The sequence below is a fragment of the Mucilaginibacter pallidiroseus genome (genome assembly GCF_007846085.1).
Classification (GTDB): domain Bacteria; phylum Bacteroidota; class Bacteroidia; order Sphingobacteriales; family Sphingobacteriaceae; genus Mucilaginibacter; species Mucilaginibacter pallidiroseus.
This window is the reverse complement of the sequence record NZ_VOEJ01000001.1, coordinates 865,073-920,062: the sequence shown is the minus strand read 5'-3', so window position 1 is coordinate 920,062 and position 54,990 is coordinate 865,073. Positions and strand designations below refer to the sequence as shown.

Genomic DNA, 54,990 nt, shown 5'->3' with positions numbered 1-54,990 from the left:
TTGAGATTGATAACGGCGTAACCAGTATCGAGGCTGATGGCAATACGTATGCGTTACAGGTTTTTGGTTCGCATAACTTGCTCAATATTGAAGCGGCACGCCTGGTATGTGAGCAGTTAGGTATCAACAAGCACGACTTTTATACTTACATCAGCAGCTTTAAAGGTGCGGCCCGCAGACTGGAATTAGTTGGTAAAAATGAACAATCTACAATCTTTAAAGATTTTGCCCATTCACCGTCAAAACTCACGGCTACTATTGATGCTGTAAAAAAACAGTTTCCACAGCGCAAACTAATTGCATGTATCGAGCTGCATACTTTCAGTAGCTTAAATAAGGATTTTTTGAACGAATATGCAGGTACAATGGATGAAGCTGATGAAGCCATTGTGTTTATCGACAAAAAAACTTTCGAGCAGAAGAAGATAACGCCTTACGCTGCAGATGCAGTAAAAGAGGCTTTTGCAAATGGCAATCTTCAGTTTTTTGATAATCCGGGCGCATTACGCAATTATCTCGAAAGCCTTGATATCAGCAATTCCAATTTACTGATGATGAGTTCGGGTAATTTTGGGGGTATCAACCTTATTGACTTAAAAAATATTTTGTTAAATTATACTGAATATTAGTTTATTATTCAGAAATGTTGTAACTTTATTAACTATTGAGAAACCTATCCTAATTAAGATAAAAAATGAAGACACTTGGAAAAAAGATCCGGTTATTACGCCACCAAAAAGGTTGGAGCCAGGAAGAAGTAGCAAAAAGATTAGATATTTCTATCCCTGCATTTTCAAAAATTGAAACCGGTATCACTGATATCAATCTTTCACGCTTAGAGCAGATCTCAGCTCTTTTCGAGATGTCTGTTGTACAATTGCTTACCTACAACGAAGTTGCGCAGGATCAAAAAATAGCCAGTGAACTTGAAAGTGTTAACAAAAAGCTGATGGACCGCGAAACTGAAGTAATTGATCTTCAGAAAAAAGTTATCGAGCTTTTTGAAGAATTAAGACACAAAAAAGTAACAGCATAATTTAAAGCCCGGCCATTGTGCCGGGCTTTAAAATTTATAACGCATGGTAAGGTGCCGTTTACCAAATGTAGCACCAACTGCGCTGTGCAGGGCCAACATTTTATCGTTAAAGTCGCCCACCCATGATAGTTCAAGCTCGTTGTACTGTTTAAGGGGCAGCACATATTCCTTGAGTTTTATAAATAGTGCCGACTCCAGCCCGTGGTTTTGATACTTTTGTTTGGTGCCCATCACAATGGCTCGCATACGGCTCGCACCCCGCCAACGGCGATATACAAAAATTAGTTTGCCCCAAATATTAAGCTTACCGTTAAGCGGTTTTATAAACTGATTTGCATCTGGCATTATCACAATAAATGATGCCGGCTCATTATTTATATAAGCAAACCATATCAGCTTGGGGTCCATAATGGCCTTCATCTGCTCGAAGCTCTCCAAAATGGTTGCATAGTTTATGGGAACAAAGTTTTCAAAATTCTGCCAACCGTCGTTATAGATTTCCATAAAATCCCGCGCAAACTTATCTATCTGTTTAGGATTAAGATGGGCAAAACTATAGCCTGGCTTTTTGATTACCCAGTTGGCTATTTTGGTAAATCTTTCTGAAAATGGCTTGTGTACATCAAGGTAATTGGTGATTTGTTCATATAATTTTGCAAATCCATAATTGTCGAACAGCGCCTTATAATACGGCAGGTGATAATTCATTCCGTAAGATGGGGGAGTAAAACCTTCCGTAAGTAATCCCCAAAAATTATCGTTTTCGCCAAAGTTTATTGGTCCATCCATAGCCTCCATGCCACGTTCTTGTAACCAGTTTTTTGCGGTATCAAATAGTAGGGTTGAGGCATTGATATCATCAATGCATTCAAAAAAGCCACAACCACCAGTAGGCTGCTCATATTTGTGCGCTTTTTTGTCATTGATGAATGCCGCTATCCTGCCAATAGGATTTCCGCTTTCATCTTTAACTACCCACCTTGTGGCGGCCCCGCGGTTATGGAAGTTATTTTTTGAAGGATCAAATACAGCCTCTATATCATTATCCAGCGGGCATACCCAATTTGGGTCGTTTGCATAGATAGTGCGCGCTACATCTAAAAAGACTTTCTTATCGGTTTGTGTTTTTACTTCGGTTACCTGCATTTGTACAAATAAAAAAGCATCCAGTGGTTACCGGATGCTTTATGAAAATATCTTATATGATCTTACAAATCGTCGTCATCATCGTCATAAGGATCGTATGAATCGAAGCCGCCGCCCAAATCGTCATCCAATGGGGTCTCATCATCAAAATCGTCATCTTCGTCTGCTACTTTTTTACCTGGTTGCGGATCATCCAAATCCTCATCCTCGTCTTCGTATTTCTTACTTACAGGTTTTTTGGGAGTTGCCATTTCAATAAATTTTTGTTAGTTAAAACTTATATCTGTTAACCTAATTTTTTTAATGTACTTGTTAGTGTTGATTTCTACAGCGCTATTATCGCCATTATTTATGAGTAAAAATAGCGCAAAAACATCTTTTTTTAAAACCGAATTTAATTTTATTCCTGCGGTTGGCCTATGGCGCTGCTATTGTCTGTAACGTCCTTAAGTTGTGGCAGTTCGGCAATATCATTGATGCCGAAATAGTCCATGAACAAATTACTTGTGCCGTATAAAATAGGCTTGCCAACGGTTTCGGACTTGCCCGTTATGGCTATTAACTCCTTCTCAAGCAGCTTTTGTATAGAGTAATCGCAGTTTACCCCGCGTATTTGTTCAACATCGGTTTTAGTAACGGGTTGCTTGTAGGCAATGATAGCCAAAGTTTCCAACGCAGCCTGGCTTAACTTCTTTTTTGACCGCTGTAGTTGCAGCAAACTTATTACTGCATGGTAACGTTTTTTTGTGAGGAACTGATAACCGTTATTAATCTTAACCACTTCTATAGCAAAGGCATGGTCCAGGTATTTAGCCCTTATACATGCAATATGCTGCTCAGCTTCTTGCACGGTAAACTCATGGTCAAAGGCAGCCTGCAGGCAGTATAAAATTTCTTCGGTACGTATGCCTTGCTCCGACGCGAAGATCAATGCCTCGATGTACTGCTCAACGTTTTCCATTTACTTTATTGACTGGTAGAATCTATCCACCTCAGCTTCAACTTTCGACTTTATTCTTTTAACTTTCTACTTAGTAATCGATAACCTGCTCTTCAATTTCAGCAGGCATATCTCGCCAATCGTATTTTTGAGTACGTAGTTGCGGTTCAAAGCCAGCTTCGCGTATAGAGTCCTGGATACCTTTTGCCGTGAAACGATGTGGTGCGCCCGCAGCCGAAACCACATTTTCTTCAATCATGATAGATCCGAAATCATTGGCCCCCGCATGTAAACAAAGTTGAGCAACCTGCTTACCAACGGTTAGCCATGATGCCTGGATGTTCTTAATATTTGGCAACATAATACGGCTAAGCGCTATCATACGCAGGTATTCATCACCCGTAACGTTGTTGGTTATGCCGCGCACTTTACGCAATAGGGTACCATCGTCCTGGAACGGCCAGGGGATAAATGCTATAAAACCATGGTTGCCTTCCGGTTTTTCAGATTGTACCTGGCGTATCCAAACCAAATGTTCAAAGCGCTCTTCAATAGTTTCGATATGGCCAAACATCATAGTTGCAGATGTTGGCAAATTTAATTGGTGGGCGGCGCGCATAACATCGAGCCATTCCTGCCCGCCACATTTTCCTTTTGATATCAGGCGGCGTACACGATCGTTCAGTATTTCGGCACCTGCACCCGGTAACGAGTCAAGCCCCGATTTCTTCATCGCTTTAAGTACGTCGTAGTGGCTCATGCTTTCCAACTTGGCAACGTGAGCTATTTCTGGCGGGCCAAGTGAGTGTAGCTTTAGCTTTGGATAAAGCTGTTTTAGTTCGCTAAATAGGTCTGTATAAAATTTTAGTCCCAAATCGGGGTGATGACCGCCTTGTAATAATAGCTGGTCGCCGCCAAAACGAAACGTTTCTTCAATTTTGCGTTTGTAGGTTTCAATGTCTGTTATATAGGCATCTTCGTGACCGGGGCGACGGAAAAAGTTACAAAACTTACAGTTGGCAATGCAAACGTTGGTGGTGTTTACATTTCTATCTATTTGCCAGGTAACCTTTCCATGCGGCACCTGTATTTTACGCAGCTCATTAGCCACATAAATCAAGTCGGCGGTAGGGGCGTTATTATAAAGGTATACTCCTTCTTCGATACTTAAAAAATCGAAGGCTAAACCGCGCTGTAACAAATCCGCTGTATTCATGCACAAATATACGCAGTGCGTGCCTAAAGCTGAAAGGCAAAAGGACAAAGGTGTTACTTGGTTGACATTACCTTTTTAAAGTGTAGATACTAAACGAATATCTTATGGCAGCAATGAGCTACGAAACAACTTTACCACCATCCAAACGCAACGTTTGCGTAACGCTGGTCGGTATTTCATGCTGGTAATGGGTTACATATATCAAGGTTACATCACTTATGCTGCAAATGGCGTCAACTATATTTTTAAAGTTTTGCTGCTGATGATCATCAAGCCCCTGGCAGGGTTCGTCGAAGATTAACAGGGCCGGGTTTTTAATCAACGCGCGCGCAAGCAGGCACAGCCGTTGCGCACTTGCCGGAATATTCTTTAGCAATACGCGTGCATATTTGTCAATTTCCAAGGCCTGCATCCACATTAATGCCAAGTCAGCTTTTGGTTTGCTGCTCGGCCTGAAAAGCCCCAATGTATCATAAAAACCAGACTCTATTACCTGCAGGCACGATGTATCGGCCGGGAAGTATTGGTACAACTCTGGCGATACGAAGCCTATTTTACTTTTGATATCCCAAATGCTTTCGCCGCTACCTCGTTTTCTATCAAAAAGTACAATATTATTAGCGTAAGCTTGCGGGTTGTCGCCATTAATTAAACTTAGCAGGGTTGATTTACCTGCCCCATTCGGCCCAAGCAAAGCCCAACGCTCCCCCGGCCCGATATGCCAGTTTACGTTATCGAGAACAGTTTTTGCGCCGTACTTAATCACCACATTTTCCATCCTTACAACATCATGATAAGGAGCAACTATATGATTGGACATTAAATTAGCCACTAGGTTGGTGTTCGTTAAATTATATAAATCTTCGTCACGCTGTATTTTAACAAAATCCTGACGTGATATGCTGTCTTTAATGCTGCCGGTATCCAGGATAGCCACATTAGTTATCACTTCCGGGATTTCGCCAGCAGATGTAACCATTACAAGGCTAACGCCTGACTGCGCTATTTCTTTAAAGAGTTGATTAAACCTTTCCCGCATTTGCACATCAAGGCCTGTAAGCGGGTTATCGAGCAATAGCAACAAGGGATTTTTTATCAGCGCTGCAGCTATCATCAATCGTTTTGTTTCACCGTTTGACAGCTTGATAATTTGCTTGTCTCGTAGTTCAGTCAAATTAAGCGCAGCAATAGTTTTATCAATGGTCCAGTAAGGGGTGGAGTGATGATTTATCGTCACAGCACTTAAGTAGTCGGTAACGGTAAGGGCATCCTCCGAGTCTGAAGAATTATAACGCTGCTGATAATAAAGATTAGCTGTATTGGATAGATTTTTAAAATGATGTTTAGGACCAACTAAAGCCACAAACTGGTGGTGCGTTAAGGGAATATCCGTCACATTCGGCATGCTGGTTATTTGCTGCATAAACCCGTAACTGATATTGCCCGCACTTAGGGCCAAATTACCTGCTGTAACCTGAAGCAATACACTCTTTCCGGATCCGCTTTTTCCTGTTATTGCCCAATGCTGGCCCTTATTTATTGTAAAGTTGACATCGTTTAATAAAATTTGCTGCCCGGATTTTACCGTTGCATTTGAAATATTAAGTACCGACGAAGTCTTAAGTTGATTCATAATCCAAAATTGGTTCTAATTTTTATAGTATGTAGCCCTGTAAAAGTAGGTAGATTTAAAAGCAAGGTGCCGAAATTTGTAAATATTGCAAAACATTAAAATTTTCAAATATTTTATCAAAAGCCTTGTTATTATAACTTTAACGCACTATTTTAGTGATCTACATCTGCCACAAACACTTTTTGAAGGGCCAGTAAACCTAATTATTTAAGTGCATAGCACAAATTAAACTATTGAATTATGAGTATCTTATTCATCGCCCAAACTGTATTGCCTTTATTGTTTGCCAGTTTTGCAGTAGCATTATTAGCAGTGAGATTTTTACCTAAACAACAGGCGTAAATCAACTATTTATTTCAGCAGCTTAAGTTTTTAAAACAGACTGATTTTTGTGGTGTTAAATATTACATCTATAAATCAAAGTCTATGAAAAAAATTAACTTGATGGCTGCCGCTTTTTTGGTAGCGCTTTTGAACGGCTGCTCGGTTGTTTCCGGCATTTTTAAGGCTGGTGCCGCAGTTGGTATTATTGCCGTAATCGTCGTATTGCTTTTAATTATTTGGCTGATTTCTGCTTTTAGAGGCAGATCTTAATTAAATTATTTGCTTTTTTAATTGAAACAATAGTTTTTTTACGATGTTGAAATGGTAAAATTAAAATCATTTACCATGGGAAACACTGAAGCTGCCGTTGAGGCATTAAATGACCTTGTTTTAATTAACAATGATAGAATAAACGGATACGAACGTGCCAAGAAAGACTTAAAAGATAGCGATATGGAATTGCACCGCGTGTTTTTAAGCCTGATTGCACAGAGCCAGCAATTTAAACTTGAATTGGCTACCGAAGTTGCTGCACTTGGTCATGATATTGAAACCGGTACATCAACCAGCGGAAAGCTGCACCGTACCTGGATTGACGTTAAAACAGCTTTTACCGGCCATAGCGAAAGGAGCGTACTTGAAGAGTGTGAATTTGGCGAAGATGCAATTTTGAAAGCGTATAAATCTGCTTTAGAAGAGGAGCATGTGCCTGCTTACGTTAAAGACATTTTATATAAGCAAGAGGCTGGTTTACAAACCGCTCACGATCAAATTAAAGCGCTACGCGATTCTGTGCTAGACAACTAAGCGTTTTAAATCGCACAAACAGGAAGAGCGCCTAAATGGCGCTCTTCCTGTATTATCCCTGTTTAGTCCAGGTCAATATCCAAAAGTTTCCAGCTGTTTTTGTCGGCCCAGTCACCACCTTTGTAAGATAGGTTAACGCGCCAGTTATGTGTACGTATGTTACCGCCAATATCTTGTGCATTAACAGATGAGCTTACAGTATACCTATTAGCCGCAGTATCTATTTGCGCCTCAAACTTACTTTTACTGAAATTAGCTGTAGCAGGCTGCGCAAGCCGTTCCTTCACAAAAACTTTTGCAATTGCAAAAGCCTCTTTATCTATCGGCTTGCGGTTTACGTGCACACGTTTGTTTTGAAAAACGCTAAGCAGAACACCCGCCAATACCACTGCAAATAAAATAGAGAATATGGTAGCTATGCGTACCCTTGGATGGTGGCGCCAGTGTTTTTGTTTCTGTTCTTCGTTACTAAGTTTGTTCCAGTCTGCGTACTTCATGTATTAGGTTTAGTTCAATAACAAACAGCTTTTGAAAAGTTTTCGGCTAAAATTATTACGGCATAAAAAAAGCCCCTGGTAAAACCGGGGGCTTTTTTTATCTGAAAATGGATAATTACATTTTAGCAGCTGAGTCAGTTTTAGCAGCTGAGTCAGTTTTAGCTGAATCAGTAGTAGCAGCTGAATCAGTTTTAGCTGAATCGATAGTAGCAGCAGAATCAGTTTTAGCTGAATCAGCAGCTGAAGATGAACCAGAACCTTTGCAAGCAGCAGCAGAAACAGCGATAGCTAAAGCTAAGAAAGCGATTTTGAATGAATTTTTCATTTTGTGTTTTTTTTAAGTGATTTAATAGTTTTCATAGCTTAATACCCAGTTCTTAAAAAGGTAACCCGCCTTTTTCTAAAAAAAATCAGATTATTTTTAAATAAACTACAATTGGTTATCAATCAGTAGATTAAGAATCTTTTTTAACTATGGTTTTTTTAGTTTGTACCTTAACGGTAGTATCAGTTGATACTGAATCTGACTTAATTGTTGTGTCGCGGGTGGTTACCGAATCAACAACGCCAGAATCTGCCTTAGTTGAATCACCTTCAGATTTTGAACCTGATCCGCTGCATGCAGATGCTGATATAGCTATAGCCAAAGCCAATAAGCCGGTTTTGAATGTATTTTTCATTTGTGTGGTTCTTGTTGGGTTAATTATTTTAAACGAGAAGTATCTTGTTTAGTTGAATCAAGCAATAGGGTATCTGTTTTAGTTTTGGTAGAATCAACAGTTTTTACAGTAGTCACTGAGTCTGAAATCACTGTAGTAGTATCGCCACCATTATCTTTTTTTGAGTCGCCGCCGCAAGCTGCTGCAGATACCGCAATTACTAAGGACAGAGCGGCTAATTTAAATGCGTTTTTCATTGTTCTTGTAAATTTAATTTGGTGTTTGTTTTTGTATTAATACAGCTATATGAAAAAGGTAACCCTTTATCTATAAATAAGATCGAAACATGGTACCTGTTTATACATTCAATAATTCAGTGTTAACAAAAAAGCGGATACCAGTTCGGTATCCGCTTTTTTTACATTTTTTTGGCGGTATCTGTGCCACCAGAGCCGGAATGATCAATACCGGTATCAATAGGAGCAGTTGACCCGTTTTTACCAGACATTGTACCGGCCGAATCTGCCACGGAAGCGTTGTCGGTTTTCGTAGTATCTGGTGGGCGGCTGGAGTTTCCTCCGGAGCATGATGCCAAGCCTATGGCAATAGCTAATGCTAGTAGTGACGTTTTGATTGTAGTTTTCATAGTATTTGCGTTTTAATTACAACAGCTTAGCGCGGTGTATGTTGGCTTAAAAATTTCAATTTTGGTGCCAGGTATATATTTTACTGCCAATTAATAACCGATATTGCGGGTTGGTAAAGCATTGTGGCTTTAAAAACAAAAAATAATTAATTGTATTGGGTTACAATTTGATATAAAAAGTATTAAGTAGTGAATAATCAGTTTAATGTGGAAATACCTGCAGATAGTGAAGTAATCATAGGGATACTTAATAATTCTGATAGTGTATTAAAAAAATTATACCTGGCTTATTTTCCGATGATTTTGCAGTTGGTATTAAACAACAACGGCAACGAGGATGATGCTAAGGATATTTACCAGGAGGCTATTATTGTTCTTTATAATAAGGTTAAGCGTGGCGATTTTGAATTGAGCAGTAAGCTTAAAACTTTTTTATACTCGGTTTGCCGCAGGCTTTGGTTAAAACGCCTTAAGCAACTTAACCGTTATGGCGGCGATATAAAAGATTTTGAAGAATACCTGCCGGTTGAAGATGATGTTGAAAAACACCACGAAAGGGATATGCAGCTTAATAAAATGGCGGATGCCTTAAAATTGTTAGGTGAACCCTGCAAAACCATTATGGAGGATTTTTATTTGAACAACAGATCGATGCAGGAGATTTGTGAGCGTTTTGGTTATACAAATGCCGATAACGCAAAAACACAGAAGTATAAATGCCTGCAAAGGTTGAAAAAGCTGTTTTTCCAGCAATAAAAAGTTTTAGGTTATGAGAGATGAACAACTTTTAGAAATGATAGAGCGCTACATCAACGGAGAGATGACGGCAGATGAGCGCGCTAAATTTGATGCCATGCGCGCCAAAGATGCTTCTATCAATACTAAAATAAGCGAGCATAAGCAGTTTGTCGAAATGCTCAGGCATTACAGTGAGCGTCTGGAACTTGAAAATAGGCTTAACGCTATTCACGAAGAAATTGATGTACATACGCTGAAGGAAGATTTGATGGAGCATCCGTCATGGATTGTGCAGTTATGGCGTCATCATCACTCAAAAATATCGGTTGCAGCGTCAATTGCCATTTTTGCCATGCTGGTGACATTATTTTTTACTGGCAACCTTACAAATCAGGATCCGCGCTTTGTGCAGTTAAAGCAGGAAGTTGACCGTGTAAAAGTTCAGCAGAAGCGCCTTGGCGACAAAACTGACAGAATTATAAGCGACGGTACAAGCAAAGGGCCGGCTATTTCTGCCAAATTCAGAGGAACAGGGTTTGCGCTTAGCGGTAACGGTTACATCATTACAAATTTCCACGTTATCAGTGGCGGCGATTCGGTTTATGTGCAAAATGCAGAGGGCGAATCATTCCATACCAAAGTAGTTTATACCGAACCGCAGTACGATGTTGCTATTTTGCAAATCACCGATACTTCATTTAAAAATATTGGTACCGTACCTTACAGCTTCAAAAAATCTAAGAGCGACCTGGGCGAAGATGTTTATACGCTGGGTTACCCGTCTGACGATATTTCAATGGGCCCTGGTGCGTTAACTGCTTTAACAGGTTTCCGTGGCGATACTACCGAATACCAGGTTTCTATTCCGCTTAACCCGGGTAATAGCGGTGGTCCGTTAGTTGATGCCAACGGTAACATCATAGGGGTGGTAAATGGCAAGCAAACACAGGCATCGGGTGCGGCATTCGCTGTAAAATCAAATTATCTGCTAAAAGCTATCCAGAACATTCCGGCCGATTCGCTTACCAAATCACTTAATCTTAATACCAAAAATACATTGGCAGGCCTAAGCCGCCCGCAGCAAATAAAAAAGATGCGCAACTATGTGTTTATGGTAAAGGTTTATAACCAATAAAAAATCAACAATCCCAATAATGAAAAAGGAGATACAAGTAATTGTGTCTCCTTTTCTGTTTATATCAAAATCGTAATTAATTACCTGTCAACCTCGCCTAATACGATATCAATTGAACCTAAAACGGCCACCACATCGGCTATCATAGAGCCCTTGGTAATTTCGGGCACTACAGACAGGTTGTTGAAGCTTGGCCCGCGTGCTTTTGCGCGAAAAGGTATCTCTGAGCGCTCGTTATCGTGTATGAAATAAAAGCCGAGTTCGCCTTTAGCGCCTTCGCAGCGCGTGTAATAATCCTGCACTTTGGGACTAAGCTTACGGGGCAGCTTGGCGCGAGGGTCGAAATCTGGCGTGCGTTTAAGTTCCTTCTGTAACCTATCAAGGCACTGTTCAATAATGCGTAACGATTGTTCAACTTCTTCGACGCGTACTTTGTAACGGTCCCAGCAATCGCCAATAGTGCCCATTTGGCCTTTGCCAATCGGAATGTCGAAATCAAGCTCGGGGTACACCGAGTAGCCATCAATCCGTCGTAGATCATATTTTAAGCCCGAGCCACGCAGCACCGGGCCGGAGCAGCCGAAGTTAATGGCAACATCAAGCGGTAATATGCCAACATTGGCTGTGCGGCTTATAAATATTTGGTTATCGGTGAGCAACTCGTTTAGCTCTACCATCTTTGGTTTAAAGTAGTCAACAAACTCGCGGCAGCGCTCCTCAAAACCAACAGGTAAATCGTAAAACAAGCCACCAACCCATATGTAATTATACAACATGCGCGATCCCGAGGCCCACTCCAGCATCCCCATAATGTGCTCCCTGTCGCGGAAGCACCATAAAAAAGGGGTAAAGGCACCAATGTCAATACCATAAGTGCCGATGGCAATTAGGTGCGATGCTATACGGTTAAGTTCGCAAACCAGTACACGAATATATTCGATGCGCTTAGGGATTTCTTTGTCAATGCCCAGCATGCGCTCGACACCCATAACCCAGGCATGGCTATTATTCATAGATGCCAGGTAATCCATCCTATCGGTAAATGGAATAGTTTGCTGGTAGGTTAACGATTCGGCATGTTTTTCAAAACAGCGGTGCAGGTATCCAAGGTGCGGTATAACGTCCTTAACTATCTCGCCATCAGTAATCAACTCCAGGCGCAATACACCGTGAGTGGACGGATGCTGCGGTCCCATGTTCAGTATCATGTCTTCTACCGCCGCATCAGCAATCTTTTTATTGTAGCGCTCAACAGCTTCCTTATAAAGCGGGTTTGTGGCAATATCGTCCCTGTAAACAGGATTATTGTTCTCGGCTGTTTTTGGCGGATACTCTATCGGGATATTTTTATAATATTCGGCAGCTACATAGTCCTTACGCAGCGGGTAGCCAACCCAATCATCAGGAAGTAAAATCCTGCGTAAATCCGGGTGACCCTCAAAATATATCCCTACAAGGTCATATGCTTCGCGTTCATGCCAATCGGCTGTGCGGTAAACGTTTGTAAGCGTAGGGAAGGATGGCAGCTCATTTTCGTCGCGATTATTTGGGCGGCTTACTTTTAGTGTTAGCTGCAGCCCGTACGGTATTGACGATAGTTGGTAAACTACACCAAATTTATCTGCCTCCACGCCATAATCCACTCCTGTTAAGCACGACAGGAAATCAAAGTAAGTTTGCGGATTATCGCGCAGCTCCAGGCAAACATCAGCTATACTACCGGGCGTTATAAGCAACGCCGGTTGTATGCCCGTACGTTCGTCGTCCAAAATGATATCCTCGCCAAACTTTTGGGTAAGTAATAACTTAATATCGTCAAAACTCATGGCGCCAAACGTACAATCTTCCAGTTTTTATTATCAACTTTTTTATAAACTATCCTGTCATGCAGGCGGCTCCGTCGGCCTTGCCAAAATTCAATAAGTCGAGGCTTTAAAACATAACCGCCCCAGTGCGATGGTTTTGGCACCTCCTTGTCTGCATATTCCTGTTCAAGTTCGGCCATGTACTTTTCAAGCTCGTCGCGGCCTTCAATTTCACGGCTCTGCGGCGACGCTACTGCACCTATCTGGCTTTTCTTTGGCCTTGAATGGAAATATTTTTCGGAGTAAGCACGGTCGAGCTTTTCAATGGTGCCTTCAATACGAATCTGGCGTTCCATGTCGCCCCACAAAAACACAAGCGCACCAAGCGGATTTTTAGCAATTTCCTTACCCTTTCGGCTCAGGTAGTTGGTATAAAATTTAAATCCATCGTCACTAAAGCCCTTAAGCAGCACTATGCGTGCAGATGGTCGTCCATCTGTAGTAGCCGTGGCAAGTGTCATGGCATTGGGTTCATATACCTTGGCGTTTATAGCCTCATTAAACCACTTGTCGAACTGTTTTATAGGGTTGGCGGCAACGTCGCTTTTACTTAATGATGCGGCGCTGTATTCCTGCCTTAAATTTTCAATATCTTGTTGCTCCATCATCGCAAACTTACAAATTAATTAAACCGTAAATAAGCGAGCGGTTCATTTTAGAAATGATAATGAACATATTTTTACAATCTATGTTAATTAATTAAAATCAAACCCTATGCTAAGTCCAATTTCGCCGGCCGCGGGGCGGTTACTTATATCAGAGCCTTTTATGCACGACCCCAATTTTAAGCGGTCGGTGATACTGCTTACGGAGTATGCGGATACCGGTGCAATGGGCTTTATACTTAACCACCAAAGCGACTATTTGCTGGGAGATATATTGCCAGACTTATCATACTCTGAGCTGCCCGTTTACACCGGCGGCCCGGTGGCCGAAAATACACTGCATTATATACACCGCTGCCCCGATAAAATTGATGGAGGGATTGAAATTTGGGACGGCATTTACTGGGGTGGAAATTTCGAAACCATCAAAGAACTGATAAATAGCTACCAACTTAAAGAGGACGAGATACGCTTTTTTGCAGGTTATTCGGGTTGGTCACAAACGCAGCTCGATGATGAGTTGCGTGAAGACTCGTGGATAGTGGCGAACAAGTTTGAAGCTGATATCATCTTCACCGCTAACGAGCAAAACCTATGGCGCGAAGTTGTAATAAGCCTTGGACAGCGCTACGCCCACATAGCCAACTTTCCCGAAAACCCAATGCTGAATTGATTGTGATTAGTTACTTCATTAGTTAGTAGTTATCACTTAGCAGTTATTAAGGAGGGTTTGCTGTAAATAAAGCTTATAATCAGATACTCCTTTAACTTTGGCATATAGCTTAATAATTTACCAACAACGACACAATACCTATAAACAAGTCTCTTACCGACACATTTCTCCCGTTAGTCGACACATATAAGCCTGCTTTTCCGTCTAACCATACCTTTATATCATTAACCTGATTAAAGGAGAAGATTATATGGAACGAAAGAGCTTTTTAAAGAGTTTAATGATCGGCGCAGTAACGTCGTCAATTGTGGCAGAGGCTTGCCAGAAAGATTCTATCGCAACTTCTACAAGCTCATCGGGCAGTACCACAACAGGTGGCACTTCTGTTATTAATGGCTCATGTAGTGTGGCACCGACAGAAACTGAAGGGCCGTTCCCTACAAAGTCGCCTGCATCTTACGTACGCAGCGATATCACCGATGGACGTACCGGATATAAATTAGCTGTAAATATATTTCTGGTAAATAGTAATAACAGTTGTAATGCTCTGCCTGGTGCGTTGGTTGATATATGGCATTGTGATGCGCAGGGTAACTACTCCGAATATGGCGGCAGTGGTTTGCAATCTACCAACTACACTAGCGTGCATTTTTTGCGTGGAAGGCAAACAACTGATAGTAATGGCGCTGTGGCATTTACATCTATCTTCCCAGGGTGGTACAGCGGCAGGGCTACGCATATACACGTGCATGTTTATAATTCATCAGGAACTTCACTGAAAGTTACGCAAATAGCATTTCCGGAGGGTAGCGGCACCGCTGTTGCGGCAGTTAATGGTTACAGTAAGGGTTTAAGTGGTTACACATACAACGCCAGCGATAACGTTTTTGGGGACGGTTACGCACTTGAGCTGGCAACAGTTACCGGCAACACTACCGACGGATTTGTATTAAATATAACATTTGCCGTACCGGCATAAAGATTTTTCATTTAGGGTGTTTAGTTAGAAGACGTTAGGAGTTCGCTTTTAGCGTCTTCGTTTTTAAAAACTTTTATGCGCATCATAACCTTAAGCTACCGTAAAATTATTGATATCACAGCTCAAAAACCCTGGGAAAAGCTTGTGTATGACGACTCCTATTTAGAGTTTAAGATACAAGCGCAAAACTTTACAATCGGCACCGACCACACTACATACGCCCAACTTATACAGAATATACCTGCCGCAAAAAAATTAGGTGGGATGGTTTCTGCATCGGTATCAGGGTACATTCAACAGCTTAACAACATTGTACCGGATATTCTAAATAATTTGGGCCGTAGATTTATAAAGTTTGATAAGTATCAATTTGAGATAATCAATTCGGATATATTAGATATAGGTAAACACCAGGTGGCCATTAACTTCTTTTCGGGACCGATGATATGGCATGATACGGTTGATAATATGTTACTGGTGTCGGAGTATAGGGCAGCTCATGCGGGCAATGAAACGTTAACATATCTGTTTACAATACAACCCTACGTCAATATTCATTCATTGAAAAACACTTACTGAAATGCATCAACTAACCCCCGGACAGATCTACCTGGCAGACAGGCGTGGCTTTTATGAGGATGCCAGCGTGCAAAGTAATTATATGTTTAATTACAACGGTTATTTTGCTGATAACCGCGAGCCATTTGGCCCGCTAACGGTTTTTAACGACGAGGTACTGGCCGCTAAAAAAAGCATCGTTATTACTGTTGGCTGTAACGGCTATGCTTTGCTTATACCTGTAACAGGAGCGGTTGATGCTGATGTAGCCGGCGAATGTTTTACTCTAGATGTTGGGCAAATGCACGTTTTACAGCTAAATGAAGGCGACGTAATTAGTTTGACTAATCCGTATGATGATTATCAGATAAATTATCTATTCCTACAGTTCAAATGCGAGCCTACTCAGGCCTACAAAAGGCAATTTAATTTTGATTTTGCCGGTAAGCCTAACCAGTTGTTGCCGGTAATAAAGCGCTCAGAGTTACCTTTTAGCGTACAAATTGGACACTTTGAAGGCCGTAAAGAATCACTTTATGAAAAAACAGGAAATGAATCCATGCTTTATTGTTTTTTAATAGCAGGTGCGTTTGAAGTTCAGGGCCGGTTGCTACATGAGCGTGACGGGCTTGCGCTTTGGAATACCAATGACGCCGATATGGAAGCGCTAAGTAACGGGGCTGTAATCCTGGTAATTGAAATGCCGGACGCTAATTAATGTTAAGACACTTAAAATACAAAAGGTCTGTTGTAAGCAGACCTTTTGTATTTATAACAACGTAGTAGTAAAAATTATTCGGCTATATTCCAACTAATAATATAAAAGGTTAATGGAACTTTAGCTCTCCATTTCCTTGGCAGACGCCTCTACTTTGTTTTTCAAATCTTCTTTAAACGCAATAAGGTTTGATACTATGGTTTCATCTGCGATTGAAATCATTTGAGCTGCCAATATACCCGCATTTTTAGCGGCGTTAAGCGCAACCGTGGCAACCGGGATTCCATTAGGCATTTGCAGGATAGACAGTATAGAATCCCAGCCATCGATAGAATTACTTGATTTTACGGGGACGCCAATAACGGGCAAATGCGTTAATGAAGCTACCATGCCGGGTAAGTGCGCAGCACCACCGGCACCTGCAATAACCACCTTGATGCCTCGGCCTGCCGCAGCTCGCGCATAATCAAACATCCTGTCGGGTGTGCGGTGTGCCGAAACGACGGTTATTTCATAATCTACGCCCAGTTCTTTTAAAACATCCGCTGCATCCTGCATAACATTCAGGTCGGATTTGCTGCCCATGATAATGGCGACTTTTGGTTGGCTCATTTGTATTTTTATTTCAAGCGTCATTGCGAGGAACGAAGCAATCTCCCGAATATGCTAAGTGTGATGCACAGGTTTGAGATTGCTTCGTACCTAGCAATGACGCGTTTTATTATTCTAACTTACTACTTTCAGTGTCTGCTGAACATACCTTGCTTTTTCAATCGCTTTTTCGCGATCATTGTCTACAATGGTAACATGGCCCATTTTGCGGAATGGCTTGGTTAATGCTTTGCCGTAAAGATGTACATAAACACCTGCACATTTCAACACCTTTTCAATACCCTGATAAACTGCGGGGCCTTCATGGTTGGCTTCTCCCAAGATATTTATCATGATGGCGTTGCTTAATGATGAAGTATCGCCAAGCGGCTGGTTGAAAATTGCACGCAGATGCTGCTCAAATTGCGATACCACATTACCTTCAATAGTTTGGTGGCCGCTGTTGTGTGGGCGGGGGGCAAGTTCATTTACCAATATTTTACCGCTTTTATCTAAAAACATCTCTACAGCAAGCAGGCCCACAATGTTTAGTGTTTCGGCAATGCGTTTGGCAATGTTTTCGGCTTCCATTTGCACCTCAAACGGTAGGGTAGATGGCGATATTAAAAATTCAACGAGATTGGCTTCGGGATTAAATTCCATTTCCACCATCGGAAAAGTTTTAACCTCGCCGTTCTCATTTCGTGCTACAATTACAGCAATCTCTTTCTCGAAATCAATTAAACGTTCTACAATGCTTGGTTCTGTAAAAGCGTTGGGCAAGTAAGTTTCATCAACTACTTTGTAAACGCCTTTGCCATCATAACCATCCCTGCGTAATTTTTGAATGTAAGGGAACGGGAATATATTTTCCTTTAATTGCTGTGTTGAAGAGATGATCTGAAAATCGGCTGTAGGAATATCGTTTTCTTTAAAGAATTGCTTTTGCAGGCCTTTATCCTGTATTAAACGTATAATGCGCGACTGGGGGTATACCACAACGCCTTCTTTTTCAAGTTGCTCCAAGGCATCTACGTTAACCTTTTCAATCTCGATGGTAAGCAGATCGACCTTTTTACCAAAATTGTAAACCGTTTCATAGTCGCTTAATGACCCTACAACAAACTCATTGCATAGCTTGCGACAGGGTGCTTCGCGGTCGGGGTCTAAAATTTTAACCGTTACGTTGTAATTTATAGCTTGCTGTATCAGCATACGGCCCAACTGGCCGCCGCCTAATATTCCTAATCTGAGGTCGCCGTAAAATGCTTTCATGTAGAGGGCAAATTTACCTAAATCTTTTAAATAGCGGTAAACGTAATTTACTTAGGGCATTTCAGGCAAAATAACGTGCCTAATAGTGTGAAAAAGCGCATAAATAATGCTATGCTAACATAGGAAAAACCGGCCGAAAAACCTACCTTTGCGCTGTTTTTCACACCATACTATCATCTAATGAAAACCACAATAGCAGTAGCAAAAGGCGACGGTATAGGCCCGGAAATTATGGCCTCCGTTCTCCGTATTTTCGAAGCAGCCAACGTACAACTCGGTTATGAGTATGTAGAGATGGGCAAGTCTTATTTTGATGCAGGCCACTCAACCGGTATGACTGCGGCAGCAAAAGAAACCATTGAGCGTTTGGGATTGTTGTTTAAAGGACCTATGGAAACCCCAAAAGGCAAGGGCGTAAAAAGTATAAATGTTACGGCGCGTAAAGTTTGGAACACCTACGCTAATCAGCGGGACTTTAGGTCGTTGAATGGTGTTGATACTGTTTTTTCAAAAGCAGGCATCCCAATTAACCTGACCATTATTCGCGAAAATATAGAGGATACTTACGGAGGCATCGAACACTTGCTTACCAATGACGTAGCCGTTGGCCGTCGTATTATAACCCGTGCCGGATCTGCACAAGTTATTCGTTACGCGTTTGAAATGGCCAAGCGTAAAGGCTATACTAAATTGGCTTGCGGGCACAAGGCTAATATCATGAAACTTACCGATGGTTTGTTCCTGGAAACTTTTTACGAGATAGCAAAAGACTACCCTGAGATAGAATCGAGCGACATTATTGTTGACGACCTGTGTATGAAGCTGGTATCGCGCCCGGAAACCTTCCAGGCAATTGTACTTACCAACCTACAGGGCGATATCGTGTCTGACCTTTGTGCCGGTCTTGTAGGCGGTCTTGGTTTTGCACCGTCGGCAAATATTGGCGATAATATTTCAATTTTTGAAGCCGTACACGGTACCGCACCGGATATAGCTGGCCGTGGTATTGCCAACCCTACCGCTTTGTTACTATCAGGTATTTTGATGTTGCGTTATTTAGGTTTAACTACCGCTGCCGCTAACATTGAAAACGCGTTGCTTTATACATTAGAGCAAGGTATCCATACAGGAGATTTTGGCGATAAAGCTACAGCATCTGTAAATACCGAAGCCTTTGCTGACACTATAATTAGTAACCTTGGCCAGGTGCCTGCCCAGGGCGCTGTTGTAGCACAGCCTGATGTTGCAGTTGAGATTAAGCACGACCGCCCCGCTGTAAATAAAATCACGGCAACCAACACTGCAGTTGTTGAAGAGCTTGTTGGTGCTGATATCTTTGTAGAATCGGACCTGCAACCTACTGAGATTGCTGAAATTGCGCAAAAGAAACTTAATGATAAAGTTAAGCTGGTAATGATATCAAACCGTGGCACGCAAGTTTGGCCAACAGGTTCCATATTTACCGAGCTTGTGAATGAATACCGTATTCGTGTTGAAAAAACTGATGGCGGAGAGATAAGCCAGAAAGAAGCCTTTCAGATAGCAGCCGACATTTCTGACGATATAAAAGTATGCTCTGTTGAATTCCTGATGAAATTCGACGGCAAAATTGGCTATACGCTTGCTCAAGGACAATAAGCAAAAGTTTAAAGTCGAAAGTATAAAGTTAAAAGTAAAAAGGCTTGTCGGTTGACAGGCCTTTTGCTTTATTAATAAGTTTGTAAATTCTTACTACTTTGTTAGGTCTTAGACATGCCCAGACTGACTCGATAAAAGTGTCATGCTGAACCCGTCGAAATACTCGCCGCTACAGATGTCTTCAACAGGATCAACTTAGGTCACGTTTCTGTTCATGCTTAACCTGTTTCAGCATCCCTTTAGTTCAATTTATGCCCTAATTACAAATCTTTAGAAATAATTTCCTGTTTGTTTGCAATTGGTTTAATATAAAGCTCATCAACCAGTATTATAATTATAGCCAGCAAGGGCACCGCAAGTATGACCCCTAATGCGCCGCACAAACCACCCATTATTACCTGCGCAATTATGGTAAGGGCAGGGGGCGTATTTATCATCTTTTTTTGAATTAACGGCGTTACTATGTTACTCACAATAGTCTGAGAAATTACGTATAACAAGGTGGCGGCGATGGCTTTATTTACACTCATAGTAAGCGCAAGCAAAACACCGGGAATCATTGCCGCCAGTGAACCGAAGTTAGGGATAAGCTTTAATATTCCTGTAATGAGCGCAAGCACCAAAGCTACCGGTATGCCCATTATAGTAAGCCCGGTGCCAACTATAATAAATATTAGCACCATTGATAGCATCATGCCCTTGAGCCAGCCTTTAAGGGCGAGGCTAACACGGTCGACCACGCAACTTGCTAATTCGCGTTTGCTTCGAGGCATTAATTTGATGATGCCATCTTTGTATAGGCTTGGCTGAACTGTAAAGAATATAGCCAGGAACATGATTATATATAAGTTACCCAACACGCCAAAGCTGGTGCTAAAAAACTTCCTGGCGGTGTCAAACAGTGTGCTTGAGTTCTTCTCATTGTAATATTCCAGAATTTTTCGGCCCAGCGATGTTTCGCCCAGCTTAGCTTTGGCGTTATTGACCGTTTGGGGTAAAGTATCACTCAGGGTTTCTATCTGGCCTTGTATTTTGGTACCCATGAACCAAAAAAGTACCGCAATAATCAGGAATGAGCCAGCTACTGATAGAAACATGCTAACCTTGCGGCTCCATTTGGTGCGGCGCTGTATCATATCACCCAAACCGTGAAAATAAACGGATATCAAAGTACCAGCCAGCACCATCAGTAACACATTAAATGCTACACGGATGATCAGGATAGCTACAACTAATAAAGCTACGATAGCTACCGTTTGCCATACCTTTTCGGTATAAGTTAAATGTTTTTCTTCGGGCGGGTGAGGTTTTAAGGCCATTAGTATCAGGTATTACCTAATGACATTGTTCAGCGCTAAAAGTTTTAAAACCTTCTCGTAAAATTAGCTCCGATATAATTCAAGTTTAATTTGCGAGCAGCTTTGCAATCAGATCGAAATTTAATAAACTAAAAAAGGTCAGCATGCTTACCATGCTGACCTTTTCATATCTACATATATTTTGTCTCGGCTTACACGATAGCATCGCCTATGCAAGCGAAAATGTTATCGGCCGACGCTTGTGTTGTTGGCAGCAGAAGCTGAGCCATTCAACAGATCAATAATTTGGGCGTTATTGGTCTTCTTAGCGTAGTCCATTGCTGTAAGCTTTTGTTTGTCCTTAGCAGATGCATTCGCGTTATGTGCCATAAGGTACTTAACCGCTTCAATATTGTTGGCTTCTGTAGCAATCATCAAAGCAGTACGGCCATTTTTGTTACGGAGGTTCACATCCGGGAAATGCGTAGCCACCAGATACATTTCGTTTACACGATTATTTTGGCAGGCAAGCATCAACGCAGTATTGCCATTGTTATCTTTAACATCAACATCAGGGTTGCTGCAGCAAAGCAACAGGCGCGCAATTCTTTCTTGTCCGTTGCTTGCAGCAATTATAAGTGGTGTGCGACCGTCAGCATCCTGAGCGTTAATGTTTGCACCTTTATTTAGTAGGTACTTTACAGCCAGGGCATCATTTTCCTGTATTGCTGTAAACAAATTTTGAGCGCCTGCAGCCAGGCACATAAAAAACATAGCACTTAGCAAAATTACTTTTTTCATTGAGTTTTTATTGAGGCATACGCCTGTTTGAAGATATTTAGCGTAGTTACGTAAATGATTTAACTGTAGACTTCGCTAGTTTTTTGTTCAAATCTTGCTATTAAAATAAAACGAAATATCTTATTTATTAAAACGAAATAGGTTGGTTGTGCCGATCGGCGTTTGGGGAACGCAAACAAGGATATCAGTGTGTACTTTATACACATTTAAATAATAGTTTATAAAAGTGTGCCGACGTAAGAAATTTCTTATACCTAACGTCTTGACAATCCTATGACATTGCTAAGGCGCTTGCGAAATTAAGTGGTGGCTGAGGAAATTAATTCATAAATTTTACGTTATTAAATGGTTAATTAGATGTATATTTAATATTAACAATTGTAAGCGTATGAGAAGGCTTCCCGGCCTTATTTTTCTTTTTATGTTACTCGCCCAACTTACATGTTTTGGGCAGGGTAAAACTATACGTGTTGATTTTTACAAGACGCCTTTTACTGTGAGTGTTGACCAAAGTGTCTTGACTGATTTAGTACAACAACCCAAAAGCAGCGAGTTAGCATCTGCATTGCATGTAGTAAGTAAGAGCAATTTCCGTCCATTGATTGATTCGCTATCAGCTTACCGGGAAAGACTCAATTTGAACGATTGGCTTTATTACCAGTTGGTAAGGCGCGTGGCCGAGCAAATTGCACCCAAAGACGACAACTACGCACGTTACACTTTTTATAAGTGGTTTATTATGGCGCAATCCGGCTTTGATGTAAGGCTGGCACTGGCCAATATTAAGATAATCCTTTACATTTATAACGACGAGGAAATTAATGACATCCCATATTTTATGGTCGATGATAAAAAATTCACTTGCTTAAACTACCATGATTATGCTAAAGCTGATTTAAACAGCAACCCACCAAAACCGGTATTGCTAAAAATTGCAGGCGCTGTTAAACCATTCTCATACCGGGTTACCATGATGCCTGACTTTAAACCTGAAGATGATTTTGAAAAAACGCTAAGTTTTATGTATGGTCATAAGAAGTACCATTTCAGTATAAAACTTAACAGCCAAAGGCAGGCAGCATTTGCCAATTACCCGGGTGTAAGCTTTGATAGTTATTTTAACATCCCCATGAGCAACGAGGCATATGCTTCATTGATACCGCTGCTTAAAAAGAACGTTGCGGGAATGAATGAGCAAAAAGGAGTAGACTATTTGATGCGCTTTACCCGCTACGCTTTCCTTTACGAAAATGATGAGGAAAATTTTGGCCGTGAAAAACGCCTGTCGCCAGAGGAGACGCTATTGTCGAACTACAGCGACTGTGATGACAGGGCCGCATTGTTTTACTACCTGGTAAAGGAAATTTACAACCTGCCTATGATAGCCTTGCTATACCCAACGCACATTACAATGGCGGTAAGCTTTGACAAACCTGTTGGACAGCCTATTTTATACAAGGGCAAATACTACTCCTTGTGTGAACCTACGCCACAAAATGAAGATTTAAAGATTGGGCAGCTATCCAGCAGGTTAAAAAACAAACCTTTTGATATTGTTTATCATTATGAACCGTCTGCCAGGCACTAGTTACGGTAGTTTTTAAATTGTACTTTTTTAAAGTATTCAATCAGTTTTTCCATACTATCCAGGTGGTATTTACCTGCGCGTATCTGATCAACCACTTCGGGCTCATCGCCCATAACATCACTCATCACATCAATGAAGTTTTTATCGGTTACGTGCTGCATGGTCGCCGTATTGGCACCATAGTAATAACTCATTTTTTTACTGCCACCGCCGCCAAATCCGCCACCGCCTATAGCTATACCTACACCACCGCCTACGCCGCTGCCGTAGCCGCCACTGCCCAAACCTACGCCAACAGCCGGCGACACGCTCACACCCCGCCTGCGACCCGAGCTGCCACGGCCATCGGCACCGCGGGTTGCGTAAATATTTGTTTCGCCGCTAACAGCCACTCGTACAAAATCAAATTCTTTTTTTGACCACGTTTCGTTACCCGGTGCATGTGCCACAACAAAGCTATCCTGCCCGGCAACAAAGCATTGCAGGTCGCTGGTGCTAAGTACCGTAGGGTCGGCCTTTTCAAATTCTTTAAACTCAATATAACCTTCATTAGGAATCGGTCCGTTGCCGCCAGGGCCGGGCCTTATAAAACCGGTTTCTTTAGCACCTCGCTTGTCAATAAAAAAACCCGGTAGCCACTTTTGTGCAAAAAGATTATGTACGCTAAACAATAGCAGTGCGGTTATAATAAAAACCGTTTTTTTAAATATCATATCAATAGTAATTAATAACCGACCTGTTTAGGCTGTTGTCCGGTGCGGTAAAACTCTAACAACTCCTTCATGTCGCCATACTTATAGGTTTTGTCTTTTATTTTGTCTACAACCTTAGGTTTGTCGGCCATGGCGTTACTCATTACCTCAATAAATTGCTTTTTGCTGAGTTTGGTTATGTTATTTGCGTCGTTACCATAGTAGTAAACACGCTTTGTGCCACCGCCTACTAGGCCGCCAAGGCCAATGCCAACGCCCACTGCACCGGCCATGCCGCCGGTATTTACCATCATGGGTAAGCCTTTTCGTTTGGTTTGCCTGGTATATACTTTAACCGGCCCGTTAACATCTACTAATAGTATAGCGTTTTGCAAATCCTGATTGCGGGAAACCACAAAGCTATCGGCATCCATCGTAAAAGATAATAACCGATCAGCCGCTACAGGAATTGGTTCGAGATCGTTAGAGCGGCGAAAGTAAACGCCATCTTGCTCGGCAGACGTAGTTGGCGACCATGCAACCTCCCCTGTAAACACCTCGCCGCTTGTATGATAGAGTTTGCCCGGAGCCCACTTATAACCAGACGGTTGCGCATAGAGAGCAGTCCCGGAAAGTAAAATAAATAATACGAACAAAAATAAACGCATAAGAATGTGATATTTGAATGCTAATATAACTCATTTTAAAAAGTTTTATGATAACCGTTGATTTGCGTAGCGATACTGTGACAAAGCCTACACCAGGCATGCTTGAGGCCATGTGGAGTGCTAAAGTAGGGGACGATGTGTTTGGTGAGGATGAAACCGTTAACGCGCTCGAGGAAAAGGCCGCTGCCATGTTTGGCATGGAAGCAGGCATCTATTGCCCTTCGGGAACCATGACTAACCAAATAGCTATAAAATGTTTTACACAACCGCTTGATGAGCTGATTGCCGACCAAACCGCGCATGTTTACCGTTACGAGGGTGGTGGGATTGCTTTTAACTCGGGTGTGTCTACACGTTTGCTCAACGGTTACCGCGGGATATTAACGGCTGAAATGATTGAACCGGAGATTAATGCCGAAAACATACATTATCCACATACCAGCCTGGTGGTGCTTGAGAATACCGTAAATAAAGGCGGCGGCAGTTGCTATACCCTTAATCAAATAGCACCCATAGCGCAGCTTTGCCTTGATAGGGGTTTGAAATTACACTTGGACGGTGCCCGTGTATTTAACGCTCTGGCGCATACCGGCGATAGCGCCGTAGATTACGGTAAGTATTTTAATGGTGTTTCTGTTTGCTTATCCAAAGGTTTAGGCGCGCCCGTAGGCTCGGTTTTATTGGCCGATAAGGAAACTATAAAATACGCCCGCCGCATTCGTAAAGTGTTGGGCGGTGGCATGAGGCAGGCAGGGTTTTTAGCCGCAGCCGGAATTTATGCCTTAGACCATCATGTGGAGCGATTAAAGATCGATCATTCGCACGCCGGCATCCTGGCCGATGAGTTGGGCAAGCAAAGCTGGGTAAGCGGAGTTGTCCCCGTCGAGACCAATATCGTTTTATTTGATACCATTGAACCAGCCGATGTTGTATTAGCCAAACTTGCTGATAAAGGCATTAAAGCAGGCAGTACCGATAAGCATCGCATTCGTTTTGTAACGCATTTGGATGTACATCCAGAGCAGATAGAGTATACTATTGATGTGTTGAAAGCGCTTTAAATAGCTATTAAATACGTGGCGTAAAACTTAATAAACAGGCCGTTGTTGTACTTCTCAAATGAACCGCCTGTTAAAAAAATTAGAGAAGATAGGCCGCGACCCTAAGGTTACGGCCAAAGCCGTTGGTTTGCGCTATGTATCAGACACAACGCCGGGTTATACACGTAAAAAATCTGGCAAAGGCTGGAGCTATTACGATGATGAAGGTAGGCTTGTTAAAGATAAAGAACTGGTAAACCGCTTCAACAAATTGGTGATACCACCGGCTTATACCAACGTGTGGATATCTCCTTATGATAACGGGCATTTGCAATTTACAGGGGTTGATGCAGCGGGCAGGAAACAATACCGTTACCATACGCATTGGAACCAAATTCGTAACCAGTCGAAATATCACAGGCTGCAAACATTTGCTGCGCATTTGCCAGCCATCCGTGAGCAGGTTGACAAAGACCTTGCCCGCCGTAACCTGGATTTTTTAAAGGTTGTTGCCTTGGTTGTAAGGCTGATGGAGCTAACCAGCATACGGGTAGGGAACGAGTCGTATAAAAAGCTTTACGGATCGTTCGGTTTAACTACTTTGATGGATAAGCATGTGAAAATTGACGGTTCCAAAATCAATTTTGAGTTTAAAGGTAAAAAGGGTGTAATGCATAAAATAGCTTTGCAAAGTAAAAAGCTGGCCAAACTGGTTAAGCAATGCAGGGACATACCTGGCAAAGAACTATTTCAGTTTTACAACGATGATAACGAGCGCTGCACAATAGGTTCGGGCGATATCAATAATTATTTAAAAGAGATAACAGGAGAGGATTTTACAGCCAAGGATTTTCGTACCTGGGCGGGAAGTGTAAGCGCGTTGTATGCGTTTAAAGAAGCCGGGGAGTTCGCCAACCTTACCGAGTGCCGTAAAAAAATTGTAAGCGTTTTAGATGAAGTGGCCATTAACCTTGGTAACACACGGACAGTTTGCAAAAAGTATTACGTGCACCCAACAGTAATAAAAAGTTATGAAGAGGGTACGCTATTTAAATACATTAGCCACCTGGACGATGAAAAGGATATCAAAGCGTCTGAATTAAATACTGCCGAGAAGGCATTACTGGATATCCTGGAGCACGAAAAATTGGCGGTGGCAAGCTAATAACGTTTGCCATGCTAAACGAAGAATCTATTTTGAAGGGAATTATTCAAAACAATGTATTTAACAGATTCTTCGCTGCGCTTAGTATGACAATAGAGCAAACAAAAAAGGCTGATCGGGTAACCCCAATCAACCTTTCTAACTTAGGACATTAACTGATTTACTATTGACCTTTCTTGGTGTAGATGTACACTACACCATTTTTTGCTTTATTACCATACTTTTTTAAAGTGTCTGTGCCTCCGCCCACCTTTACGCGGTCTATATCAAAAGCCGATAATTTTTTCATGTCTTTTTCAGTGGCTTCTTTGCCGTCAATCAGAATCAATTTATCAGATATTTTGTTTACATCTCCCGAGTAATTGACTGAAGTAAGAGCAATACGAACCGGCTTACCATCATATGTTGCTGTCGATTTTGGATCAGTGCCAAAGGCTATAGTGGCCGGGCTTGTAGTTTTGTAACCTTTAACTATAACATCATCGACAACTCCTGTACCTGTTGTGCGTATGTCGAGTGTTTTATTATCAATTTTAACATCGTCTGCCTTTGATTTAAAATTCGCGATGTATACGGTGTCTGCCATTTTTTTAATGCCTTTTGCACGTACTACTACGGTTTTAACGGAAGGGTCATTTTTAACAATCTGTAAATCGCTAACGGTACCGTGCACAGGAGGCAAGCTATTTAATAGCGCCGTAGTTTTTGCTTTATCAGCATCTTTATTCATGCCGCTTATTCTAAGCCTTGTAATGCCAGTCGATCCAATTCTGTCGCTTAATGCTTTGCCATCTTCTGAGTCTTTAGTAGCAATGAAAATGTAATCTTTATCATTACCGTTTTGGTAAGCTGCAGTTTCGGGGTTGGCTTTCAAACTTTCTGTTTTAACCACATTGATAGAACTTATGGTTGATGGGTCGATTTTTGAAAAGGCAGCGTTATCAATCTGTTTACCATTCAATACAATGTTCATGGAATCGATAGCATTCCGGCCATCAATCTTTAAATAAAATTTCTTCTTTTTACCTGTATCTAATTTTATCGCATCATTTGTGTTGTAGGTAAAGGAAAGGGTTTGCCTTGTAGTGATTGTGTCCTTCTTCTTTGGTACCAAAGTGATCTGCTTTTTTAGTTTAGCCGGTGCGGTATCGGTTACAAAAGCAATTGCTGTTTTCGAAGCCTCGGTAATAGCAGCGGCAACCGGTGTAATAGCTTTATTGAATTTTATGGTAAATGGTTTGGCAACCTCGGCTTTCGAGAATGTGAAAACCAATAACAACAGTACCACGGCAGGTATTACAAAAGCATAACGTGTTAAGTTAGCCCTTGAAGATCTTTTAGCATTCATCATAATTATACGTTTTTTAATGGTTGATATATTAAAGTGATTAACTATGCCCGGCGTTGCATTATTGAAACTTACGTTTACAAGGCTGTATTGGTAGGTTTTACTGTCGAAACCCTCATTCAGTATTTTACGGTCGGTAATAAATTCAATGTTCTCGCGTACTGCCTTTTTTATGAGCCAAATGCCGGGATTAAACCAGTAGAAGATGCTGCTCAACTCAGCTAGCAAAATATCAAGGGTGTGCCAGCCCTTAACGTGAATCTGCTCATGTAAAAGAATAGCCTTCAGGTCGTCGGTGGTGTAGTTTGCGGGATTTACGTAGATGCTTTGCCAAAAGGAAAACGGTGCCGCGTTACCGTCCATTAACCGCACATCGTGGTTGTGAAGCTTAGCCGGCCTGGAGTTTCGGTAAAGCATATAAAGCGAGAATAGCTGCATAATAAACCTGATAGCAAGTATGGCTGCACCCAGCCAAAATATGGCTTCGGCCCATTTCCAATAGCTGGCCTCGGTGATTAGCTTTTGTGCCGGAGTCTGCCATATCAACACTACTTCCTGTACAGGGCGGGTAAGTGTTTCGTGCCGCTGAGCAAATCCTGATAGATCTATCTCCGGGTAGATGCTGGCAAATAAAATAGCCGTGATGAGGTAAACGCGGTTAAGCGAATAAAAAGTTAGTTGCCTTAACACCAGGTAGTAGCCGGCGCAAAAAAGCAGCAGAGCCACATTTATTTTGAGTAAAAAAACAAATAAGGTTGGCATGATAGGTTATTGTTATTTTTTTTCAATCAGGTTGATGATCTCCTTAAGCTCTGATGCACTTATCTTTTTGTCTTTCGCAAAAAAAGTGACCAGGTCTTTGTAAGAATTTTTAAAGTAGTCGCTTACAAAGCCGCTCATAAAGCGCTTTTTATACTCCTGTTCATCAATGGCCGGCGAATACCTGTAAGAGTTTCCCATTTTTTCGGCAGTTACAAATCCCTTGCGTTCCAGGTTTTTTACTGTTGATGCCAGGGTGGTGTAGGGCGGCTTGGGCTCGGCTATCTGATCCAGAAAATCTTTTATAAAACCTGTTCCGGCCTGCCAAACGGCCTGCATTGCTTCTTCTTCTTGCTGTGACAATTTTTCCATCTTTCTACGATTATTTCGTAAATTTACGACACTCTCGTAATTATGCAAATTATTTAACACTTTTTTACAATTATCTTTTCTGTACCTTTTTTAAAGGTTGTAATGAACAGCGCTTAACTGTTAAATGGTTTTACTTATACATGGTTGTGTGTATTAGCTTTGAAAATAATCTATTAAACGTTAGTTTTGGATATAACTATTGCACGCTTCAACTGATTGATTTATGCCTTTCACTACTACTGTAATAACCGGAGCAACATCTGATATCGGCAGATATGCCACGATTGAACTGGCAAAGAAAGACCACGCTATTTATTTATTGACACGTAATAAAGGGCAAGGTGAGGACTTGGCGCGTGAGATAGAAGCCGCTACAAAAAACAAAAACATTCATGTTGTGCCCTGCGATCTGGCCAATTTGCAGAGCGTACGTGATGCTGCCGATATATTACGGAGCAGCCTACTGGGTATAAACGTGCTTATCAATGGCGCTACTGAGACGTTTGCTGATTACCAGGAAAGTATTGATGGGCACGAAATGACTTTTGCCGTAAATAACCTCGGTCATTTTTATCTTGTACAGTGCCTTATGCCAATGCTTGAGCGAGGGCAGGCGCGTATCATAAACGTCAGCTCGGAGGCGCACCGCGATGCTGCACCGCGCTTGCATGATATTAACTGGCGCAAAAAGCCTTATTCGGCTTACAAGGCATTTGCTAATAGTAAACTGTATAACATCTTATTTACACGTTCATTAGCGGTTAAGTACGGCTCCAAAGGCATATCGTCATTTGCGTTGAGCCCTGGGATGGTAAATACGGCGGGTGGGGAATATCTCACCAAGCTTGCCCGCACATTTACTTGGTTGCTTAAACCGTTTATGACAACCGCCGAAGACGGCGCCAAAACCATTACCCACTTGGCTACGGCCCCAAGGATTGATGCAAAAAGTGGCAAATACTTTAAAGGTAAGGAAACCTATTCGCCCTCCTCAAACGCTATTGACGAGCCGCTGCGCAAAAAGTTTTGGGAAGTGTGCGAGGAAATGACCTCCGGCATTGATGATAACATTTAATATTTTGTAACTTTTTTAATGCTTATTGTGCACGTTAATGCATTAAGCTAACTTAACTGCATAAACTAATAACAACATGAAAATAAGCAGACATGCACTGGTAACAGCGGGTTTACTTAGTGCCGTATGTTTTATGGCGATGGCCACCGCAGCCAAACAAGATGACCCCGCATTTACTAACCTAAAAGTGCTACCTAAAAACATTACCAAAGAGCAATTACATTCGGTAATGGACAACTGGTCGCACTCATTGAAAGTTAGATGCAGCTTTTGCCATCAATTTAACGCGGAGACAAAAAAAATGGACTGGGCAAGCGATGCTAAATCCGAAAAGCAAATAGCGCGCAGCATGTTTAAGATGACGGACGATATTAACAAAAAATATTTTGGAGCAGCTAAGGATAGTACCGGCATGGTTGTAGCCACCGCTGTGAACTGTTACACATGCCATAAGGGCAATCCTCATCCCGAAGTTGTAGATGCTGCAGCAGCAAAACCCGACAGACCAAACTGGGCACCACCAGCGCCGGGCAGCCAACCGACCACGCCGCCTACACCACCCACGCCGCCGCCAACACCGGAGACACAAACAAAACCATGATTTAGCATTGATGGGCGCGCACAGCGCCCATTTTTATTTATATTTGATAATGATGAAACGCAGAACTTTTATAGGTGGTGCAGGCAGTTTGGCCGTATTGAGCGCCATTCCATCTTTTGCAAAGCAGGCAATACTTAATAAACAATACACTGTACAGCAGGTGATTGATTTGATTTTAGCTGAAGGTAAATTATCGCCTATACCAAACACTGTGGATACTATAAAAGCAGGTAGTGCGGGTAACACAGTTAAGGGTATTGTTACCACTATGTTTGCAACAACAGATGTAATAGAGCAAGCCAACAAGTTAAATGCTAATTTCATCATAGCGCATGAGCCCACCTTTTACAACCATGTTGATGATAAGCAACTGGTAATAAATAATCCTGTAGTGCTGCAAAAGCTAGCGCTGCTTGATAAATATGGCATTACCGTTTGGCGCTTTCACGACTATCTGCATTCCTTTAAACCTGACTTTGTAGGCTACGGCTTTTTGCAAAAAACAAATTGGCTGCAATACTATAAAGGTGGAGGATTTACATTTATCAAGCCCGCGCAAACCTTGCAGGATACTGTTACGCACCTTAAGAAGTCATTAGGAATAACGCATGTACGGGTTGTGGGTAATTTAAGCCAACCCTGCCAGCGTATCACCATAATACCGGGTGCTGCCGGTGGCAAAATGCAGATCTCGGCAGCTGTAGCCGATAAAGCGGACGTATTGATTGTAGGGGAAGTCTCTGAATGGGAAACTGCGGAATTTATGCGCGATGCCAATGCACAGGGTCGTAAAATGGCACTAATAATTTTGGGCCACTCCCTAAGCGAGGAGCCCGGGATGGAGTATTTCGCCACATGGCTTAAACCGAAACTGGAAGGCGTGCCTGTAACACACATTGCATCCGGCGAGCCTTTTAAGTGGGTATAGTTAAAGGTTTTGTGCAATAACAAACCCGCAGGCCCAGGCCCATTGGAAATTGTAGCCGCCCAGCCAGCCCGTAACATCAATACACTCGCCGCCAAAGAACATCCCGGGTACTTTCTTGGCCTCTAATGTTTTAGAGGAAAGCTCGTTGCAGTCTACGCCGCCAAGCATTACCTCAGCCTTGTCATACCCTTTTGTGCCGGCAGGTTTTACTTTAAACTCATGAATAAGCGCAGCTAAATCTTCCAATTCGGTTTTTGACAAGGATGCGAGGTTTTTATCCGCAGGGATATGGTCTGCCAATGCTTCGGCAAATTTGCGGGTAAATAAGCCAGACAGGTAAGCAAGCAACATTTTCTTGCCATTTTGCAAGCGCTCTGTAGCAATTAAGTCTACAATGTTTTTACCGGGCAACAAATCAATATAAATGTATTCGCCGGGTCTCCAGTATGATGAGATCTGCAAAATAGCTGGTCCGCTTAGGCCCCAGTGCGTAAATAAAATGTTTTCTTTAAAGCTTGCCCTGTCATTCCAAACCCTGCAAAATATACTGTTGCCGGATAGCTGCTCATACCAGGGCAGGTCTTTACCTGTTATTGTAAGCGGCACAAGGGCAGGGGCGGTATCTGTAACTTTTAAACCAAGCTTGCGTGCAGTTCTCAAACCAAAGTCTGTTGCACCAAGTTTTTGGATCGGCAAGCCACCACTGGCTATAACTACTTTCTTAGCGGTGAGAATAGTTTCATTTCCATATCGGCTGATTAAAATGTTAAACTCTTCGTTGCTTTGCTCAATACTTAACACTTCGGTATCGCACCATATTTCCTGGCCAAGATCATTGCATAGGTTGGTAAATACTGCCACAATATCTTTAGCCTTATCAGTAACCGGAAACAGCTGACCAAGCGTTTTTTCTTTTCCGGCTATGCCATAGGCTTCAAAAAAACTTATCGAATCATCCACCGTCCATTGCGCCAAAGCCGAGCGGGAAAAGTGCTCGTTTTGCGACAAGAACTGCTTGTGCGTAGTATAAAGGTTGGTATAGTTGCACCGGCCACCGCCGCTGATTAAAATCTTGGCACCAACGCGGTCGTTTTTTTCGAGTATTAAAGTTTGCTTACCTAAAAATCCGGCCTGCACTGCACACATAAGTCCGCAGGCTCCGCCGCCAATTATTATAGCATCAAAATGGGTTTGTTTTATTAAATTTGCTGTCATGGATGATGTTTCGCAAATATCAGAATTTGGAAAGATACTTATCTTTTTAATTGTAGGCGCTGTTTTAGTGAGTTCCCTTTTTGTGGTGAACCGTCTTTTAGCGCCACGCAATCCAAATGCAGAGAAGCAATCCACTTACGAGTGTGGTGAAGATACCGTTGGAACTGCCTGGTTACCATTCAATTCCCGGTTTTATGTTATTGCGCTTGTATTTTTACTGTTTGATGTAGAAATGGTGTTTGTTTTTCCCTGGGCAACGGTTTTTGGTAACCACCAACTGCTTACCGCAGATGCGCGTTGGGGTTGGGTTTCCCTTGCCGAAATGTTTATCTTTTTAGGCATACTAATTTTAGGCCTTGTTTACGTTTGGCGTAAAGGCGACCTGGAATGGATAAAACCGGGTGTAATTGTGCCCTCTGCAGGTACACGTGTGCCGCAAACATTATATGATAAACTAAACCGCGATCAAAGCGTTTTTAAAGTGAAGACTTTTGCATTTGAAACAGTCACGGAAACCGCAACTGTTGCTACGACAGAAGTAGCTGACACAGCATCCAATGCAGTAAAAAAGCCAATGTTTAAACCATCATTTAAAAAACCAGCTAATGACGCCTGATTTAACAAATGAAAGTGGTGGCGTAGTTGTCACTAAGATGAACGACCTGCTTAACTGGGCGCGTTTATCATCGCTATGGCCTTTAAGCTTTGGTATTGCCTGCTGCGCTATTGAAATGATGGGCGCAATGGCATCTACATATGATCTGGACAGGTTCGGGGTGTTCCCAAGGCCATCCGCCCGCCAGGCAGATGTTATTATCATAGCAGGTACCGTAACATTTAAAATGGCCGAGCGCATCAAGCGTTTGTACGAACAAATGCCCGATCCTAAATACGTAATTTCAATGGGGTCATGCTCAAATTGCGGCGGGCCGTACTGGCAGCATGGATACCACGTTGTAAAGGGAGTAGATAAGGTTATCCCTGTTGATGTTTACGTGCAGGGTTGCCCGCCAAGGCCCGAATCGCTTATTGGTGCTATTATGGAGCTTCAAAAAAAGATTGAAACCGAACGCCTGGTAGGTTAACTAAACAATAGTCTGCAATTCATCTAATAGGGATGATTGGCCGGGTATTATCTTAACTTTTGCGGTTTCAATATCAAACCAGCCTGCGCGGTCAATTTCGGGGAATGATTGCTTTTTGCCGGATCGAGGCGGCCATTCCATCTCAAATAAATTGCTTACTATTTGCGTATGGTCAATGTCGCCTTCAATCGCCCATGCATGCACTGTTTTACCACTTTTTTGCTTTACAGGCTGTAGCTCAGTAAAATTACCATTTACCCGCTGGCCTGTCTCTTCCTCAAATTCCCTTTTAGCAGCAGCCTCCGGATCTTCTTCGCTATCAAATTCGCCTTTGGGTATAGACCATGCGCCATTGTCTTTCTTAACAAAATAAGGCCCACCGGGATGAACTAAAAATACCTGCAATTGATCATCGTACATACGGTATAATAAAATGCCTGCGCTTTGTTTGCTCATTCTAAACCTTGAATAAGCAGATTAACCACATTCACATCAAATAGTTTAAACGAGATTGCCGTATTTAAACCAAGAAAATTTTAACTAAAATGAAAACTGGCGCTTTGTTCAGAAATTTTTAAGCTGTGTAAGCATCATAGTTTTTACCGTTAATGCCTAATAGTTAAGTGAAATATTTTTTCGTAAAGAGGTAATGATGAGGTATTTTTGGTGACAACGCTAAACATTTTTTATTACAATGACAAACAAGTTAAAGTCGATAAAAATCTTATCGGTATTGGTTTCGGCAGTAGTTTTATACTCTTCATGCTCAAAAGAAACCACATCAAAATTACCTTCAGATAATGCAGCGCTTAGTGGAAAAATCGCAGTTGGACTTTATCAATCAATGGTAGGTTCGGCAAATGGTTTTGCGAGTGCTGCAGGTAAAGCTAATGGCACATCAACAAACGGACGCCTGCAAATAAGCAGCTATACTTGCGGCCAGGTTGTTGACCGTGATGTAGAGAGCACTACCAATGAGGGTGATACAGTTAAATCAACCTTTTCTATAAAAGGTAAAATGGTTATCAATTGCACGAAAGATACCATATCGGGATACACAAGCAATACGGTAACCAAAAACTTTGGCTTCAACTCTACACAAACTTTCGACAGGACAATAAATGAAAATTACACCGTAAAGCTTTTAGCTAAGCTAAATGCAAAATTAGGTGTAGATGGCTCACAAGTTTCGGTTATTAAAAGTGCATCGAAAAAAACACCTACCGATGCTATCGACCAAACAAATACTTTTACCATAAAAGGATTTGTAATTGATACTACCGGCCCGGTAGATATCACGTCAGGTACAGCAGATTTTATTTCTGAAGGTACAAACGATGGTCGTATTTTTAGCTTTAAAGGAACAATCACATTCCTTGGCGATCGTAAAGCAGAGGTTGCTTTCGACGGTAAAGTTGTAAGCGTTGACTTGCTTACAGGCAAAACCACCGTTAAATAATATACAATACAAGAGCATACGGCTTTGCCCTACAAATTTGGGCAAAGCCATTTTTTAATATGAATAAAAATTTACGTTTAGGCACTGCACTTATTTTATTGAGTTCAATTTTTTTGTACTCGTCTTGTTCAAAAGAAACAACAGCAAAGTTAGCTACAGATAATACCACAGCGCTTGGAGCAAGCATTGCCATGAGTTTTTATAATTCTGTTAGTAACACTACCAATGCTTCTACATCTTTAAGAAGCCAAATCAATACCGCGTCGACAAGTAAGCAACGCGTTAATGATGTTAGCTGCGGATCGATATTAGATTTTCCGTTTGAAATGACCACCTCAAAAGGAGATACTGCCCAAACTACAGTAAAAGGTGCCGGTAGGATATTTATCAACTGTCAGGATAACCAGGTAAGTGGTTATGGTTTATTGTGCGCGTCAAAGTATACTGGTTTCAATACCAAAGAGACTTTTGAGATGGAGGTGCAGGAGAATTACACTGTTAAGTCATTGGCAACGGCTTTTTCTAAAATGCAGTTGGACGGCACACAGTATTCCTTAATTGTAAACAAGCCTAAAAATACCAAAGCGTTTCAGTCAAGCCAAACCAACAACTTTACCATGAAGGCTTTAGTGATTAACACTTCAACCACGCCCTTTGATATTGTCTCGGGCACTGCCGATTTCGGCGCTTCCGGTGTAAGCGATGGCCGCCCGGTTAGCTTTAAAGGTGTTATTACCTTCTTGGGCAATCATAAAGCCGATGTTGCGTTCGATGGCAAAGTTGTTAGCGTTGACTTGCTTACAGGCAAAACCAGTGTTAAATAACTTTTGCATTACTAAAAGTAATTATGTTTTTGAAAGCCTCTTATGAGGTCTTTTTTTATGATAATCCAATAACATACAGCACTCCATAAATCTGTATTTTTGCTCACTATGTTTACAGGAATTATTGAGACTTTAGGTAAGGTTACTGATTTAAAGCACGAACAGGGCAACCTGCATATAACTGTGCAATCATCGATTGTGCAGGATCTTAAGATTGATCAGTCGGTGGCGCATAACGGCGTTTGCCTTACTGTAATTGGGTTGACAGATAGCACACATACCGTTACAGCTATTGAAGAAACGCTCAATAAAACTAACATAGGGCACCTAAAAGTTGGCGAACCGGTAAATCTTGAGCGCTGTATGCAAATGAACGCCCGGTTAGACGGCCACATAGTACAGGGCCACGTAGACCAAACAGCTACCTGTACAGCTTTCAATGAACTTGACGGTAGCTGGGAATACAAATTTGAGTATGACGCATCTGTCGGTAACATAACGGTAGAAAAGGGTTCGATATGTGTTAACGGAATCAGCTTAACCGTAGTAAATTCTGGCGCTAACTATTTTTCGGTAGCCATAATCCCTTACACCTATGAGCATACCAACCTGCACAACGTCCGTGTTGGTACGACAGTAAACCTCGAATTTGATATTATTGGCAAATACGTTGCCCGCCTCATGCAACGTTAACGAGCCGCTGTTATCCTGCTTTTGGCATACTCTATATATTTCTGTTGTTTATCTAACGGTGGCTTAGCGGCTATGTATTTTTTGTAGTATTTAGCGGCGTTTACCCTATCTTTTAATTCTGATTCATAAAGACTCGCGAGCGAATAATAAAGCATAGGGTAAGCGTCGAACTGGAAAGCTTTTTGATAGCTCTCAATTGCCTTCTTAAATCGCTTCTTTTTCTCGTTACTATCAGCAATTTCGCCATAGTACGAAGCTATATTAGGCGAGATACCATCAACTATAGCTTTGTTAAGATAATATATCGCCCAATTTTGATCTTTTAATTCCTTGTAACACATTGCCGCGAAGTAAAAAATAGATTCGTTTTGCTTTTCCTTATCTATTTGAGCGAATGTTTCGGCTCCGCAACTATATTGTTTTAAATTATAGTAAGCTATACCAAGCTTGCTAAAAACCTCGGCCGATTCATTTCCTGCCTTTAATAGTTTATTACAAACTTCAACCGTTTCCGGCCATTTCTTTTGTGTAGAGATAAGCTTCATCAGGCTCTGCAGGAGTACTATATTTTCCGGATCTGCCGCAATTGCGGTGTTTAATACCCTGGCTGCTTGGTCTGTAAACTTTATCGCTACGTACAAATCACTCAGGTCAGAAGCTACTTCGGCATCGGCAGGGTTAAGCTTATTGGCCCGTTGCAGGTAAGCAATTTTTGAAGCAATATCATTTTTATCGCCGCTGATTGTTGCGAGCTGTTTATAAGCGATAAAATTGAGGCTATCACGGCTAATGATTTCCCGATAATATTTTTCGGCTTTAACATTATTGCCCCGGCGTAAATTTATGCTTCCCAGGCTGAACAACGTACCGGTGTTGGTAGAGTCGATACTATACACCTGTAAATAGTATTTTTCGGCCTCAACCAGGCGGCCGGCCATGTTTGATGTGTATGCCAATTGCGACAATGCTTTAAGATCTGTAAAAGGTTCGGCGTAAATGCCTTTAAGGTAGTCGGCCGCTTCAGCAAATTTTTGATTTTGGTAGTACTCCAATAGCCTTGCATCGTCAATTTTTTTATTGTCTTGACTCAAACAGTTGATATAAAGGATAATAAGTATTGAAAGCAGACTGAAAGTTTTCATATAACTAAATTATTAGTTATAAATCACAATAGCAAATTTTATTTTTGGCATCGTATTGGTTAGGTTAGAAGTATAAAATTAAGATACTACTATGGATAAGCTGAAGAAATATGAATTGATGGAAAAAATAGTCCATGAATTAGAAGACTTGAAAAACAGCCAACAGGCTATCATACAAAAAATCGCTAAAATTGAGGTTGACAATATCGACTTGGGCAACAAACGATTAGAGAAAGATTTGCCGGACATGCATCAGCGCGTAGCCGACAACCTTGACAATATTACAAGTATTCTTGACGATTTCGCCTCGGAAGCTGATGAGTACAGCAACAAAAATAACATTGCTGCACTGAAAGAGCAGGATGCTATAGAAAACCGTTGAGATAATGGTTTTTGATAAAACGAAAGAGCCCTCAATTTGAGGGCCTTTGTGCGTTTATAGAATGCCTTTATTATTCACCACCCTCAATGCTTTTGCCTTTCATGGCAGTGGCAATTACTACATCCATTACACGCTCTGCAAATGGGCGGGTAAGATCATTTAATGCATCTATCTTGGTATGTATCTGATCCTTGTTGCCGGTTTCAATAGCTGTTTTTAATTCATCAGCCGATTGCTTGGTATCTGCAATCTCCTGATCGGAGAGCAGCCTTCCATTTTTCTCTATAAACCTATCTACCGTGTAAAGCATTTGTTCGGCTTCAGTTTTTGCCTCGATTAGCATACGTGCATTGACATCGTCTTTAGCATTGGTAATGCTGTCCATCAGCATTTGTTCAACAAGATCGTCAGTAATGCCGTATGCCGGTTTTACTTCCACTTCCTGCTTCACGCCCGACCGTAACTCAATAGCCTGTATTTTCAATATGCCGTCAGCATTCAACAGAAAGTTGATGTCGACTTTCGGAAAGCCTGCCGGCATAGCCGGGATGCCCTTCAATTCAAATTCGGCAAGTTTACGGTTTTCGCTTATCAGGTCACGTTCACCCTGATAAACGGCAATCTTCATGTTCACCTGCCCATCTTTCGAAGTAGTGTACTGCCTGCCTGCTTTGGTAGGGATTTTCGAGTTACGCGGGATGATGGTATCCATTAAACCGCCCATGGTTTCAATACCTAACGATAGTGGGGTGACATCCAACAGCAGAATATCGCTGCGGTTACCTGCCAACACATCAGCCTGTATAGCGGCTCCAAGCGCCACAACTTCATCAGGATTGATATCGTCATGCACCGGTCGGCCAAAAAACTCGGATACCATTTTCTTCACCAAACCGGTACGGGTGCTGCCCCCAACCATTACTACCTCGTTAATATCGGTAATGGTTAAGCCTGCATCTTTCAACGCGTTTTGACAGCTGGTAATAGTTTGCTGCACTTTGGGAAGTATCAATTCTTCAAAAGTATTCCTATCTATCGTGCACCATATATCGCCAAGCTTTTCATTGAATACGCTTTGGTGGGCAAATGCCTTTTTGGCTTCTTCAGCTTTCAGGCGTAACTGCTGGGTAAGTTCACGGTTGTTGGCCAGTTCGTATTTATCAATATTGTTTTTTTCTATCCAGTAGTCGGCAATGGCACGGTCAAAATCGTCGCCACCCAAAAAGGTGTCCCCGTTGGTGGCCAATACCTCAAATATCCCGTTTTGTATTTGCAATATGGATACATCGAAAGTACCGCCACCTAAGTCATAAACTGCAATAGTCTTGGTTTCTTCGGGATCAAGACCAATGCCATAGGCAAGGCTGGCTGCCGTTGGCTCGTTTACAATGCGCAATACATCAAGCCCTGCAAGTTTACCTGCGTCACGTGTGGCCTGGCGCTGCGAATCGTTAAAGTATGCCGGCACGGTAATTACGGCGCGGTTAACAGGTGTTTTAAGCGCGTGTTCGGCACGTGCCTTAAGCTCCTTTAGTATCAGGCCAGATAACTCTATAGGCGTATAAAATTTGTCGCCAACTTTTATCTTAACCAGGCTTTCACTATCGTCATCAATAATTTTGTACGAAAAAAAGTCCTGGTAATTTTTTACATCGACATAAGCGCGGCCCAGTAAGCGTTTAACAGAAAATATGGTATTCTGCGGGTCGGTAGTTAAAAATTCTTTGGCTTCGTTACCAACCGTTACATCGCCGGTGGCACCGAAGTGAACTATAGAAGGCACCAAAACACCCTTGCCGGTATCATTAATAACTTTCGGGTTTTTATCAGGATCAATAAAAGCAACCAGCGAGTTGGTTGTTCCCAAATCAATGCCTACAATAATATCTTCTTTTTGTATAGACCCCGTTGCCAGGTTTATCGAAACTTTAGCCATAGTAATGTATTACAGTGGCAAATGTACTTAGTTTTGAGTAAGCGAATGTCATTTGTATTTAAATGTGCAGGTATTACTGTTAGCTTAATAAAATTTACTGCAAGGGTGTTCGTGCTAATTTCATATTTTCACGCAACAATGTTAAGGCGTCTTTTATTACCCCTGCTAATTATCCCTGCTGTAGCAGCTAATGCGCAACAGCTTGGCGGCAACCCGCCGTCTGTAAAATGGCAGCAGGTTAATACGCCGGCAGCAAAGGTTATTTTTCCAAAAGGCTTGGATAGTTCCGCGTTAAATGTGGCGGCTATCGTAGCGCGTATAAATAACTCCACAAAGCCAACTATAGGCACAAAGCAGCGGCAGGTAAGTATTTTACTGCAAAACCAAAGCACCATATCAAATGCATACGTGGGGCTGGCGCCATTCAGAAGTGAGTTTTATTTGACGCCAAGCCAAAATAGTTTCCAATTGGGGAGCCTGCGGTGGACAGATCAGTTGGCTATACATGAGTTTAGGCATGTGCAGCAATACAACAATTTTAACGTTGGGCTTTCGCATGTGTTAAAACTGTTTTTTGGCGAGGGCGGGCAGGCTTTGGGTAATGCTTTGTCCGTACCAGATTATTTTTTTGAGGGTGATGCCGTTTACAATGAAACGCATGTAAGCCGGCAGGGAAGGGGTCGCTTGCCCGACTTTATGAATGATTACCGGTCACTTTGGATAGCAGGCAAGGATTATAGCTGGATGAAGTTGCGCAACGGATCATACCGTGATTTTGTGCCTAACCATTATCCACTTGGATACATGTTGGTTGCTTATGGTTATCAGCAATACGGAAATAACTTTTGGAAAGATGTTACACAACACGCAGCAGCATTTAAAGGTGGCTTTTACCCCTGGCAGCAAGCTATCCAAAAATATAGCGGCAAAACCTATGCACAATTCAGGACTGATGCCCTTGCTCATTTCAAAAATGAATTTAGGGGGGATGTTAAAGATGTTAGCGCTAATCCCAATCAGCACTTTATCGCCGATGAGCAATATCCCGCTTTTGTAAATGACAGTACAGTTGTTTATTTGAAAACCACTTACGACAGAGTTGGGCGGTTTGTTATTAATACAGCTGGTAGGGAAAAGGATATAGCGGTAAAGAACATCACTACTGATAGTTATTTTAGTTATGCTAACGGCAAAATTATCTACTCCGCTTTCCGGCCCGATGCACGCTGGGGGTATCGCCAGTTTAATGAATTAGTTGTGCTGGATATAAACACCCATAGTCAAAAACGCATCACACGTAGAACCAAGTATTTCTCACCTTCAATAAGTGCTGATGGTAAATCCATTGTAGCGGTAAGTCTTGATGAAAAAGAAAACAGTGCCTTGCATTTGCTGGATATGCAAGGCAGGCTCCAGAGCGTATTGCCCAACCCAGGCAACCTATTTTATACCTACCCGAAGTTTTATAGTGATGACAGGTTGATTGCAGCAGTGCGTAATCCAGCAGGCCAAATGGCACTTGTCAGCACAAATATGCAGGGTAAGGATATGCAATATCTTGTTCCATATAGCTATAACCCAATTGGCTTTACGCAGGTACAGGATAAGCTGGCCTATTTTACACAAACCAAAGGGCTAAAGGATGTGCTATTTGCCGTTGACCTGACAACCAAGCAAATCTTTGAGGTGACGGGTGGTAAAGTGAATAAGTCCATAAGTTTTTATCAGCCTGCGGCGGGACCCAGTAAATTTGCCTGGGTTAAGCCGACCGCTTTTGGTAACCAGTTGATACAAGTGAGTAAAAGCGATGTAAAACTTGAGCCTGTTAGTAGCGGTGGCCAGAAGCTTTTAGATTTTGGGATTACGAAGCTATCGGCCGATTCGACTGCCGACTTACTTGATAAAACAAAGCCTTCAGATTTTGCTGTGACCAAGTATGGCAAGGCTTACAACTTGTTCAATTTTCATAGTTTGTTTCCAACAGTAAGCGACCCTAACTATTCGCTTGCATTAGTTGGCGAAAACGTGCTCAATACTTTTCAAAGCGAGGTGTCATTTAATTACAACCGCAATGAGGGCTATAAAAGTTTCGGCTTTGAGGGCATATATGGTGGTCTTTACCCTTTCATATCAGCCGGTGGCGATTATACTATTGACAGGAATGGCTATGCCAATGGTAGGCGGGTATATTATAACGAAACCGCCTTGCATGCCGGCTTAAGGGTACCCTTTAATTTAAGTGTCGGCAATCATTACACCAACTTTTCAGTTGGAAGCAGCATTTACTATAGTCAAAACCATTTTCAGCAACCTTTCCGCGCGCAATATCGTGATCGTTCCTATGCCTACCTGAGTAACACAATTAGTTTCAGTAACCAGGTGCAACAGGCTCGTAAACAAATAAATCCGCTGTTTGCGCAAAGTGTAAGTTTAAATTATAAAAAGTCGGTAACCAATCTTGATGCCAGCCAGATCCTGGCGACCGGCTCCATTTATTTGCCGGGTTTATTCAACAATCACAGCCTGGTTTTAAGTGGCGCATATCAGCAAAAGGGACAAAACAATGCCATCGGGTTTTCAAACGATTTCCCATTCTCAAAAGGCTATGGAAGCGTGAGTTTGCAAAGTATGGATAAGTTTGGCGCGAGTTACCATTTCCCGATAGCCTATCCCGATGCAGGTGTGGCTAACCTATTATACATACTGCGCTTGCGGGGCTATTTATACTACGACCATACACACGCTACCCAAGCAAGGTTTTACACCAATGGTGCCTCATTTAATGGCAATTTCCGCTCGGCGGGGGCTGCGGTATTTTTCGATGCCAGGATATTTAACCAGCAGCCCATATCATTTGGTATAAGATACAGCCACTTATTTGATCCCGATGTGTTTGGCGGTAACGGTAAGAATAGGATAGAACTTGTGTTGCCGGTGGCGATATTTTAATTTAAGTTGCGAGGACTCCGAACACGTATCAGATAGTGATATGCTAACTATTCGCCGCCTCTATAATCTTTCGCACCCGCTCAACGCTCGTTACATCAACGCTGTACTCATCGGCAATGCCGGGACCCATTAAAATATGGTCGTTATGGTACTGCATACCGCTTTGCACTGTTGTACGGGCAGATGAATGCACTTCTGTTGCCCCGGTAAACCTAATCAAATCAGTCACGTTAGTCTCGCTCACACCACTTCCAGGCAATATGATAATGCGCCCCGCAGCTTTTTCAATCAGGTGGGCCAAAACGCTTGCGCCTTCCATTGCCGTACTGCGTCCTCCGGATGTTAAAATGCGGTCGCAGCCCATCGAAATGACCTCTTCAAGTGCCTTAAAAAGGTCATTACACATATCAAAAGCGCGGTGAAAAGTTACGCTGAGGCCCCATTGTTTGGCCATACGCACCAATTCGGTGCAGCGTGGTACGTCTATGCTGCCATCGGCATTCAGGATACCTATCACAATTCCGTCGCAGCCAATTTCAATACAGTTGCGTATATCTGCCTGCATTATTTCGTACTCCAGATCGGTATATAAAAAATCGCCGCGGCGTGGGCGTATTAGCACATTAAGCTGAATGTGCAGGTGCTTACGCGCCAGTACCAGTTGCCCATATGATGGAGTGGTGCCACCTTCCGCCAGGTTCTCACAAAACTCAACGCGCGCTGCCCCACCATCCTGGGCGGCAAGGGCCGACGTTAAAGAATTTGCACATACTTCGAGTATAACCGGATTAGAATTTTTGCCTGCAGCAGCCATTTATAGTGAATAGTTAAGCGCCAAAAATAGCCAATAAGTTATTTACTTGTCTTTTTTCTCGTCCTTGTAAGCAGATTTGCCCGGTATGAGCAGATCCTGTTGTTTGGCATCGCAAACCGCGTAAGAAAAACCTTCCTGCAAGGCGTAAGCACCATATTCGCCCTTTTTATTGATAGCCAAAAAGCCAACCTGAATCTTCTTCGCAATTTCCGGTTTCTTTTTAATAATACGGTTTACAGCTTCGCGGCATGCATCCTCGGGCGATAGGCCCTGGCGCATCAGCTCTACCACTAAAAAGCTACCAACGTTGCGTATTACCTCTTCGCCAACACCGGTTGATGTAGCCCCCCCAACTTCGTTGTCAACATATAAGCCCGCCCCAATAATAGGGCTGTCGCCAACACGTCCGTGCATTTTAAATGCCATGCCGCTTGTGGTGCAAGCGCCGCTTATATTTCCTTTTGAGTCTATAGCCAGCATGCCTATGGTATCGTGGTTGTATTTTCCACCCGGGCGTTTTTGCTGATTTTCGATATTCATGACAGGGGAGTACTCGGCCTTACGCAGCCACTTTTGCCACTCCTTGTATGACTCTGGCGTCAGGAGCTTTTCGCGCTTCATGCCCTGCTCAACAGCAAATTGTGTTGCCCCATCGCCTACAAGCATCACATGTGGCGTTTTTTCCATAACTAAGCGGGCTACAGATATAGGGTGGGCTATGTTTTCCATCGCTGCAACCGAGCCGCAATTGCCAAATTCGTCCATGATGCAGGCATCAAGTGTAACACGACCGTCTCGATCCGGATACCCGGCACGGCCAACTGTGTGATTTTTCATGTCCGCTTCGGGTATGCGTACACCGGCTTCAACAGCATCAAGCGCACGGCCGCCTTTTTCCAGCGTTTTCCACGCTTCTTTATTGGCTGCAACGCCAAAGTCCCAGGTTGATATAACTATCGGTAACTTACCTGCAACAGGTAATGGCTTAGCTACAACATATTTTGAAAGCGTGGCCAGAGATGCGCCAGCAGCGGATAATTTAATGAATTTACGACGGTTAAACATACAAGGAGTATAAGGGGCTTGATAAAAATCCAACTAATATAGCAAGCCGGTAACAGCAAGCTTCAATTGTATCAAAACTGATACAAAGGCTTACAGTAGGGGATAATTATAGCTAAAATGAAGAGTTATTCAAAATCCCTTGTGCAATTATAGCAATGCCAATCTTTAGTTGTGTATGATGGGAGGATGTTGGGTAATATTGAGCTTAACCACCCTTGCTTCTCATTACGGCCGGGCATGAATTTTACATTGGTTGACGAGCAGTAGGGGCAGGTAACAACTGTGTTAGTTTCATCATCTACTTCATGATGATCCTGCAGATGCATGTCGCCTGTTTCGGCAAGTATTTCACGGCAGCGGGCCAAGTCACGCTCAAAAATTTTAAGCTTTATACCGCCTACCGCCTGGTTGTAAATTGGGTTTGCAGCGAGTGTATTTTCATCGGCAATAAAGCAGGGTATGCCATTATCTTCCAACCTTGTACGGATGATGTGTGCCAGCATAGGATCGTAGTATTGCTCAAAAGTGATGATCTTGTCGTTCTCGCGTGCTTCCATTTAAAGTTATAATCGTTTTAATAAAGCATTTGTTTTTTAGTTTCTTTGGGACGTGAACCGTATCGATCGTATATCTGCTATCTTAATACAACTGCAATCGCGCAGGGTAGTAAAGGCAAGCGATATTGCCGCCAGGTTCGACATCAGCCTGCGTACAGTTTACAGGGATGTAAAAACGCTGGAAGAAGCGGGCATACCTATTATTGGTGAAGCCGGGGTAGGCTACTCGATAATGGACGGTTACAGGCTTCCGCCGATTATGTTTACGCGCGAAGAAGCTACTGCTTTTTTAACTGCCGAAAAATTTGTTGAGAAGCTTACTGATGCATCAACATCGGCGCAGCATAAATCGGCCATGTATAAAATACGGGCAATCCTGAAATCTGCCGAGAAGGATTTACTCGAAAACATGGATGAGAATATTGCCGTATTAAAGAGCCGCACGCAAAGTGCCGTTAATAATAACGATCATATTCAGCATATTTTAAACGCCATCGCGGCCAAAAATATATTGGAGATCGAGTATACTGCAGGCTACACACAACAGCTTACACGCCGCAAAATTGAGCCGGTTGGCATATTTTACCTTGATAGTTACTGGCACCTGATAGCCTACTGCCAGATGCGTAACGATTACCGGGATTTCAGGTGCGACAGGATACGGAGCCTGCATCAATTAAATGAAACTTTTGCCGGCAAACACCCTACCTTAAAGGCTTACATTGACCAAACGGCACATGAAAAACATTTGGAAACCATTATTATACAGGTGGAAAACGAAGTGTTACGTTTTATAAGCGAACAAAAGTATTACCAGGGTTTTGTGTCTGAAAGGAGTGAGGGTGAAAGGACCGAAATGACTTTCCTGGCTATGTCTATTGAAGGTTTTGCACGTTGGTACATTACGTTTGGTGATATGGCCCGTATTGTAAGCCCAACGCAGCTTAAGGAGCGTGTAAAGGCACTTTCCCAAGCAACGTTTGAAAGAAATTCCGATTAAATAACCCTGCTGACATACTGTTGTCAATCTAAAAGCTTGTTTTGTTGTTAAACAAAAGCACCTAACAAGCAAATCATGAACGGACTATCACTAAAAACAGAAGTAACTTTTAACGCTACCGCGGCACAGGTTTGGCGCGGGCTTACCGACCCGGCAATGGTAAAAGATTATTTTTTTGGCACTAATTTAAAATCCGACTGGAGGGTTGGCAGCCCGATTACCTTTAGCGGTGAGTGGGACGGGACATCTTACGAGGATAAAGGTATTATTAAGGAAATTGAACCCGAAAAGTACCTTTCTTACACCTATTGGAGCAGCATGAGCGGTACCGAAGAAACGCCGGAAAACTATGCGACCATAAGTTACGATCTTGACGCAAAAGATGGTGTAACCGTATTAACCATAACGCAGGATAATATTAAAGATGAGGCAGCCAAACAGCACTCAGAGCAAAATTGGCAAATGCTGATGGACGCGATGAAAAAACTTATTGAACTGCCCAGCTAATACTTAGCGGGCAAAGGTCATTCTTTGCCCGCTTTTATCACTTACAAAAGTACCATTTTCGAAGGCTAAATTACCTGATATAATGGTGCTTACTATTTTCGACTTAAAGCTATTACCTTCAAACGGCGACCAACCGCATTTATAAAAGATGTTGCCTTTGTTTACCTGCCAGCTGCTGTTAAGGTTGGCCAATACCAGATCGGCATGGTAGCCTTCGCGTATAAAGCCCCGTTTTTCTATCTGAAATATGGTGGCAACGTTGTGCGCCATTTTTTCGGCAATCTGCTCCAACGTTATTTTGCCTTGGTGATATAATTCAAGCATAGCCACCAATGCGTGCTGTACCAACGGACCGCCGCTTGGGGCTTGTAGATATGGTTGAGCTTTCTCTTCGGCAGTGTGCGGGGCATGGTCGGTTGCAATTACATCTATTCGGCCATCAAGAACGGCGGCTAAAATGGCCTCGCGATCTTCGGCTGTTTTCACGGCCGGGTTCCATTTAATAAGATTGCCTTTTTCGGCGTAATCTTCATCACTAAACCATAAATGATGTATGCAGGCTTCGGCAGTTATTCGTTTGTCGGCCAGCGGGATATCATTGCTGAACAAATGTGTTTCGCGACCTGTAGATATATGCAGAATGTGCAGGCGTGTATTGTGTTTTTTGGCAAGCTCAACCGCCATGGATGATGACAGGTAACAAGCCTCGGCACTGCGTATTTTGGGATGCAACTTAATGGGGATATTCTCGCCAAGTAGCTGCTTGTAATGGGCCAGGTTGCTTTTTATGGTTGCCTCATCTTCGCAATGGGTAGCAATCAGCATAGGCGAGTTGGCAAACAAGTGCTCGAGCGTTGTAGGGTTATCAACCAACATATTCCCGGTTGATGAGCCCATAAAAACTTTAATGCCGCACACGTTTTTAGTATCGGTACGTAGTACTTCGTCAAGGTTGTCGTTTGATGCACCCATGAAAAACGAGTAGTTGGCAGGCGAGTTCTTTGCCGCTATGTCATACTTGTCCTGCAACAACTGTTGGGTAAGCGTGTTAGGTACCGTATTTGGCATTTCCATAAAAGACGTTATTCCACCCGCTACTGCCGCGCGCGACTCTGTGTAGATCTCTCCTTTATAAGTTAAACCCGGCTCACGAAAATGTACCTGGTCATCAATACAACCCGGAAACAAGTGCAGGCCTTCGGCATTTATTTCCTTATCAGCAATCGCATCAATAGTGGTGTCAATGCGGTCTATCAAACCGTCTTTTACCAGCACATCGCCCGTAAATTGCTTGCCTTCGTTAACTATGGTTGCTGCTTTTATAAGAATAGATGCCATGAAGCAAATATATAAAAAAGAGCAAGACGAGCCCCTAACCCCATGAAAGGGGAACAAGAATCAAGAGGTAAGAGTCAAGATGTTGGAATCAAAAGCCCTGGTTTAAAAGTCTTAATTCTTGACTCTGTTGTCTTGACTCTGACCAACTACCAATAGTAATTGATGCCGAACGTGAAGTTGTTGTTAAGGCTTGTGGTAAAATTGCTTGTATGGGTGGTGTAGTTATAGCGATAATTAATTGCGCCAAAACCCATGTTTAAGCCGATAGATTCCGTCGGAAAAAATACAACGTTGGGGCCGCCGCCAATTGCAAGACCGCCTTGTTTAAAATCGTTTATCACGTGTGATGTGCTGATGCCTGCCTGCGGATAAATACCAAACTTGTTGCTCAGCATCCAATAGTAGCGAAAGTTTACGGATAGCCCGGCATAGTCGGTATGGTAATCGCGTGTATAAACATAATTTTGGGCGCTGTTTACACTCGAGTAAAATGCGGAGGTTTCGGTACCCGATACCCTTGAATAGCCGGGCTGAATGCTAACTGCAAGTTTATCGGTTAAAAACAAACCAATCTCCGGGCTTATGTTAAGGTTCAGTACGTTGGTTTGAGAGTAGGTTGTACTGCCTGTTGCGTAGTTGTAATAGCTAACCGTGCCGGCTTCATCGTAGTTAAGATAAAAGCTGCCGCCAACAAATTTTTGCCCTTTGCCGGTTTGTGCAGATGCGGTAATTGCTAGGGTTATAGAAAGTAGTGCAAGTAAAAGTTTCTTCATATAAGGTTGTTTTGCCGCTAATATATGCGTTTGTTATCGTTTGCATAACGGGTTGTTTTTGCAAATTGTAACATCATCTACGTAAATAAGAAAAGCCGTGAACGGGTGTCACGGCTTTTCTCATATTGATGAAATTGCTTAAATTATTTCATACGGTAGTTAAGATAACCACCGTCCACAATAATTTCGGTTCCGCTGATGTAGCTTGCTGCGTCCGAAGCGAGGAACAATACGGTTCCGGCAATTTCTTCTACCGAGCCTATGCGTTGAAGGGCGGTCGATGTGGTTAGGGCCTCTAAAACGTCGGCACTTACTACCGAGTCAAATCCCGGAGTTTTAATAGGGCCAGGGCTAATCAGGTTAACACGGATCTTTCTATCGGCCAATTCATTTGCCGCAATCTGTGCTACCTTATTCAGGGCCCCTTTTGTAGCCGAATACACACTGCCTGCAATACCTGCACTTGTGGCAACTACTGATGAGGTAAATATCACCGAAGAGCCATCTGCCAAATGTGGAATTAGTTTTTGGAGCGTAAAAAAGTGTCCTTTAACATTGGTGTTAAACTGCGCATCAAAATCTGCCTCTGTTACCTGCTCAATAGGGGCAAACACGGCGATCCCCGCATTTAGGAATAGCACATCCACTTTGCTGCCACTATCGGCAACCTCGTTTACCAAAACCGCAATACCGTCCAGGTTTGATGTGTCAGACACTATGGTTTTTAAATTCGGGCTGTTTATCTCGTCAGCTGCTTTTTGCAAGTTGGCAGCACTTCTGCTGGTAATCCAAACGTTTGCGCCTTTATCAATAAAAGCTTTAGCGGTTGCCAAACCAATACCGGTGCTTCCACCGGTTATAATTACATTTTTGTTCTCGAAGTTCATTTTGTTATTCTTTAGATATTTAAAGCAAACATAGAGTATGTAAGTTTATTTATGCAACTTTGTGACTAAAAGTAACAGTGACATTTGAGTAACTACGTAACATATGACAGAAGAAAACGCATGCATTAAAAAAGACATCCGCGCTATTCATGATGCCATGGATGTTTTAAGCGGGAAATGGAAAATCTCCATCATCTCATCAATATGCTATTATAACCAGCGCCGGTTTTCCGACGTTTTAAAGGATGTTGAGGGCATATCAAACAAGCAATTGAGCAGGGAGCTAAAAGATTTGGAGCAAAATAAGTTGATTAAACGCACTGTTTTGGATACGCAACCTGTAACTGTGCACTATAACTTAACGGATTACGGCTGGTCGTTACAACACCTTATTCATGACCTAGCAAAATGGGGAAATGCACATCGTGAGCTTATTATAAAAGACTCTCGCGAAGCGGCTCGGGCATAATAAAACAGGGTAAAATCAAAAAAGCTTATCTTTGCCGCTATGGCAGCAGCTACGTTCGAGGATTTTAAGTTTAACAAGCAGATTTTGAGTGCAGTAGCCGATGCCGGTTACACTACACCTACACCCATACAACAAAAGGCCATACCGCCTATATTGAACGGGCAGGATGTAATGGGCATTGCCCAAACAGGTACCGGCAAAACAGCTGCTTACGTGCTGCCGTTGCTCATGAAGCTCAAGTATGCGCAGGGCGAAAATCCACGCGCACTTATTGTATCGCCAACCCGTGAACTGGCCATGCAGATAGAAGAGAACATCAAAACCTTCGCCGTAAATACGGATCTGCGTGTAATTGTGCTTTATGGTGGCCTCGGCCCCAAAACGCAGATTGAGCAGATTAGTAAAGGCATAGACATAATAGTTGCCACTCCCGGTCGTTTCCTGGACATTTACCTTGCAGGCCATATCGTTACCAAAACTATCACCACGCTTGTGCTCGACGAGGCAGATAAGATGATGGACATGGGCTTTATGCCCCAGATAAACAGGATACTGGAAATAGTGCCGGTGAAAAGGCAAAACCTGCTATTTTCGGCTACTATGAGCGAAAAGGTACACAGCCTTGCAGGGAACTTCCTTGAATTTCCTACAGTTATTGAGGTAACTCCGCAGGCCACTACGGCCGAAACAGTTACCCAGCAGTTGTACCATGTGCCAAACGTTAAAACAAAGATCAATCTCCTCAAAACTTTACTTGATCAGGAAGGTGAGATCAAAAAACTGATCATATTCTGCAAAACCCGCACAGCCGCCGAGGACGTATACAAGTTTTTGACGCGTAAGTACGGCGAAGCGGAAGTAAAGGTGCTACACGCCAATAAAGGGCAAAATACCCGTATTAACTCTATCAACTCGTTTAAAAACGATGAGGTGAAAATATTGGTAGCTACCGATGTCGCATCGCGCGGTATCGACGTAAGCGATGTGAGCCATGTAATTAATTTTGATGTGCCGGTAGTAATTGAGGATTACGTGCACCGCATCGGTCGTACCGGCAGGGCATACAACTCAGGCGTGGCTATTACCTTTTGCGCACCTTCGGAAGAATACTACATTGGCAAAATTCAAAAGCTGATACGGCAAACCATTCCGGTATGTGCAATACCCGAAGCTGTTTTTATTGAAGAGACACCTTACCAGGAGCGCCAGGATCAAAACCGCGAGATAGATCTACAAAAACGTAAAGAAAACCCGGATTTTAAGGGTGCCTTCCACGAAAAGAAATCATTGGCGCAAAAAAAGAAATTTGCTGCCGAGCGCGCCAAAAGAACACCAAGTAATGCAAAACCATTTAAGCATGGATCAAATAAACGATCAGGTAGAAAGCGCTGATCAGGCGCGTAAATTTCGGTTAAGCCCCTTAAACGTGGCAACAGCTGCATTATTGATTTTGGCCGGGTATATTTTTACTAATGGCGCTAAAATAACGGGGACACCGTATGAGCACTGGAGCGGAACCATAGCACTGATATTTGTGCTGTTTGCTTTAGTAGTGTCATTTCTCGACCTTATATTCCGTAATTTCTTCAGGATAACCAAAAACCTATGGATTGTAGAGTTAAGCTTTATAACTTTGGTAGCTATAATATTTTTACTTGTTAAATAATTTAAATGAAGACTGCTGAAATTAAGCTGACCATACAATTAGACGATAATAACGTACCTGAAACCATCATGTGGGAATCAACAGATTCTGCCAATAAAGAAGCTTTGCCTGTTAAAGCTATGATGCTGTCTTTGTGGGATCAGAGCTATAAAAATACCCTGAAGATTGACCTCTGGACAAAGGAAATGCCCGTAGATGAAATGAAACGCTTTTTCTATGAAACGCTGCAAACCATGGGCGATACCTTTTTACGTGCCACGGGTGAAAAAAATATCGTAGAAGATCTTCGCGATTATTGCGCCCACTTCGCCGACAAAATGGAGATTAAACAATAACACATGCGCCCCGCATCGTTACTTACCATTTTAGGATTTATCATTTTAATAGCGGGTACGTTTTGCCCGCTATTGCGCCCCTTGCACTTGTTTAACTGGAACGTTTACGGGCTTAATCAGCCGTACGGTATGGTGTTGCTATTAGTAGCAGTTATTGGTATTTTAAGTGCATTTTTAAACCAGGTAAAAGTTGCGCGCATAGCAGCCTATGTATCCCTTGGTTTGGTTGTGTTGTTATATATTGCTGCTATCTTTAAGATCAAGTCTGCATTTAGTTTTATTCCGTTTAAAGGCATTAATGCATTTATGATAAAGCAAATTGCATTTAAATGGGGCTGGTATGTGCTATTTGCAGGTGCCGCGATATCGGCCATTGGCGCTGCGTTCACCAAAAAAAGCAGCATCGTTATTTCCCAATAATTATCTTACTTCCCGTTTGTTTAATAATATACAAATAAGTTTTTTTAAACATATTTGTAGCAAATCAACATCACTTCTTTCTCTATGAAGAAATTTTCCTTTCGTACGCAGGTAATGTTAGGCTTTGCCGTATCAATTTTACTTGTGCTACTTGTTGGCATACTCTCTTATACAAGTATACACCAGTTGGAAGAGGATACCGTTTGGGTAGATCATACACAAAAGGTAATCAAAACATCTAACAACTTGCTTCAGTCGTTAATTGATGGCGAAACTGGTATGCGTGGTTATGGCGCGACAGCTAATAAAACCTTTTTAGATCCATACAACGAGGCTGTGCCTAAGATAGCCGAAAATCTTTCGACACTTACCAACCTGACAAGCGACAACGAGGTGCAAGCCAAACGTGTGGATTCGCTTAAGCTTATTGTAAACCGGCAGCTCGATTTGCTCCGTTTAAATATTGATACCCGCGAGCAAAAGGGCCTTGAATATATGGTTGCCAACCACATGTTCCTTAACGGCAAGGGCAATATGGATAGCATACGCGAAATTAACCGTCGTGTTATTGACGATGAAACGCGCTTGCTTGCTGAGCGTAAGTCTGCTTCAGAAAAAGCTTCGAGGCAGGCAATGATCATTATCGTTACCGGTTCCTTGATTTTCCTGGTGATAATTATCATCATGTTCTATTACATACAGGGAACATTTGCAAGGCAAAAGAAGGTAGAAGAAGAAGTGCGCGTTGCTAACCTGGAACTTGAGAAAGTGTTGGATGAAAATCGCGCTAAAAACTGGTTGCTAACCGGCACGGGTAATCTTAATGAGAAAATGCAGGGGCAGCAGAGCGAAAAAGAACTGTCTGCCAATATTTTAAACGAAATTTGCCACTACACCCAAGCGCTTACAGGCACTTTGTATCTATTTGATGAGGCCGAGTCAAGGTTGGATCTGTATGCTTCTTACGCATTTAGCGATCCATCAGCATTAAAACAACATATCCGCATATCTGAAGGTTGGGTAGGGCAGGCTGCAAAAGACGAGCGCTCGGCAGTTGTTAAAGGTAAACTAAACGATAAGCTAACTCTTGACACATCTATACTGCAAGATGAATTGGTGGAGACTTTTATAGTGCCGTTTTTCTTCGATAAAAAGCTTAAAGGTGTTATTGAGGTGGGCTACCGCGATGAGGTGCATGAAGCTGTTAAAGAATATGTGCTGCTTGTATCAAATGACGTAGCCATAGCTGTAAACACCGCACAGGCGCGCACCATAATGCATGACTTGTTCGAGGAGACGCAACAGCAAGCCGAGGAGCTGGAAGCACAGCAGGAAGAAATGCGTGTAACCAACGAAGAGCTGATGAACAAAACAGAAATGTTGCAGGCATCGGAAGAGGAATTGCGCGTTCAGCAGGAGGAACTTAGGACAATAAACGCCGAACTGGAAGAGAAAGCCAG

63 protein-coding genes and 1 pseudogene (2 of these 64 only partly in view) are annotated in these 54,990 nt (G+C 42.4%); 33 read left to right on the top strand and 31 right to left on the bottom strand.

The features are described 5' to 3' along the window. Together FPZ43_RS04105 and FPZ43_RS04100 are read left to right on the top strand one after the other, a co-directional pair. On the top strand, positions 1-629 hold the end of the coding sequence (locus FPZ43_RS04105) for a UDP-N-acetylmuramate--L-alanine ligase (RefSeq protein ID WP_146380559.1). Its footprint begins 742 nt before the window's first position; 629 of the gene's 1,371 nt are visible here — the last part of the coding sequence; its start codon lies beyond the left edge, outside the window; it ends in the stop codon at positions 627-629. A gap of 65 nt (positions 630-694) precedes the next feature. After that, a complete protein-coding gene (locus FPZ43_RS04100; RefSeq protein WP_146380558.1) occupies positions 695-1,036 on the top strand; it encodes a helix-turn-helix domain-containing protein in 342 nt (113 codons plus the stop codon). Between the two features lie 27 nt (positions 1,037-1,063). Here FPZ43_RS04100 and FPZ43_RS04095 read toward each other — a convergent pair whose 3' ends face one another. From FPZ43_RS04095 to FPZ43_RS04075, 5 genes are all read right to left on the bottom strand, one after another. Beyond that, positions 1,064-2,182 (bottom strand): GNAT family N-acetyltransferase, encoded by a 1,119-nt coding sequence (locus FPZ43_RS04095; protein ID WP_146380557.1) that lies wholly within the window; start codon positions 2,180-2,182, stop codon positions 1,064-1,066. 62 nt (positions 2,183-2,244) lie between these two features. Continuing rightward, positions 2,245-2,433 carry a hypothetical protein gene (locus FPZ43_RS04090; RefSeq protein WP_146380556.1) on the bottom strand — a complete coding sequence of 63 codons (189 nt, stop codon included), beginning with the start codon at positions 2,431-2,433 and terminating at the stop codon, positions 2,245-2,247. A 149-nt stretch (positions 2,434-2,582) separates the two neighbouring features. Beyond that, complete coding sequence (scpB, locus tag FPZ43_RS04085; RefSeq protein ID WP_146380555.1) at positions 2,583-3,143, bottom strand: SMC-Scp complex subunit ScpB; 561 nt, start codon at positions 3,141-3,143, stop codon at positions 2,583-2,585. Between the two features lie 70 nt (positions 3,144-3,213). After that, positions 3,214-4,338 (bottom strand): cyclic dehypoxanthinyl futalosine synthase, encoded by a 1,125-nt coding sequence (mqnC, locus tag FPZ43_RS04080; RefSeq protein ID WP_146380554.1) that lies wholly within the window; start codon positions 4,336-4,338, stop codon positions 3,214-3,216. Positions 4,339-4,456: 118 nt separating this feature from the next. After that, entirely contained in the window at positions 4,457-5,971 is a 1,515-nt protein-coding gene (locus tag FPZ43_RS04075) for an ATP-binding cassette domain-containing protein (protein ID WP_146380553.1), read from the bottom strand. Between the two features lie 426 nt (positions 5,972-6,397). Between FPZ43_RS04075 and FPZ43_RS04070 the strand changes: the two genes are divergently transcribed. After that, positions 6,398-6,565 carry a phosphatidate cytidylyltransferase gene (locus FPZ43_RS04070; RefSeq protein ID WP_146380552.1) on the top strand — a complete coding sequence of 56 codons (168 nt, stop codon included), beginning with the start codon at positions 6,398-6,400 and terminating at the stop codon, positions 6,563-6,565. Positions 6,566-6,640: 75 nt separating this feature from the next. Continuing rightward, complete coding sequence (locus tag FPZ43_RS04065) at positions 6,641-7,102, top strand: ferritin-like domain-containing protein (RefSeq protein ID WP_146380551.1); 462 nt, start codon at positions 6,641-6,643, stop codon at positions 7,100-7,102. Between the two features lie 62 nt (positions 7,103-7,164). Here FPZ43_RS04065 and FPZ43_RS04060 read toward each other — a convergent pair whose 3' ends face one another. Further along, positions 7,165-7,599, bottom strand: a complete 435-nt coding sequence (locus tag FPZ43_RS04060) for a hypothetical protein (RefSeq protein ID WP_146380550.1) — start codon at positions 7,597-7,599, stop codon at positions 7,165-7,167. A gap of 107 nt (positions 7,600-7,706) precedes the next feature. Between FPZ43_RS04060 and FPZ43_RS19215 the strand changes: the two genes are divergently transcribed. Beyond that, positions 7,707-7,940, top strand: coding sequence for a hypothetical protein (locus FPZ43_RS19215; RefSeq protein WP_186461755.1), 234 nt, complete (start codon positions 7,707-7,709; stop codon positions 7,938-7,940). 114 nt (positions 7,941-8,054) lie between these two features. Here FPZ43_RS19215 and FPZ43_RS04050 read toward each other — a convergent pair whose 3' ends face one another. From FPZ43_RS04050 to FPZ43_RS04040, 3 genes are all read right to left on the bottom strand, one after another. Beyond that, a complete protein-coding gene (locus FPZ43_RS04050) occupies positions 8,055-8,279 on the bottom strand; it encodes a hypothetical protein (RefSeq protein ID WP_146380548.1) in 225 nt (74 codons plus the stop codon). A gap of 23 nt (positions 8,280-8,302) precedes the next feature. Further along, positions 8,303-8,515 (bottom strand): hypothetical protein, encoded by a 213-nt coding sequence (locus FPZ43_RS04045; protein WP_146380547.1) that lies wholly within the window; start codon positions 8,513-8,515, stop codon positions 8,303-8,305. A 161-nt stretch (positions 8,516-8,676) separates the two neighbouring features. Then, positions 8,677-8,904: a hypothetical protein gene (locus FPZ43_RS04040; protein WP_146380546.1), complete on the bottom strand. Its 228-nt coding sequence runs from the start codon at positions 8,902-8,904 to the stop codon at positions 8,677-8,679. Between the two features lie 189 nt (positions 8,905-9,093). On the opposite strand from FPZ43_RS04040, the gene FPZ43_RS04035 reads away from it, so the two are divergent. Both FPZ43_RS04035 and FPZ43_RS04030 read left to right on the top strand, forming a co-directional pair. Beyond that, positions 9,094-9,660 (top strand): RNA polymerase sigma factor, encoded by a 567-nt coding sequence (locus FPZ43_RS04035; protein ID WP_146380545.1) that lies wholly within the window; start codon positions 9,094-9,096, stop codon positions 9,658-9,660. Between the two features lie 13 nt (positions 9,661-9,673). Next, on the top strand, positions 9,674-10,777 hold the full coding sequence (locus tag FPZ43_RS04030) for a S1 family peptidase (protein ID WP_146380544.1): 1,104 nt from the start codon (positions 9,674-9,676) through the stop codon (positions 10,775-10,777). Positions 10,778-10,857: 80 nt separating this feature from the next. Here FPZ43_RS04030 and FPZ43_RS04025 read toward each other — a convergent pair whose 3' ends face one another. The 3 genes and pseudogenes from FPZ43_RS04025 to pdxH form a co-directional block, all read right to left on the bottom strand. Next, positions 10,858-11,985 (bottom strand): NADH-quinone oxidoreductase subunit D, encoded by a 1,128-nt coding sequence (locus FPZ43_RS04025; RefSeq protein ID WP_261380982.1) that lies wholly within the window; start codon positions 11,983-11,985, stop codon positions 10,858-10,860. 156 nt (positions 11,986-12,141) lie between these two features. Continuing rightward, positions 12,142-12,603: pseudogene (locus FPZ43_RS19395) on the bottom strand (NADH-quinone oxidoreductase subunit C); the annotation flags it as partial. Then, complete coding sequence (gene pdxH / locus FPZ43_RS04020; RefSeq protein WP_222430920.1) at positions 12,600-13,250, bottom strand: pyridoxamine 5'-phosphate oxidase; 651 nt, start codon at positions 13,248-13,250, stop codon at positions 12,600-12,602. The gene pdxH and the pseudogene FPZ43_RS19395, both read right to left, overlap by 4 nt. Before the next feature lie 106 nt (positions 13,251-13,356). Between pdxH and FPZ43_RS04015 the strand changes: the two genes are divergently transcribed. From FPZ43_RS04015 to FPZ43_RS04000, 4 genes are all read left to right on the top strand, one after another. Continuing rightward, positions 13,357-13,920 (top strand): YqgE/AlgH family protein, encoded by a 564-nt coding sequence (locus FPZ43_RS04015; protein WP_146380542.1) that lies wholly within the window; start codon positions 13,357-13,359, stop codon positions 13,918-13,920. A gap of 250 nt (positions 13,921-14,170) precedes the next feature. Then, positions 14,171-14,899 (top strand): dioxygenase family protein, encoded by a 729-nt coding sequence (locus tag FPZ43_RS04010; protein ID WP_146380541.1) that lies wholly within the window; start codon positions 14,171-14,173, stop codon positions 14,897-14,899. A gap of 75 nt (positions 14,900-14,974) precedes the next feature. Continuing rightward, positions 14,975-15,478: a hypothetical protein gene (locus FPZ43_RS04005; protein WP_146380540.1), complete on the top strand. Its 504-nt coding sequence runs from the start codon at positions 14,975-14,977 to the stop codon at positions 15,476-15,478. Position 15,479: 1 nt separating this feature from the next. Next, positions 15,480-16,175, top strand: a complete 696-nt coding sequence (locus FPZ43_RS04000; RefSeq protein ID WP_146380539.1) for a pirin family protein — start codon at positions 15,480-15,482, stop codon at positions 16,173-16,175. A 120-nt stretch (positions 16,176-16,295) separates the two neighbouring features. On the opposite strand, the gene purE is transcribed toward FPZ43_RS04000, so the two are convergent. After that, positions 16,296-16,787 (bottom strand): 5-(carboxyamino)imidazole ribonucleotide mutase, encoded by a 492-nt coding sequence (purE, locus tag FPZ43_RS03995; protein WP_146380538.1) that lies wholly within the window; start codon positions 16,785-16,787, stop codon positions 16,296-16,298. Between the two features lie 114 nt (positions 16,788-16,901). Further along, a complete protein-coding gene (locus FPZ43_RS03990) occupies positions 16,902-18,041 on the bottom strand; it encodes a 5-(carboxyamino)imidazole ribonucleotide synthase (RefSeq protein ID WP_146380537.1) in 1,140 nt (379 codons plus the stop codon). Positions 18,042-18,221: 180 nt separating this feature from the next. Between FPZ43_RS03990 and FPZ43_RS03985 the strand changes: the two genes are divergently transcribed. Next, positions 18,222-19,679, top strand: coding sequence for an NADP-dependent isocitrate dehydrogenase (locus FPZ43_RS03985; RefSeq protein ID WP_146380536.1), 1,458 nt, complete (start codon positions 18,222-18,224; stop codon positions 19,677-19,679). Between the two features lie 260 nt (positions 19,680-19,939). Here FPZ43_RS03985 and FPZ43_RS03980 read toward each other — a convergent pair whose 3' ends face one another. Together FPZ43_RS03980 and FPZ43_RS03975 are read right to left on the bottom strand one after the other, a co-directional pair. Beyond that, positions 19,940-20,998, bottom strand: a complete 1,059-nt coding sequence (locus tag FPZ43_RS03980; protein ID WP_146380535.1) for an AI-2E family transporter — start codon at positions 20,996-20,998, stop codon at positions 19,940-19,942. 225 nt (positions 20,999-21,223) lie between these two features. After that, complete coding sequence (locus FPZ43_RS03975; RefSeq protein ID WP_146380534.1) at positions 21,224-21,778, bottom strand: ankyrin repeat domain-containing protein; 555 nt, start codon at positions 21,776-21,778, stop codon at positions 21,224-21,226. A gap of 388 nt (positions 21,779-22,166) precedes the next feature. Between FPZ43_RS03975 and FPZ43_RS03970 the strand changes: the two genes are divergently transcribed. Continuing rightward, positions 22,167-23,366 carry a hypothetical protein gene (locus tag FPZ43_RS03970; protein WP_261380979.1) on the top strand — a complete coding sequence of 400 codons (1,200 nt, stop codon included), beginning with the start codon at positions 22,167-22,169 and terminating at the stop codon, positions 23,364-23,366. Here the strand turns inward: FPZ43_RS03970 and FPZ43_RS19210 are convergent. After that, positions 23,363-24,079, bottom strand: a complete 717-nt coding sequence (locus FPZ43_RS19210; RefSeq protein ID WP_186461754.1) for a hypothetical protein — start codon at positions 24,077-24,079, stop codon at positions 23,363-23,365. The genes FPZ43_RS03970 and FPZ43_RS19210 overlap by 4 nt on opposite strands. 11 nt (positions 24,080-24,090) lie before the next feature. Further along, positions 24,091-24,726, bottom strand: a complete 636-nt coding sequence (locus FPZ43_RS03960; RefSeq protein WP_146380533.1) for a hypothetical protein — start codon at positions 24,724-24,726, stop codon at positions 24,091-24,093. A gap of 50 nt (positions 24,727-24,776) precedes the next feature. Between FPZ43_RS03960 and FPZ43_RS03955 the strand changes: the two genes are divergently transcribed. Continuing rightward, positions 24,777-25,787: a threonine aldolase family protein gene (locus FPZ43_RS03955; protein WP_146380656.1), complete on the top strand. Its 1,011-nt coding sequence runs from the start codon at positions 24,777-24,779 to the stop codon at positions 25,785-25,787. A gap of 58 nt (positions 25,788-25,845) precedes the next feature. Beyond that, positions 25,846-26,931: a DNA topoisomerase IB gene (locus FPZ43_RS03950; RefSeq protein WP_146380532.1), complete on the top strand. Its 1,086-nt coding sequence runs from the start codon at positions 25,846-25,848 to the stop codon at positions 26,929-26,931. 163 nt (positions 26,932-27,094) lie between these two features. On the opposite strand, the gene FPZ43_RS03945 is transcribed toward FPZ43_RS03950, so the two are convergent. Together FPZ43_RS03945 and FPZ43_RS03940 are read right to left on the bottom strand one after the other, a co-directional pair. Beyond that, complete coding sequence (locus tag FPZ43_RS03945; protein ID WP_146380531.1) at positions 27,095-29,041, bottom strand: M56 family metallopeptidase; 1,947 nt, start codon at positions 29,039-29,041, stop codon at positions 27,095-27,097. A gap of 12 nt (positions 29,042-29,053) precedes the next feature. After that, on the bottom strand, positions 29,054-29,410 hold the full coding sequence (locus FPZ43_RS03940) for a BlaI/MecI/CopY family transcriptional regulator (RefSeq protein ID WP_146380530.1): 357 nt from the start codon (positions 29,408-29,410) through the stop codon (positions 29,054-29,056). 223 nt (positions 29,411-29,633) lie between these two features. Between FPZ43_RS03940 and FPZ43_RS03935 the strand changes: the two genes are divergently transcribed. The 3 genes from FPZ43_RS03935 (at position 29,634) to FPZ43_RS03925 (ending at position 32,014) form a co-directional block, all read left to right on the top strand. Continuing rightward, on the top strand, positions 29,634-30,485 hold the full coding sequence (locus tag FPZ43_RS03935) for an SDR family NAD(P)-dependent oxidoreductase (protein ID WP_146380529.1): 852 nt from the start codon (positions 29,634-29,636) through the stop codon (positions 30,483-30,485). A 76-nt stretch (positions 30,486-30,561) separates the two neighbouring features. Next, positions 30,562-31,086, top strand: a complete 525-nt coding sequence (locus FPZ43_RS03930; RefSeq protein WP_146380528.1) for a c-type cytochrome — start codon at positions 30,562-30,564, stop codon at positions 31,084-31,086. A gap of 49 nt (positions 31,087-31,135) precedes the next feature. After that, positions 31,136-32,014: a Nif3-like dinuclear metal center hexameric protein gene (locus FPZ43_RS03925; protein ID WP_146380527.1), complete on the top strand. Its 879-nt coding sequence runs from the start codon at positions 31,136-31,138 to the stop codon at positions 32,012-32,014. Here the strand turns inward: FPZ43_RS03925 and FPZ43_RS03920 are convergent, their stop codons facing one another. Beyond that, complete coding sequence (locus tag FPZ43_RS03920) at positions 32,015-33,229, bottom strand: BaiN/RdsA family NAD(P)/FAD-dependent oxidoreductase (RefSeq protein WP_146380526.1); 1,215 nt, start codon at positions 33,227-33,229, stop codon at positions 32,015-32,017. On the opposite strand from FPZ43_RS03920, the gene FPZ43_RS03915 reads away from it, so the two are divergent. Both FPZ43_RS03915 and FPZ43_RS03910 read left to right on the top strand, forming a co-directional pair. Beyond that, the gene (locus tag FPZ43_RS03915) at positions 33,228-33,845 is read left to right on the top strand and encodes an NADH-quinone oxidoreductase subunit A (protein ID WP_146380525.1); all 618 of its coding nucleotides are present in this window, start codon (positions 33,228-33,230) and stop codon (positions 33,843-33,845) included. The two genes, FPZ43_RS03920 and FPZ43_RS03915, sit on opposite strands and share 2 nt — an antisense overlap. Then, complete coding sequence (locus FPZ43_RS03910; protein ID WP_146380524.1) at positions 33,835-34,314, top strand: NADH-quinone oxidoreductase subunit B; 480 nt, start codon at positions 33,835-33,837, stop codon at positions 34,312-34,314. Before FPZ43_RS03915 ends, FPZ43_RS03910 begins: the two co-directional genes overlap by 11 nt. Here FPZ43_RS03910 and FPZ43_RS03905 read toward each other — a convergent pair whose 3' ends face one another. After that, positions 34,315-34,770 (bottom strand): NUDIX domain-containing protein, encoded by a 456-nt coding sequence (locus FPZ43_RS03905; RefSeq protein ID WP_146380523.1) that lies wholly within the window; start codon positions 34,768-34,770, stop codon positions 34,315-34,317. Positions 34,771-35,008: 238 nt separating this feature from the next. Here FPZ43_RS03905 and FPZ43_RS03900 point away from each other — a divergent pair, with 238 nt between their 5' ends. Beyond that, positions 35,009-35,773: a hypothetical protein gene (locus FPZ43_RS03900; protein ID WP_146380522.1), complete on the top strand. Its 765-nt coding sequence runs from the start codon at positions 35,009-35,011 to the stop codon at positions 35,771-35,773. Here FPZ43_RS03900 and FPZ43_RS03895 read toward each other — a convergent pair. Then, positions 35,766-35,966, bottom strand: a complete 201-nt coding sequence (locus FPZ43_RS03895) for a hypothetical protein (protein ID WP_146380521.1) — start codon at positions 35,964-35,966, stop codon at positions 35,766-35,768. The genes FPZ43_RS03900 and FPZ43_RS03895 overlap by 8 nt on opposite strands. On the opposite strand from FPZ43_RS03895, the gene FPZ43_RS03890 reads away from it, so the two are divergent. Both FPZ43_RS03890 and FPZ43_RS03885 read left to right on the top strand, forming a co-directional pair. Continuing rightward, positions 35,965-36,597, top strand: coding sequence for a hypothetical protein (locus FPZ43_RS03890; RefSeq protein WP_146380520.1), 633 nt, complete (start codon positions 35,965-35,967; stop codon positions 36,595-36,597). The genes FPZ43_RS03895 and FPZ43_RS03890 overlap by 2 nt on opposite strands. A 108-nt stretch (positions 36,598-36,705) precedes the next feature. Next, positions 36,706-37,290, top strand: a complete 585-nt coding sequence (locus FPZ43_RS03885; RefSeq protein WP_146380519.1) for a riboflavin synthase — start codon at positions 36,706-36,708, stop codon at positions 37,288-37,290. Here FPZ43_RS03885 and FPZ43_RS03880 read toward each other — a convergent pair. Beyond that, positions 37,287-38,432, bottom strand: a complete 1,146-nt coding sequence (locus FPZ43_RS03880; RefSeq protein WP_146380518.1) for a tetratricopeptide repeat protein — start codon at positions 38,430-38,432, stop codon at positions 37,287-37,289. The genes FPZ43_RS03885 and FPZ43_RS03880 overlap by 4 nt on opposite strands. A gap of 91 nt (positions 38,433-38,523) precedes the next feature. On the opposite strand from FPZ43_RS03880, the gene FPZ43_RS03875 reads away from it, so the two are divergent. After that, a complete protein-coding gene (locus FPZ43_RS03875; protein WP_146380517.1) occupies positions 38,524-38,814 on the top strand; it encodes a hypothetical protein in 291 nt (96 codons plus the stop codon). 70 nt (positions 38,815-38,884) lie between these two features. Here FPZ43_RS03875 and hscA read toward each other — a convergent pair whose 3' ends face one another. Beyond that, entirely contained in the window at positions 38,885-40,750 is a 1,866-nt protein-coding gene (gene hscA, locus FPZ43_RS03870; RefSeq protein WP_146380516.1) for a Fe-S protein assembly chaperone HscA, read from the bottom strand. A gap of 138 nt (positions 40,751-40,888) precedes the next feature. Here hscA and FPZ43_RS03865 point away from each other — a divergent pair, with 138 nt between their 5' ends. Next, positions 40,889-43,699, top strand: coding sequence for a TolB family protein (locus FPZ43_RS03865; protein ID WP_146380515.1), 2,811 nt, complete (start codon positions 40,889-40,891; stop codon positions 43,697-43,699). A 43-nt stretch (positions 43,700-43,742) separates the two neighbouring features. Here FPZ43_RS03865 and FPZ43_RS03860 read toward each other — a convergent pair whose 3' ends face one another. The 3 genes from FPZ43_RS03860 to FPZ43_RS03850 form a co-directional block, all read right to left on the bottom strand. Beyond that, complete coding sequence (locus tag FPZ43_RS03860) at positions 43,743-44,513, bottom strand: copper homeostasis protein CutC (RefSeq protein ID WP_146380514.1); 771 nt, start codon at positions 44,511-44,513, stop codon at positions 43,743-43,745. 42 nt (positions 44,514-44,555) lie between these two features. Then, positions 44,556-45,578, bottom strand: a complete 1,023-nt coding sequence (locus tag FPZ43_RS03855) for a N(4)-(beta-N-acetylglucosaminyl)-L-asparaginase (RefSeq protein WP_146380513.1) — start codon at positions 45,576-45,578, stop codon at positions 44,556-44,558. Positions 45,579-45,703: 125 nt separating this feature from the next. After that, positions 45,704-46,135, bottom strand: coding sequence for a putative signal transducing protein (locus FPZ43_RS03850; RefSeq protein ID WP_146380512.1), 432 nt, complete (start codon positions 46,133-46,135; stop codon positions 45,704-45,706). Positions 46,136-46,187: 52 nt separating this feature from the next. On the opposite strand from FPZ43_RS03850, the gene FPZ43_RS03845 reads away from it, so the two are divergent. Continuing rightward, complete coding sequence (locus FPZ43_RS03845; protein WP_146380511.1) at positions 46,188-47,135, top strand: helix-turn-helix transcriptional regulator; 948 nt, start codon at positions 46,188-46,190, stop codon at positions 47,133-47,135. A gap of 75 nt (positions 47,136-47,210) precedes the next feature. Continuing rightward, on the top strand, positions 47,211-47,642 hold the full coding sequence (locus FPZ43_RS03840) for an SRPBCC family protein (RefSeq protein ID WP_146380510.1): 432 nt from the start codon (positions 47,211-47,213) through the stop codon (positions 47,640-47,642). Between the two features lie 3 nt (positions 47,643-47,645). On the opposite strand, the gene FPZ43_RS03835 is transcribed toward FPZ43_RS03840, so the two are convergent. The 3 genes from FPZ43_RS03835 to FPZ43_RS03825 all read right to left on the bottom strand — a co-directional run bounded on the left by FPZ43_RS03835 (position 47,646) and on the right by FPZ43_RS03825 (position 50,640). Next, entirely contained in the window at positions 47,646-48,980 is a 1,335-nt protein-coding gene (locus FPZ43_RS03835; RefSeq protein ID WP_146380509.1) for a dihydroorotase, read from the bottom strand. Positions 48,981-49,126: 146 nt separating this feature from the next. Then, complete coding sequence (locus tag FPZ43_RS03830; protein ID WP_146380508.1) at positions 49,127-49,753, bottom strand: hypothetical protein; 627 nt, start codon at positions 49,751-49,753, stop codon at positions 49,127-49,129. 143 nt (positions 49,754-49,896) lie between these two features. After that, positions 49,897-50,640, bottom strand: coding sequence for an SDR family NAD(P)-dependent oxidoreductase (locus FPZ43_RS03825; protein ID WP_146380507.1), 744 nt, complete (start codon positions 50,638-50,640; stop codon positions 49,897-49,899). Positions 50,641-50,743: 103 nt separating this feature from the next. Here FPZ43_RS03825 and FPZ43_RS03820 point away from each other — a divergent pair, with 103 nt between their 5' ends. The 6 genes from FPZ43_RS03820 to FPZ43_RS03795 form a co-directional block, all read left to right on the top strand. Further along, positions 50,744-51,109 carry a winged helix-turn-helix transcriptional regulator gene (locus tag FPZ43_RS03820; RefSeq protein WP_146380506.1) on the top strand — a complete coding sequence of 122 codons (366 nt, stop codon included), beginning with the start codon at positions 50,744-50,746 and terminating at the stop codon, positions 51,107-51,109. 39 nt (positions 51,110-51,148) lie between these two features. After that, positions 51,149-52,501: a DEAD/DEAH box helicase gene (locus FPZ43_RS03815; protein WP_146380505.1), complete on the top strand. Its 1,353-nt coding sequence runs from the start codon at positions 51,149-51,151 to the stop codon at positions 52,499-52,501. Further along, positions 52,467-52,775 carry a hypothetical protein gene (locus tag FPZ43_RS03810; protein WP_186461752.1) on the top strand — a complete coding sequence of 103 codons (309 nt, stop codon included), beginning with the start codon at positions 52,467-52,469 and terminating at the stop codon, positions 52,773-52,775. The genes FPZ43_RS03815 and FPZ43_RS03810 overlap by 35 nt, the downstream gene beginning before the upstream one ends. A gap of 5 nt (positions 52,776-52,780) precedes the next feature. Continuing rightward, positions 52,781-53,110: a gliding motility protein GldC gene (gldC, locus tag FPZ43_RS03805; RefSeq protein WP_146380503.1), complete on the top strand. Its 330-nt coding sequence runs from the start codon at positions 52,781-52,783 to the stop codon at positions 53,108-53,110. 3 nt (positions 53,111-53,113) lie between these two features. Continuing rightward, positions 53,114-53,530 carry a hypothetical protein gene (locus FPZ43_RS03800; RefSeq protein WP_146380502.1) on the top strand — a complete coding sequence of 139 codons (417 nt, stop codon included), beginning with the start codon at positions 53,114-53,116 and terminating at the stop codon, positions 53,528-53,530. A gap of 84 nt (positions 53,531-53,614) precedes the next feature. Further along, positions 53,615-54,990: the 5' end (the start) of a response regulator gene (locus FPZ43_RS03795; RefSeq protein WP_146380501.1), read on the top strand. It continues 2,065 nt past the right edge of the window; only the first 1,376 of its 3,441 coding nucleotides appear in the window; its start codon is at positions 53,615-53,617; the stop codon falls past the right edge of the window.

Excerpts from the sequence above, each read along its gene's own strand:
- FPZ43_RS04100 (WP_146380558.1), top strand. The coding sequence starts at position 695 with ATGAAGACACTTGGAAAAAAGATCCGGTTATTACGCCACCAAAAAGGT.
- FPZ43_RS04095 (WP_146380557.1), bottom strand. The coding sequence starts at position 2,182 with ATGCAGGTAACCGAAGTAAAAACACAAACCGATAAGAAAGTCTTTTTA.
- FPZ43_RS04090 (WP_146380556.1), bottom strand. The coding sequence starts at position 2,433 with ATGGCAACTCCCAAAAAACCTGTAAGTAAGAAATACGAAGACGAGGAT.
- scpB (WP_146380555.1), bottom strand. The coding sequence starts at position 3,143 with ATGGAAAACGTTGAGCAGTACATCGAGGCATTGATCTTCGCGTCGGAG.
- mqnC (WP_146380554.1), bottom strand. The coding sequence starts at position 4,338 with ATGAATACAGCGGATTTGTTACAGCGCGGTTTAGCCTTCGATTTTTTA.
- FPZ43_RS04075 (WP_146380553.1), bottom strand. The coding sequence starts at position 5,971 with ATGAATCAACTTAAGACTTCGTCGGTACTTAATATTTCAAATGCAACG.
- FPZ43_RS04070 (WP_146380552.1), top strand. The coding sequence starts at position 6,398 with ATGAAAAAAATTAACTTGATGGCTGCCGCTTTTTTGGTAGCGCTTTTG.
- FPZ43_RS04065 (WP_146380551.1), top strand. The coding sequence starts at position 6,641 with ATGGGAAACACTGAAGCTGCCGTTGAGGCATTAAATGACCTTGTTTTA.
- FPZ43_RS04060 (WP_146380550.1), bottom strand. The coding sequence starts at position 7,599 with ATGAAGTACGCAGACTGGAACAAACTTAGTAACGAAGAACAGAAACAA.
- FPZ43_RS19215 (WP_186461755.1), top strand. The coding sequence starts at position 7,707 with ATGGATAATTACATTTTAGCAGCTGAGTCAGTTTTAGCAGCTGAGTCA.
- FPZ43_RS04050 (WP_146380548.1), bottom strand. The coding sequence starts at position 8,279 with ATGAAAAATACATTCAAAACCGGCTTATTGGCTTTGGCTATAGCTATA.
- FPZ43_RS04045 (WP_146380547.1), bottom strand. The coding sequence starts at position 8,515 with ATGAAAAACGCATTTAAATTAGCCGCTCTGTCCTTAGTAATTGCGGTA.
- FPZ43_RS04040 (WP_146380546.1), bottom strand. The coding sequence starts at position 8,904 with ATGAAAACTACAATCAAAACGTCACTACTAGCATTAGCTATTGCCATA.
- FPZ43_RS04030 (WP_146380544.1), top strand. The coding sequence starts at position 9,674 with ATGAGAGATGAACAACTTTTAGAAATGATAGAGCGCTACATCAACGGA.
- FPZ43_RS04025 (WP_261380982.1), bottom strand. The coding sequence starts at position 11,985 with ATGATACTGAACATGGGACCGCAGCATCCGTCCACTCACGGTGTATTG.
- pdxH (WP_222430920.1), bottom strand. The coding sequence starts at position 13,250 with ATGATGGAGCAACAAGATATTGAAAATTTAAGGCAGGAATACAGCGCC.
- FPZ43_RS04015 (WP_146380542.1), top strand. The coding sequence starts at position 13,357 with ATGCTAAGTCCAATTTCGCCGGCCGCGGGGCGGTTACTTATATCAGAG.
- FPZ43_RS04010 (WP_146380541.1), top strand. The coding sequence starts at position 14,171 with ATGGAACGAAAGAGCTTTTTAAAGAGTTTAATGATCGGCGCAGTAACG.
- FPZ43_RS04005 (WP_146380540.1), top strand. The coding sequence starts at position 14,975 with ATGCGCATCATAACCTTAAGCTACCGTAAAATTATTGATATCACAGCT.
- FPZ43_RS04000 (WP_146380539.1), top strand. The coding sequence starts at position 15,480 with ATGCATCAACTAACCCCCGGACAGATCTACCTGGCAGACAGGCGTGGC.
- purE (WP_146380538.1), bottom strand. The coding sequence starts at position 16,787 with ATGAGCCAACCAAAAGTCGCCATTATCATGGGCAGCAAATCCGACCTG.
- FPZ43_RS03990 (WP_146380537.1), bottom strand. The coding sequence starts at position 18,041 with ATGAAAGCATTTTACGGCGACCTCAGATTAGGAATATTAGGCGGCGGC.
- FPZ43_RS03985 (WP_146380536.1), top strand. The coding sequence starts at position 18,222 with ATGAAAACCACAATAGCAGTAGCAAAAGGCGACGGTATAGGCCCGGAA.
- FPZ43_RS03980 (WP_146380535.1), bottom strand. The coding sequence starts at position 20,998 with ATGGCCTTAAAACCTCACCCGCCCGAAGAAAAACATTTAACTTATACC.
- FPZ43_RS03975 (WP_146380534.1), bottom strand. The coding sequence starts at position 21,778 with ATGAAAAAAGTAATTTTGCTAAGTGCTATGTTTTTTATGTGCCTGGCT.
- FPZ43_RS03970 (WP_261380979.1), top strand. The coding sequence starts at position 22,167 with ATGAGAAGGCTTCCCGGCCTTATTTTTCTTTTTATGTTACTCGCCCAA.
- FPZ43_RS19210 (WP_186461754.1), bottom strand. The coding sequence starts at position 24,079 with ATGATATTTAAAAAAACGGTTTTTATTATAACCGCACTGCTATTGTTT.
- FPZ43_RS03960 (WP_146380533.1), bottom strand. The coding sequence starts at position 24,726 with ATGCGTTTATTTTTGTTCGTATTATTTATTTTACTTTCCGGGACTGCT.
- FPZ43_RS03950 (WP_146380532.1), top strand. The coding sequence starts at position 25,846 with ATGAACCGCCTGTTAAAAAAATTAGAGAAGATAGGCCGCGACCCTAAG.
- FPZ43_RS03945 (WP_146380531.1), bottom strand. The coding sequence starts at position 29,041 with ATGCCAACCTTATTTGTTTTTTTACTCAAAATAAATGTGGCTCTGCTG.
- FPZ43_RS03940 (WP_146380530.1), bottom strand. The coding sequence starts at position 29,410 with ATGGAAAAATTGTCACAGCAAGAAGAAGAAGCAATGCAGGCCGTTTGG.
- FPZ43_RS03935 (WP_146380529.1), top strand. The coding sequence starts at position 29,634 with ATGCCTTTCACTACTACTGTAATAACCGGAGCAACATCTGATATCGGC.
- FPZ43_RS03930 (WP_146380528.1), top strand. The coding sequence starts at position 30,562 with ATGAAAATAAGCAGACATGCACTGGTAACAGCGGGTTTACTTAGTGCC.
- FPZ43_RS03925 (WP_146380527.1), top strand. The coding sequence starts at position 31,136 with ATGATGAAACGCAGAACTTTTATAGGTGGTGCAGGCAGTTTGGCCGTA.
- FPZ43_RS03915 (WP_146380525.1), top strand. The coding sequence starts at position 33,228 with ATGGATGATGTTTCGCAAATATCAGAATTTGGAAAGATACTTATCTTT.
- FPZ43_RS03920 (WP_146380526.1), bottom strand. The coding sequence starts at position 33,229 with ATGACAGCAAATTTAATAAAACAAACCCATTTTGATGCTATAATAATT.
- FPZ43_RS03910 (WP_146380524.1), top strand. The coding sequence starts at position 33,835 with ATGACGCCTGATTTAACAAATGAAAGTGGTGGCGTAGTTGTCACTAAG.
- FPZ43_RS03905 (WP_146380523.1), bottom strand. The coding sequence starts at position 34,770 with ATGAGCAAACAAAGCGCAGGCATTTTATTATACCGTATGTACGATGAT.
- FPZ43_RS03900 (WP_146380522.1), top strand. The coding sequence starts at position 35,009 with ATGACAAACAAGTTAAAGTCGATAAAAATCTTATCGGTATTGGTTTCG.
- FPZ43_RS03890 (WP_146380520.1), top strand. The coding sequence starts at position 35,965 with ATGAGTTTTTATAATTCTGTTAGTAACACTACCAATGCTTCTACATCT.
- FPZ43_RS03895 (WP_146380521.1), bottom strand. The coding sequence starts at position 35,966 with ATGGCAATGCTTGCTCCAAGCGCTGTGGTATTATCTGTAGCTAACTTT.
- FPZ43_RS03885 (WP_146380519.1), top strand. The coding sequence starts at position 36,706 with ATGTTTACAGGAATTATTGAGACTTTAGGTAAGGTTACTGATTTAAAG.
- FPZ43_RS03880 (WP_146380518.1), bottom strand. The coding sequence starts at position 38,432 with ATGAAAACTTTCAGTCTGCTTTCAATACTTATTATCCTTTATATCAAC.
- FPZ43_RS03875 (WP_146380517.1), top strand. The coding sequence starts at position 38,524 with ATGGATAAGCTGAAGAAATATGAATTGATGGAAAAAATAGTCCATGAA.
- hscA (WP_146380516.1), bottom strand. The coding sequence starts at position 40,750 with ATGGCTAAAGTTTCGATAAACCTGGCAACGGGGTCTATACAAAAAGAA.
- FPZ43_RS03865 (WP_146380515.1), top strand. The coding sequence starts at position 40,889 with ATGTTAAGGCGTCTTTTATTACCCCTGCTAATTATCCCTGCTGTAGCA.
- FPZ43_RS03860 (WP_146380514.1), bottom strand. The coding sequence starts at position 44,513 with ATGGCTGCTGCAGGCAAAAATTCTAATCCGGTTATACTCGAAGTATGT.
- FPZ43_RS03855 (WP_146380513.1), bottom strand. The coding sequence starts at position 45,578 with ATGTTTAACCGTCGTAAATTCATTAAATTATCCGCTGCTGGCGCATCT.
- FPZ43_RS03850 (WP_146380512.1), bottom strand. The coding sequence starts at position 46,135 with ATGGAAGCACGCGAGAACGACAAGATCATCACTTTTGAGCAATACTAC.
- FPZ43_RS03840 (WP_146380510.1), top strand. The coding sequence starts at position 47,211 with ATGAACGGACTATCACTAAAAACAGAAGTAACTTTTAACGCTACCGCG.
- FPZ43_RS03835 (WP_146380509.1), bottom strand. The coding sequence starts at position 48,980 with ATGGCATCTATTCTTATAAAAGCAGCAACCATAGTTAACGAAGGCAAG.
- FPZ43_RS03830 (WP_146380508.1), bottom strand. The coding sequence starts at position 49,753 with ATGAAGAAACTTTTACTTGCACTACTTTCTATAACCCTAGCAATTACC.
- FPZ43_RS03825 (WP_146380507.1), bottom strand. The coding sequence starts at position 50,640 with ATGAACTTCGAGAACAAAAATGTAATTATAACCGGTGGAAGCACCGGT.
- FPZ43_RS03820 (WP_146380506.1), top strand. The coding sequence starts at position 50,744 with ATGACAGAAGAAAACGCATGCATTAAAAAAGACATCCGCGCTATTCAT.
- FPZ43_RS03815 (WP_146380505.1), top strand. The coding sequence starts at position 51,149 with ATGGCAGCAGCTACGTTCGAGGATTTTAAGTTTAACAAGCAGATTTTG.
- FPZ43_RS03810 (WP_186461752.1), top strand. The coding sequence starts at position 52,467 with ATGGATCAAATAAACGATCAGGTAGAAAGCGCTGATCAGGCGCGTAAA.
- gldC (WP_146380503.1), top strand. The coding sequence starts at position 52,781 with ATGAAGACTGCTGAAATTAAGCTGACCATACAATTAGACGATAATAAC.
- FPZ43_RS03800 (WP_146380502.1), top strand. The coding sequence starts at position 53,114 with ATGCGCCCCGCATCGTTACTTACCATTTTAGGATTTATCATTTTAATA.